Origin of the sequence: Nocardioides aurantiacus (genome assembly GCF_003752505.1) — a bacterium.
Taxonomy (GTDB): Bacteria; Actinomycetota; Actinomycetes; order Propionibacteriales; family Nocardioidaceae; genus Marmoricola; species Marmoricola aurantiacus.
Window position 1 is genome coordinate 2044832 of sequence record NZ_RKHO01000001.1, and the last position, 57280, is coordinate 2102111.

57 protein-coding genes, 1 tRNA gene and 1 pseudogene (2 of these 59 cut by a window edge) are annotated in these 57280 nt (G+C 69.3%); 15 read left to right on the forward strand and 44 right to left on the reverse strand.

Annotation, left to right across the window (positions count from 1 at the left end; all coding sequences use genetic code 11):
• The 4 genes from EDD33_RS09830 to EDD33_RS09845 form a co-directional block, all read right to left on the reverse strand.
• Window positions 1-781, reverse strand: partial view of a hypothetical protein gene (locus EDD33_RS09830; protein ID WP_123390504.1) — the 5' portion only. Its footprint begins 770 nt before the window's first position; the window shows 781 of its 1551 coding nt (coding positions 1-781); it begins with the start codon at window positions 779-781; the stop codon falls past the left edge of the window.
• The gene (locus EDD33_RS09835) at window positions 778-1506 is read right to left on the reverse strand and encodes a hypothetical protein (RefSeq protein WP_246003448.1); all 729 of its coding nucleotides are present in this window, start codon (window positions 1504-1506) and stop codon (window positions 778-780) included. Before EDD33_RS09835 ends, EDD33_RS09830 begins: the two co-directional genes overlap by 4 nt.
• An 86-nt stretch (window positions 1507-1592) precedes the next feature.
• Window positions 1593-1880, reverse strand: coding sequence for a hypothetical protein (locus EDD33_RS09840; RefSeq protein WP_246003449.1), 288 nt, complete (start codon window positions 1878-1880; stop codon window positions 1593-1595).
• 973 nt (window positions 1881-2853) lie between these two features.
• Window positions 2854-3678 carry a hypothetical protein gene (locus EDD33_RS09845; RefSeq protein WP_148077038.1) on the reverse strand — a complete coding sequence of 275 codons (825 nt, stop codon included), beginning with the start codon at window positions 3676-3678 and terminating at the stop codon, window positions 2854-2856.
• A gap of 416 nt (window positions 3679-4094) precedes the next feature.
• Between EDD33_RS09845 and EDD33_RS19980 the strand changes: the two genes are divergently transcribed.
• From EDD33_RS19980 to EDD33_RS09855, 3 genes are all read left to right on the forward strand, one after another.
• The gene (locus tag EDD33_RS19980; protein WP_170169773.1) at window positions 4095-4259 is read left to right on the forward strand and encodes a hypothetical protein; all 165 of its coding nucleotides are present in this window, start codon (window positions 4095-4097) and stop codon (window positions 4257-4259) included.
• 74 nt (window positions 4260-4333) lie between these two features.
• On the forward strand, window positions 4334-4816 hold the full coding sequence (locus EDD33_RS09850; protein ID WP_148077039.1) for a hypothetical protein: 483 nt from the start codon (window positions 4334-4336) through the stop codon (window positions 4814-4816).
• A 162-nt stretch (window positions 4817-4978) separates the two neighbouring features.
• Window positions 4979-5788 (forward strand): hypothetical protein, encoded by an 810-nt coding sequence (locus EDD33_RS09855; protein WP_123390511.1) that lies wholly within the window; start codon window positions 4979-4981, stop codon window positions 5786-5788.
• Here EDD33_RS09855 and EDD33_RS09860 read toward each other — a convergent pair.
• The gene (locus EDD33_RS09860) at window positions 5785-6360 is read right to left on the reverse strand and encodes a hypothetical protein (protein ID WP_148077040.1); all 576 of its coding nucleotides are present in this window, start codon (window positions 6358-6360) and stop codon (window positions 5785-5787) included. The genes EDD33_RS09855 and EDD33_RS09860 overlap by 4 nt on opposite strands.
• Before the next feature lie 36 nt (window positions 6361-6396).
• Between EDD33_RS09860 and EDD33_RS09865 the strand changes: the two genes are divergently transcribed.
• The 4 genes and pseudogenes from EDD33_RS09865 to EDD33_RS20530 form a co-directional block, all read left to right on the forward strand.
• Window positions 6397-7083 (forward strand): hypothetical protein, encoded by a 687-nt coding sequence (locus tag EDD33_RS09865; RefSeq protein ID WP_123390514.1) that lies wholly within the window; start codon window positions 6397-6399, stop codon window positions 7081-7083.
• 574 nt (window positions 7084-7657) lie between these two features.
• Window positions 7658-9571, forward strand: coding sequence for a RiPP maturation radical SAM C-methyltransferase (locus EDD33_RS09870; RefSeq protein WP_246003663.1), 1914 nt, complete (start codon window positions 7658-7660; stop codon window positions 9569-9571).
• Complete coding sequence (locus tag EDD33_RS19765) at window positions 9568-10149, forward strand: DUF5825 family protein (RefSeq protein ID WP_148077041.1); 582 nt, start codon at window positions 9568-9570, stop codon at window positions 10147-10149. Before EDD33_RS09870 ends, EDD33_RS19765 begins: the two co-directional genes overlap by 4 nt.
• Before the next feature lie 616 nt (window positions 10150-10765).
• Window positions 10766-11185 (forward strand): annotated as a pseudogene (locus EDD33_RS20530) (cytochrome P450); the annotation flags it as partial.
• 42 nt (window positions 11186-11227) lie between these two features.
• Here EDD33_RS20530 and EDD33_RS09890 read toward each other — a convergent pair.
• The 6 genes from EDD33_RS09890 to EDD33_RS09910 form a co-directional block, all read right to left on the reverse strand.
• Window positions 11228-12541 (reverse strand): MFS transporter, encoded by a 1314-nt coding sequence (locus EDD33_RS09890; RefSeq protein ID WP_123390522.1) that lies wholly within the window; start codon window positions 12539-12541, stop codon window positions 11228-11230.
• An 81-nt stretch (window positions 12542-12622) separates the two neighbouring features.
• Window positions 12623-13555, reverse strand: coding sequence for a HesA/MoeB/ThiF family protein (locus tag EDD33_RS09895; protein WP_123390524.1), 933 nt, complete (start codon window positions 13553-13555; stop codon window positions 12623-12625).
• The gene (locus tag EDD33_RS09900; protein WP_148077043.1) at window positions 13555-14781 is read right to left on the reverse strand and encodes a periplasmic substrate-binding domain-containing protein; all 1227 of its coding nucleotides are present in this window, start codon (window positions 14779-14781) and stop codon (window positions 13555-13557) included. Before EDD33_RS09900 ends, EDD33_RS09895 begins: the two co-directional genes overlap by 1 nt.
• Before the next feature lie 14 nt (window positions 14782-14795).
• Complete coding sequence (locus EDD33_RS09905; protein ID WP_123390528.1) at window positions 14796-16859, reverse strand: B12-binding domain-containing radical SAM protein; 2064 nt, start codon at window positions 16857-16859, stop codon at window positions 14796-14798.
• Window positions 16843-17007: a hypothetical protein gene (locus EDD33_RS19985; RefSeq protein WP_170169774.1), complete on the reverse strand. Its 165-nt coding sequence runs from the start codon at window positions 17005-17007 to the stop codon at window positions 16843-16845. Before EDD33_RS19985 ends, EDD33_RS09905 begins: the two co-directional genes overlap by 17 nt.
• A gap of 129 nt (window positions 17008-17136) precedes the next feature.
• Entirely contained in the window at window positions 17137-18375 is a 1239-nt protein-coding gene (locus EDD33_RS09910) for a cytochrome P450 (protein WP_211332500.1), read from the reverse strand.
• 38 nt (window positions 18376-18413) lie between these two features.
• Here EDD33_RS09910 and EDD33_RS09915 point away from each other — a divergent pair, with 38 nt between their 5' ends.
• From EDD33_RS09915 to EDD33_RS09925, 3 genes are all read left to right on the forward strand, one after another.
• Complete coding sequence (locus tag EDD33_RS09915) at window positions 18414-18866, forward strand: relaxase/mobilization nuclease domain-containing protein (RefSeq protein WP_148077044.1); 453 nt, start codon at window positions 18414-18416, stop codon at window positions 18864-18866.
• Window positions 18867-19567: 701 nt separating this feature from the next.
• Window positions 19568-20035: a hypothetical protein gene (locus EDD33_RS09920; protein ID WP_148077045.1), complete on the forward strand. Its 468-nt coding sequence runs from the start codon at window positions 19568-19570 to the stop codon at window positions 20033-20035.
• Window positions 20036-20707: 672 nt separating this feature from the next.
• On the forward strand, window positions 20708-21154 hold the full coding sequence (locus tag EDD33_RS09925; protein ID WP_123390533.1) for a helix-turn-helix domain-containing protein: 447 nt from the start codon (window positions 20708-20710) through the stop codon (window positions 21152-21154).
• On the opposite strand, the gene EDD33_RS09930 is transcribed toward EDD33_RS09925, so the two are convergent.
• A complete protein-coding gene (locus tag EDD33_RS09930; RefSeq protein WP_123390535.1) occupies window positions 21151-21657 on the reverse strand; it encodes a hypothetical protein in 507 nt (168 codons plus the stop codon). The genes EDD33_RS09925 and EDD33_RS09930 overlap by 4 nt on opposite strands.
• A gap of 445 nt (window positions 21658-22102) precedes the next feature.
• Window positions 22103-22507, reverse strand: coding sequence for a DUF2510 domain-containing protein (locus EDD33_RS20900; RefSeq protein WP_425463864.1), 405 nt, complete (start codon window positions 22505-22507; stop codon window positions 22103-22105).
• Window positions 22508-22727: 220 nt separating this feature from the next.
• Here EDD33_RS20900 and EDD33_RS09940 point away from each other — a divergent pair, with 220 nt between their 5' ends.
• Both EDD33_RS09940 and EDD33_RS09945 read left to right on the forward strand, forming a co-directional pair.
• Window positions 22728-23126: a hypothetical protein gene (locus EDD33_RS09940; protein ID WP_123390537.1), complete on the forward strand. Its 399-nt coding sequence runs from the start codon at window positions 22728-22730 to the stop codon at window positions 23124-23126.
• Window positions 23127-23165: 39 nt separating this feature from the next.
• Window positions 23166-23402 carry a hypothetical protein gene (locus EDD33_RS09945; protein WP_123390539.1) on the forward strand — a complete coding sequence of 79 codons (237 nt, stop codon included), beginning with the start codon at window positions 23166-23168 and terminating at the stop codon, window positions 23400-23402.
• A 389-nt stretch (window positions 23403-23791) separates the two neighbouring features.
• Here the strand turns inward: EDD33_RS09945 and EDD33_RS20690 are convergent, their stop codons facing one another.
• The 13 genes from EDD33_RS20690 to EDD33_RS10005 form a co-directional block, all read right to left on the reverse strand.
• Window positions 23792-23926, reverse strand: coding sequence for a hypothetical protein (locus EDD33_RS20690; RefSeq protein WP_281274147.1), 135 nt, complete (start codon window positions 23924-23926; stop codon window positions 23792-23794).
• A gap of 659 nt (window positions 23927-24585) precedes the next feature.
• Entirely contained in the window at window positions 24586-24996 is a 411-nt protein-coding gene (locus tag EDD33_RS09955) for a hypothetical protein (RefSeq protein ID WP_123390542.1), read from the reverse strand.
• A gap of 1037 nt (window positions 24997-26033) precedes the next feature.
• Complete coding sequence (locus EDD33_RS09960) at window positions 26034-29267, reverse strand: LysM peptidoglycan-binding domain-containing protein (RefSeq protein WP_123390543.1); 3234 nt, start codon at window positions 29265-29267, stop codon at window positions 26034-26036.
• Window positions 29264-29758 (reverse strand): hypothetical protein, encoded by a 495-nt coding sequence (locus EDD33_RS09965; RefSeq protein WP_148077046.1) that lies wholly within the window; start codon window positions 29756-29758, stop codon window positions 29264-29266. The genes EDD33_RS09960 and EDD33_RS09965 overlap by 4 nt, the downstream gene beginning before the upstream one ends.
• Window positions 29755-30243 (reverse strand): TadE/TadG family type IV pilus assembly protein, encoded by a 489-nt coding sequence (locus EDD33_RS09970; RefSeq protein WP_123390547.1) that lies wholly within the window; start codon window positions 30241-30243, stop codon window positions 29755-29757. The genes EDD33_RS09965 and EDD33_RS09970 overlap by 4 nt, the downstream gene beginning before the upstream one ends.
• Window positions 30240-30605: a pilus assembly protein TadE gene (locus EDD33_RS09975; protein ID WP_170169775.1), complete on the reverse strand. Its 366-nt coding sequence runs from the start codon at window positions 30603-30605 to the stop codon at window positions 30240-30242. The genes EDD33_RS09970 and EDD33_RS09975 overlap by 4 nt, the downstream gene beginning before the upstream one ends.
• A gap of 64 nt (window positions 30606-30669) precedes the next feature.
• Window positions 30670-30864 (reverse strand): hypothetical protein, encoded by a 195-nt coding sequence (locus EDD33_RS19990; protein WP_170169776.1) that lies wholly within the window; start codon window positions 30862-30864, stop codon window positions 30670-30672.
• 30 nt (window positions 30865-30894) lie between these two features.
• Entirely contained in the window at window positions 30895-31797 is a 903-nt protein-coding gene (locus EDD33_RS09980; RefSeq protein ID WP_123390551.1) for a hypothetical protein, read from the reverse strand.
• On the reverse strand, window positions 31798-32727 hold the full coding sequence (locus tag EDD33_RS09985) for a type II secretion system F family protein (RefSeq protein ID WP_123390553.1): 930 nt from the start codon (window positions 32725-32727) through the stop codon (window positions 31798-31800).
• Window positions 32718-34094 carry a TadA family conjugal transfer-associated ATPase gene (locus EDD33_RS09990; protein WP_123390555.1) on the reverse strand — a complete coding sequence of 459 codons (1377 nt, stop codon included), beginning with the start codon at window positions 34092-34094 and terminating at the stop codon, window positions 32718-32720. Before EDD33_RS09990 ends, EDD33_RS09985 begins: the two co-directional genes overlap by 10 nt.
• On the reverse strand, window positions 34091-34864 hold the full coding sequence (locus EDD33_RS09995; protein ID WP_148077047.1) for a hypothetical protein: 774 nt from the start codon (window positions 34862-34864) through the stop codon (window positions 34091-34093). The genes EDD33_RS09990 and EDD33_RS09995 overlap by 4 nt, the downstream gene beginning before the upstream one ends.
• A gap of 92 nt (window positions 34865-34956) precedes the next feature.
• A complete protein-coding gene (locus tag EDD33_RS10000) occupies window positions 34957-35679 on the reverse strand; it encodes an SAF domain-containing protein (protein ID WP_148077048.1) in 723 nt (240 codons plus the stop codon).
• Window positions 35676-36203, reverse strand: a complete 528-nt coding sequence (locus EDD33_RS10005; protein WP_123390560.1) for a hypothetical protein — start codon at window positions 36201-36203, stop codon at window positions 35676-35678. The genes EDD33_RS10000 and EDD33_RS10005 overlap by 4 nt, the downstream gene beginning before the upstream one ends.
• Before the next feature lie 1430 nt (window positions 36204-37633).
• Here EDD33_RS10005 and EDD33_RS10010 point away from each other — a divergent pair.
• Window positions 37634-37942 carry a helix-turn-helix transcriptional regulator gene (locus EDD33_RS10010; RefSeq protein ID WP_211332501.1) on the forward strand — a complete coding sequence of 103 codons (309 nt, stop codon included), beginning with the start codon at window positions 37634-37636 and terminating at the stop codon, window positions 37940-37942.
• Between the two features lie 141 nt (window positions 37943-38083).
• Window positions 38084-39142, forward strand: a complete 1059-nt coding sequence (locus EDD33_RS10015; protein WP_170169777.1) for a tyrosine-type recombinase/integrase — start codon at window positions 38084-38086, stop codon at window positions 39140-39142.
• 150 nt (window positions 39143-39292) lie between these two features.
• On the opposite strand, the gene EDD33_RS10020 is transcribed toward EDD33_RS10015, so the two are convergent.
• Window positions 39293-39366, reverse strand: a tRNA-Pro gene (locus EDD33_RS10020).
• Between the two features lie 197 nt (window positions 39367-39563).
• Between EDD33_RS10020 and EDD33_RS10025 the strand changes: the two genes are divergently transcribed.
• Window positions 39564-40826 carry a S1C family serine protease gene (locus EDD33_RS10025; RefSeq protein ID WP_170169778.1) on the forward strand — a complete coding sequence of 421 codons (1263 nt, stop codon included), beginning with the start codon at window positions 39564-39566 and terminating at the stop codon, window positions 40824-40826.
• 113 nt (window positions 40827-40939) lie between these two features.
• Here EDD33_RS10025 and der read toward each other — a convergent pair whose 3' ends face one another.
• The 17 genes from der to EDD33_RS10110 form a co-directional block, all read right to left on the reverse strand.
• On the reverse strand, window positions 40940-42301 hold the full coding sequence (der, locus tag EDD33_RS10030) for a ribosome biogenesis GTPase Der (protein WP_123390566.1): 1362 nt from the start codon (window positions 42299-42301) through the stop codon (window positions 40940-40942).
• 10 nt (window positions 42302-42311) lie between these two features.
• A complete protein-coding gene (locus EDD33_RS10035) occupies window positions 42312-43043 on the reverse strand; it encodes a lysophospholipid acyltransferase family protein (protein ID WP_123390568.1) in 732 nt (243 codons plus the stop codon).
• Window positions 43040-43753 (reverse strand): (d)CMP kinase, encoded by a 714-nt coding sequence (cmk, locus tag EDD33_RS10040; RefSeq protein WP_246003450.1) that lies wholly within the window; start codon window positions 43751-43753, stop codon window positions 43040-43042. Before cmk ends, EDD33_RS10035 begins: the two co-directional genes overlap by 4 nt.
• Window positions 43754-43836: 83 nt before the next feature.
• Window positions 43837-44946, reverse strand: a complete 1110-nt coding sequence (locus EDD33_RS10045) for a prephenate dehydrogenase (RefSeq protein WP_123390569.1) — start codon at window positions 44944-44946, stop codon at window positions 43837-43839.
• Entirely contained in the window at window positions 44939-45322 is a 384-nt protein-coding gene (gene aroH, locus EDD33_RS10050) for a chorismate mutase (protein ID WP_056539336.1), read from the reverse strand. Before aroH ends, EDD33_RS10045 begins: the two co-directional genes overlap by 8 nt.
• Before the next feature lie 73 nt (window positions 45323-45395).
• Window positions 45396-46145, reverse strand: a complete 750-nt coding sequence (locus EDD33_RS10055) for a pseudouridine synthase (RefSeq protein WP_123390571.1) — start codon at window positions 46143-46145, stop codon at window positions 45396-45398.
• Window positions 46142-46837 carry an SMC-Scp complex subunit ScpB gene (gene scpB, locus EDD33_RS10060; protein WP_123390573.1) on the reverse strand — a complete coding sequence of 232 codons (696 nt, stop codon included), beginning with the start codon at window positions 46835-46837 and terminating at the stop codon, window positions 46142-46144. Before scpB ends, EDD33_RS10055 begins: the two co-directional genes overlap by 4 nt.
• Window positions 46821-47753 carry a segregation and condensation protein A gene (locus tag EDD33_RS10065; RefSeq protein ID WP_123390574.1) on the reverse strand — a complete coding sequence of 311 codons (933 nt, stop codon included), beginning with the start codon at window positions 47751-47753 and terminating at the stop codon, window positions 46821-46823. The genes scpB and EDD33_RS10065 overlap by 17 nt, the downstream gene beginning before the upstream one ends.
• Window positions 47750-48139: a hypothetical protein gene (locus EDD33_RS20315; protein ID WP_211332502.1), complete on the reverse strand. Its 390-nt coding sequence runs from the start codon at window positions 48137-48139 to the stop codon at window positions 47750-47752. Before EDD33_RS20315 ends, EDD33_RS10065 begins: the two co-directional genes overlap by 4 nt.
• Window positions 48124-49161, reverse strand: coding sequence for a ParA family protein (locus EDD33_RS10075; RefSeq protein WP_342773609.1), 1038 nt, complete (start codon window positions 49159-49161; stop codon window positions 48124-48126). The genes EDD33_RS20315 and EDD33_RS10075 overlap by 16 nt, the downstream gene beginning before the upstream one ends.
• A 188-nt stretch (window positions 49162-49349) precedes the next feature.
• Window positions 49350-50318 carry a site-specific tyrosine recombinase XerD gene (locus EDD33_RS10080; RefSeq protein ID WP_123390577.1) on the reverse strand — a complete coding sequence of 323 codons (969 nt, stop codon included), beginning with the start codon at window positions 50316-50318 and terminating at the stop codon, window positions 49350-49352.
• The gene (ald, locus tag EDD33_RS10085; protein ID WP_123390579.1) at window positions 50315-51439 is read right to left on the reverse strand and encodes an alanine dehydrogenase; all 1125 of its coding nucleotides are present in this window, start codon (window positions 51437-51439) and stop codon (window positions 50315-50317) included. The genes EDD33_RS10080 and ald overlap by 4 nt, the downstream gene beginning before the upstream one ends.
• A gap of 61 nt (window positions 51440-51500) precedes the next feature.
• Window positions 51501-52691, reverse strand: coding sequence for a dipeptidase (locus tag EDD33_RS10090; RefSeq protein ID WP_246003451.1), 1191 nt, complete (start codon window positions 52689-52691; stop codon window positions 51501-51503).
• On the reverse strand, window positions 52688-53299 hold the full coding sequence (locus EDD33_RS10095; protein ID WP_246003452.1) for an NUDIX domain-containing protein: 612 nt from the start codon (window positions 53297-53299) through the stop codon (window positions 52688-52690). Before EDD33_RS10095 ends, EDD33_RS10090 begins: the two co-directional genes overlap by 4 nt.
• Window position 53300: 1 nt before the next feature.
• Window positions 53301-55076: a CTP synthase gene (locus EDD33_RS10100; RefSeq protein WP_425463849.1), complete on the reverse strand. Its 1776-nt coding sequence runs from the start codon at window positions 55074-55076 to the stop codon at window positions 53301-53303.
• Between the two features lie 78 nt (window positions 55077-55154).
• The gene (gene recN / locus EDD33_RS10105; protein WP_211332503.1) at window positions 55155-56897 is read right to left on the reverse strand and encodes a DNA repair protein RecN; all 1743 of its coding nucleotides are present in this window, start codon (window positions 56895-56897) and stop codon (window positions 55155-55157) included.
• Window positions 56894-57280, reverse strand: partial view of an NAD kinase gene (locus EDD33_RS10110; protein ID WP_211332504.1) — the end only. The gene runs 600 nt beyond the window's last position; 387 of the gene's 987 nt are visible here — the last part of the coding sequence; the start codon falls outside the window, past its right edge; the stop codon is at window positions 56894-56896. Before EDD33_RS10110 ends, recN begins: the two co-directional genes overlap by 4 nt.

The window sequence follows — 57280 nt, forward strand, 5'->3', positions numbered from 1 at the left end:
CCCGCTGCGTCTGGGCAGCGTCCGGGAAGGCGGCTCGGGAGATCTGGACACCCAACCCGACGACGAGGGCGAGCAACGGCGCGGTCAGGCAGGCAGCGGCAAACCAGCGAATCGACTTCCACAGCCAGGCACGGGTGCCCTCGCCCAGCGCACCTGCGGCAGCGAGGGGCATGGTGGCGGTCAGGATCAGCAGCGCTGCCTCGCGCACCAGGGTGATCAGCAGGTAGCCGAACGCGGCCGGCACCAGCAGCAGCATGGAGCACAGACCGAGGACCGCCGACTGGACAGTGCCGGTCACCCGGTCAGGGAGTCCCGCTGACACGGCGTACCCGGCGAAGCCGTCGACGCCCAACAGCTGGTGCAGCAGCCCCGTGGTGAGCCCGGCGCAGCCCAGCACAAGCACGGCGCAGACACTGACCCACATCGTCACGACCGCGCCGTACTGCACCACCCCCACGACCAGCGCACCGAGCGTGCGACCGTCCCGGCGTACCGCCGCGAGCCCGACCTGCGCGAGGCCGACCACGAGTGCCACGACGAACGACAGCCACAGCGTGGTCCCGTACAGCCGCCCCAGGCCAGGGTCGGCGACATCGGGAGTGACGAACCGGTCGATGACACCGAAGACCATCTCGATCAGCCACAGCCCGGCCGACCACAGCGCCATCATCATTGCGGTGAAGGTGTCAGCCACACCCTGCTGGACCGCGTCGCCCGCCCAGTCGAACGGGTCCAGGTCGACCAGCGGCAGGCCCGGCCCGCCCACGACGGCGGTCTTCATCCGTCACCCTCGAGCCACCGGTAGCCGGCGGCATACGACGCCGCGGTACCTGGCCAGATCGACGGGGCCGGAGCCGGCTCGGCACCGGCCCCGATGACCCACCGCTCCCCCACCCAGCGCATCCGTTGGCAGTCGGCCACCGCGACCCGCTGCGGCGCCTCTCCCGTAACGCTGACGGTGAGGACGAAGTCCACGCACGGGATCACGTAGCCGTCTCCAACGCGACCCTTGATGCGCCCCATCGCCGGCCGCAGCTCGACGACGAGGTCATCGGCCCCGTCTGCGGGTAGGCCGGCAGACGACAGCAACTGCGCCACCGCCCCCACCCCGGACCACGTCCGCGCGGTCGGTCCCCCTGGCTCTGCCCAGGCCGTGACCACCTTCTGCGCCGTGACGACAGACACGGACTCGATGGCGCGGCGGTCGACCTCGACCAGCTGCGCCAGTGCGCCTTCCGGTGTCTTAGGGAAACCGGTCGGAACCCCCACCTCACCCGCCCTCGTCGCTGCAGGCAGCGCGATGGACGCATGCGAGGCGGCCTCGAGCGGACCCGCGAGCGCCTGCTGCAGATCGGCCGGCTGCATCGGCGAGTCCGCGACCGCGTCCTCCTCCGACAGCTCGCGCTCTACGTGCCCCGATCCAGGCCTTGCACCGGCACTCGGAGGCCCTTGGGTCCCGGTGACAACGGACCAGACACCGAACCCGGCGACGACGAGGCCGGCCATGACCGACACCGCGAGCAGGAGCTGGACGCGACGGCGACCCCACGGCTCCGGAGCTGGGTGCGTGGGTCGGCGGTAACGCCGGAACATCAGCAGCCCTTGCCGACGATGGCCCACAAGATGCCGTAGATCGTCACGTAGCCGATTGCGGCCAGGACGACGTACACCAGCCCCGAGGCGCCCATCTGGCTCGCACGCGACATCGCGCCCAGGCGTCCCACCACGATGGCACCCACCGAGATGAAGCCGGCCGCGATGATGACCGCTGCGACGCCGTACTTCACCCACCCCATCAGCAGGTCGGTGTACGGCTCGATCCCCGCCGGCGCCTGGGCGCAGACGTTCTTGATGTCCAGCACGATCAGCTTCCCGATCATCGAAGCACCCTTCGTTGTAGCCGTTCACTCAGTCGTGAGCCAGAGATGGCGGCAGGGACCCGCGCAAGGCGCGCCACCGCGGCAACCACCGCCCGCGGCATCGGTCTCTCATCGATGCCCTCGACCGCCAGCTGACGGTCGGACGGCACGAGCGCCGTACGCCCGTCCTCAATCGCACGCGTCACGTAGGGACCGAAGGATGAGGCGACGACACGCGGCCACCTCGACGCACCCACTGCCACGAGTCGAGCGCCCTCAGGAAGCCCCGCCAACGCCCGCTCAGCGGACCGCACCCCAGGAACCGACGCCCGGCAGACGAGCACCACCTGAGACCGATCCGTCAGTAGGTTCTGCGTCTCGATCAAACCGACGCACCAGGGCCACGGACGGCCGACGTCCACCACCGCCCACCCGATCTCAGGCCAGCCGTCAGTAGGAACCCCTTCCATTCGGGACGCGCACTCAGCCGGTCGGAGCACGGTCACCTGCCCACGTCGACCGGCACGCCACCCGTCCGCCGGACTCGCCACCTCGACACCAGCCGTAGCGTCGAGACCGGAGGCCTCGGGATCGGCCAGGTCCACCAGGACCACGCGGCCATCACCCCCGCAGGCCGCGTCCGCAACTTCACTAATCGCCACCGCGACCGTGGAGGCCCCGGCACCAGGGTGCGCACCCACCACGACCCACTGCGTTCCGACCCCAGCTGTGTGGCGTCCCCCATCCGTCGGAAGGTCCGTGGGGCGCCGTACCGGATGAGGGATTCCTTGCTGTTCGCGCAGCGCTAGGACAAGGTCGGACACCGTGACCGCGCACGTCGCAGTCACTGCCACCGCTCCAAACGATTGTTTGTTGCCGGCGCGTCGGGCCATGCAACGCCGGCAGCCACGTCCGCTGCGGCCACCTGAGCCGGCCGAATCCGCTCAGCTCTCATGCGCATGACAGGTCCTGCCCGCATCGGGTCGCAGACACCTCAGGCCACCTCACTGAGGTAACGCGGCGCGGCAGCCCTCAACGCGTCCAGGACGCGATTGCGGTGGCGCACCACGGTCTTCGTGCAGACGCCACGACGCTCGGCCACCAGTCGCAACGCCGCATCAGACGAGACGCCCCGGGTGCACCGATCTGAGCTGTCGACCTGGTGACCGGCCTCCAGAAGGTCCACCAGCAGGTCGACGTCATCGCCAGAGATGGCACGACAGGAACGCGCCCACCGCACCAACTGCACGAACTCGCGGTCCGTCGCCTCAGAGCCTGATGCGGAATGGGCCTCGGCGGGCTGAGCGCCGATCAGAAGGTCCAGCTTGGTCGAGTCCCCCTCGACAAGCACCACTCGCTGCTGGCCATCCCGATCACGATCAGGATGGAGCTCCCTAAGCACAGCCGCGCGCGTGTCCAGCAACAGGTTCGCTGCGTACGCCCTCGTCCGCCGCTGCCACGGGAAGGTCCGGATCTGCCGCCACAACTCCCCCACCACCACCGCCTCGATGTCATCTGAGAGATCCCGCAGACGCCAGCACAGCCGGCGCAGACCACCCTCGAGCTGGTGCACCACCGCGATCGCAGCCAGCTCCGCGCCCCGACCGTCACCAGCAGCTATCCGAACGAGCGCACCTAGCCCTGGATCACACGCTGCACCACGCATGTTCTCGAGGCGCTGCAACGAGCCCACACCGGCGAGCGCGGGCTCCGCAGCAGCCCATCGCGCCCATACGGGCCCCGCCACCGCTCTCTCCAGCTGGCAGGCGGTCATTCCCACGCTGAGTAGTGACGTCGTTGCTCGGTCGCGCTGGCTCATGCCAAGCAGGCTCAAGTCCGCGGTTCACCACACGGCTCACCACATGACTCACCACCCGGGGGGAGGTAGGTGCTCGCCGATCTTCAACCGCAGCTTTGGCACAACCAGCTGACTTGCCGTGCCCATCACGACGCAGGCGCACATCGGGCGACGTCGCTCAGTTGGGTGCGTTACTGGTTCAAACCCAGTATCGCCCACCAGCATTCGTGCAGGTCAGAGGCTCCTACGGGGGCCCTTTTTCGTATCCGTGCAGGGTAGGTGCAGAACGCGAGTCGGCTAGGGCCTGAGGCAGACAGCCTCAAAAGGAGCCCCGGATGACCGTCGTCGCCGTAAGCGAAGCCCCAGCCATCATCTGCCCCTCGTAGTGCCAGATCCCCGAGGCCGAACACGTCGCGGACCTTCCCGGCAACGAGGGCGTGGCCATCCACTGGTCCGCCTCCGTGCTCGTCGACCACGCAGAGGGCGCGGGGCAGGCCGAGGTCCGCGTCACCCGGCTCACCTACGTGGACGGTGTCCGCAACAGCGCCGACGGGCCGGCCGATCTGATCTACCTAGACGACACCGCCCTGACCGCGGACTAGGCGCTCCAGCTCGCCCAGAAGCTCGTCAACGCGGTTGCGACGGCACGCGCATGACCACGCCGACGCACGCGGCCATGACCTCACCCACCGAGCTCGAGGAGCCCCACGAGGCCGCACTCCGCATCGCGCTGGGCCTACGGCCGACGGCCTACGAGTGGGGTGACCCCGTCATCGACCCCCGACCGTGCCCGTCCTGGTACCTCTACGGAGAGATGGGCGAGAAGCACGACATCGAACCCAGGCGGCCGTTCGACGTGCTGCACGTACTCGGCGCTGGCCCGGATGTCGCGCTGTCTCGGTACCCGACAGTGCGCCTGGCGGGAACGGATGGAGACACGAACTGGTACTCCTGTGCGAGCCTCGAGTTGAGCGCGTCGCAAAGCGGGTCCGAGGACCCCATCGTGCGTGTCAGCCTCCCCATGACCGTGCTGGAGCGAGCTGGCGAGAACGGCATCCTGGAGCTGGCCCTGCCGGACGCCCACGAGCTCCGGACCGCCCTGACCTACATACTCGACGTCCTCGAGGGACGACGCGAGCCCGTCAAGGACGCCTCGTGAACCACAACTATCCGCCTGGCCGGTCCCCACCATCCCGCCCGCCCATGACGGCGGGCAGGTGCGCGAGGGCGTGCGGCCGGCTCACGGCTGCCGCACCTTCGCACTGGTTCTCGATCGCCACCCACTAGTTCAGTCAACTGAACTCGAACACCAAGAACCCTGATGCCTGACCAACCCGTCGTCGAGATCGTCAATGTCACGCCCGAGATGGCCGAGCAGTGGTTGTCACGCAACAGCAACAACCGCAACCTGCGCGGCCAGGTGATCGCCTCCTACGCCCGCAATATGACAAACGGCTCGTGGGTTCTCAACGGGGAAACCGTCAAGATCTCCTCGGCCGGACAGCTGCTCGACGGTCAGCACCGCCTCAATGCGGTCGTGGGTGCCGGCGTGACGGTCCCCATGATCGTGGTCCGTGACATTGCCCCCGAGGTCATGCCCACCGTCGACGCAGGAGCCCGCAGGACGTACGCAGACGCGCTCAGGATGGCCGGCGAGGGGAACACCTCAGTCCTGGCCGCAGTGGCTCGCAGGGCACTCCTCTGGGAGCGCGGCTATCCAACGAAGACCGGCAGCCTCTCCCCCACCGCCACCGAGCTCACCGCGTTCCTCGAGCAGCACACACGGCTACGCGGCTCCGCCGAGGTCGCCAGCAAGATCGCCTCCAAGACGCTGCTGCCGGCCAGCATCATCTGCCTGTGTCACTGGTTGTTCGCCGATCTAGATCCCGACGAGGCCGGCGAGTTCCTGTCGCGACTAGCGGACGGTGACGGGCTTGCGGCCGACGACCCGATCGCGGCGCTCCGGAATCGCGTAGTGAAGATGCGCGTCGGGGGCGGGCGCGTCAACGAGACCGAGGCGCTGGCACTGGTTGTGATGGCGTGGAACGCGCGGCGGTCTGGCGAGACGCGAAGCAAGTTGCAGCTGCCCCGAGGTGGGCTGACCGCTGAGAACTTCCCGGAGCCCCGTTAAGCAACCCTTCGCTCAAGCCACCGAGCCGCGGCATCTGCATCGTTCAGCTCGTCGGCCCACTGCGCCGCGATGCCGGCCAGGTGGGCCTTTGCGTCGACCCGCCGCACCAAGAACACATGATCGGCACCCTCGGTCGACCACATGGTTGACAGCGTCCCGGGCCCGGCCGGCAGTTCATTCCAGGCACTCTCAGCCAGAGCCAGCGCGGCCCTACGGCCCGAGATCAACGCCTCGCAGACCACCAGATTCGCTACGTGGATATCACTGCGACGCTCCCCCGCCCCAGAAGCTTGCCGCAGGAGATCTCGCGCTTCACGAGGGTCGGTCGGGATGAGGCAGAAGCCGAGGTTATTCATCGCGACGGCGTCTCGCGGGTTCTCACTCAGGGCATACCGGAAGAGTGCCGCAGCTTCCTCATAGCGCAGGTCGTTGAGCAATCGGATTGCCTCAGCCTGCATCCGTGAGGCAAGACTTGCCTTAACCTCGTGGAGGTCCTGGTCGTCCTGCGGGAAGACAACGCGCCGGGCGATCTCGCTATCGATCTCCTGACGGTCAAGCGTGCGCTCGTCCATCAGTGAGATGTCGCAGGGGGGCGCCTGCTGTCCCTGGTGCGCGCCGAGCGGGAACGCGCGCGGCTGCAGAGCACGCAGCGTGGAGCGCAGCTCGAGCACCGCTACGCCGCCGAGCGGGAGCTCGCGCGGGCCGCCCTGGTCGGCGCCGACGACGGGTGGGTGCGCAGCGCCGACCTCGACGAGGTCGTGCGGCTGACAGCCGTCACGGCGGCTTGGGTCGAGCTCGAGCCGGCCGAGTTCGGCCCATGCATGGAGCAGCTGCGCGAGCAGGTTGAACGCACCCGCGACGACGCCGACCTGGTCCTCGGCGCAGCGGCTGGCCCCGCTGGTGTGGTGGACGCCGACGCGTCGCGACGCCGGCGTGAGGCCGAGACCGCTGACCAGCGCGGTGCCGCCGTGGTGAGCGCCGGCATTGGAGCGGACGCGGCCGCCGATGTAGCCGCGGCCGCGGAGGTCGAGTCGGCCGCGGTCGGCGGGGACACGAGCCGGCCGGCGTACGACACCCCGGCCCGGCGCGCCGAGCTGTACCAACGCGCGGTCGCTGCGGGGGCTGATGAGGAGGTCGCAGCAGGTCGGGTGCTGTCAGCCACGGCGCAGACCGCACCGGTGGGCGAGGCGATCGGCAAGGCGTCGAGTTCGGCGGCTCCAGGCGGGGCGGCGGGTGCGAGCGCGGAGCATGCGAGGGCCACGGAGCAACGTCGCGGACACGGGGTCCAGCGATGAGCCCCGGCTCTCCCGGCTGGCCCGCGTCGCCCTGCGCATCACTCTGGCCTCGGTCCTCGGCAGCGTCTGACCCGCCGAGCGATCAGCTGGGCTGGCCCGGGTACCCGCGTCGAGTAGCCAAGACGGATCACCCACTTTCGTGTGACGATCCAGCGCATGAGGCTGCTTGGAGTTGTCACGGCGCTGCTGCTGTTCAGCGCGTGCGGTGGTGATGCCGAGCCGGAAGTAAGTCCGTCGAAGTCGGCCGGTCCCACACCGAGGCCCGCCGAGCCGGCCTAGTGTTGAGAGGCGATAGTTCAGGCAGTGTTGAGGCCTTCCGGTTGGGTCGCTTGGTCGCACCGAACTCTGGAAGGTCTCGACTCGAATTCGGGTCACGCGCTCAGGTCGTGTTGCTCACTGCCCCACCGCAGATAACATGAGCCGTCAACGGCAACGGGTTGTCCCTGATTTGCTCTGCTTCAGACCGTTGGCATCAGGAACGGCTCCAGTTAGTTTGAAGGCGTAAACACTGCGCGAAATCAGGTCGAATATAGCTGGGACCGAACCGGTCTTCGATGGAGCAATCGTGGAACTGATGCAGATCGGACGCTCAGCGACGCTCGACACCGAGCGAACGCAGGCGCGTCATCTCGACTCGCTGTCCGTCGGACTGGTGTGCATGCCGTGGGCGGTGGTGGACATGCCGTCGCTGGCGCTCAGCACCGTCGGGCCGGTGTTCGCCGACTGCCCCGAGGTTGCCGAGCTCGACGTCGTCTACGCCAACATCGCCTGGCTCGACCACCTGCGCCGCGAGGCGGACCTGGACCCGGCATACTACGAGCTCATCGTCGACGCTGAGATTTTCGGCATCGGTGAGTGGGTCTTCTCCAGCTACTTTCGGCCAGAGGTGCGTGCGGACGAGACGCGGTTCCACGATCTGATCACCTCCAGCAAACACGTAGCAGCGTACGAGGCGATGTTCGCTGCAGCGCCCGACTTTATCGACCAGATGGCCCGGCAGATCATCGCCTCGGCTCCCGATGTTGTCGGTCTGACCTCAACCTTCGACCAGAACATCGCCTCGTTCGCGTTGGCTCACCGGATCAAGGCGTTGGCGCCGCACATCGTCACCGTCCTGGGCGGCGCCAACTGTGACGGAGTCCAGGGAACAGCGGTCCATCAGGCCCGCCGCGAGCTGGACTACGTGATCCGCGGCGAAGCCGAACGTGCCATCGGGCCGTTGGTCCAGCACATCGCGGCGTCCCTCGCCGACGATCAGGAGGGACCAAGCGCCCGCGTCAACACCATTGCAGGACTGTGCTGGCGTTCATCCGATGGTGAGTCGGTCAGCAATCCGCCCGGACCGATGCCGGTTTCGATGAACCTGGTCCCCGAGCCCGACTACCGGCACTACTTCCGCGACCTGGGCCGCTCGTCGATCGACGGCACCATCGACGTCAAGCTTCCGCTCGAAGCCAGTCGCGGCTGCTGGTGGGGCGCCAAGCACCACTGCACGTTTTGCGGGCTCAACGGGTCGGCGATGACCCACCGTGCGAAACCGGCCGAACGGGTTCAGGCCGAAGCGTCGAGGGCCGTCCTCGAACACAACGTGCTGGACCTAGTCTTCAGCGACAACATCTTGGCACCCGACCACGTGACCCGACTCGTCACCGACCTGTCCCTGCCCGAGGAGTGGGACGTTCGACTGTTCGCCGAGGTCAAGTCGAATCTAAGCTTCAGCCAACTCGAGGCGCTGGCCCAGGGTGGTTTCACGCAGCTACAGCCAGGTATCGAGAGTCTCAGTTCCTCTGTCCTGAAGATCATGCGCAAGGGCGTCACCGGGTGGCAGAACGTGCGGTTCCTTCGGGACTGCGCCACGAGCCGGATCTATCCGTCCTGGAACATCCTGACCGGATTTCCCGCCGAGTCCGACGCCGACTACGTCTCGGTGATCGAATCGCTGCCCTCGCTGCACCATTTGACCGCGCCGGCGGGGGTGTTCCCGATCAAGTTGGAGAGGTTCAGTCCCTATTTCGACGACCCAGACCTTGGTCTGACGATGATCGGCCCGGCCGACCATCTGGTGCGGGCCTACGAGGGCGTACAGGAGGGATTAGACGACTTCATCTACGTGTTCGACTCCGAGCCCGCCGGCATCGGTCCCGCCAGGTTCGATCAGCTCCGCGACGCCGTTGCGCAGTGGCGCTCCTACGCTCCAACCTCTCGCCTGGTTGCGCTCGAGGGCGCCGGGCAGACCCTGACGGTTATCGACGACCGGCCCGCGTGGCCGTCGGGTGAATTCGTGTTGGAGTCGGACTTCGAGGCGCGCGCCTACCGCCTGCTAGCCAAGGGTCGCACCGTGACGGGCCTGACCAAGCGTCTGTCCGAGCAGGGCATCGAGGTATCGGAGGCCACGGCGGTCGACTTGCTGACCGAATGGACCCGCGCGGGCATCGTCTTCTGCGAGGACGACGCGTACGTAGCCCTGGCGACAGGGTTGCGGTGGTGACCGGTCAGGTCGGCGATCGGGTCGATGCGCGACGTCGACTCTTTGCCGATGTCGACCTTGCGCAGGTCGATGGCCGCTGCCACCTGGTGGATCTTGCGCAAGCCGGATACGCCGGACTGCGTCTGCATGGATGGATCGATCCGGCGGTGCTCAGCGATCTCGATCGCGTCCGACTGGTCGGTCTGCTGCGCGATGCGCGCGGAGTAGGACTCAGAGTCTCGTGGAAGGGAACCACCAACGAGCTCGATCCGGTGATGCTCTGTCACCTCGATCCGCCACGCCGTCAGGACGGATCGTTCGGTTGGGAGCCTCCGACGACACGATCGTTGTCGGTGCGCCGCGGTCCGGCCATGCTGTCGATCGACGACACTCGCGGTCCCGATCACCGCCGATTCGAGGTGGAGCGCCGCAGCGCACTGGGTGCGGTTCTGGACGGTCTGTCGTGGTCTCGCCGACTAGGCGACATCGGTGCTGATCCTCACGACCACGACCACGACCACGACGCAGACCGCCTGCTGTTCCGCTCCGGCGACTTCGTGGTGGGCGTCGCGGTTCGGCAAGGAGTTTGGTGTGCCTGAGCGCAACCTGCAGTTTCGTCCCACCCTGGCCGCGCCGCAGACCGCTACCGAACCCGAGCCACGGCGAACGATCACTCGGGTTCGGATGGGCGCCGCGGGCGTGGGCCTCCTGGTCGATGACTACCACGAAGCCAGCCGAATCCTGTCCGACGTCGACGTCTACGGCAGCGCCGGGGAGCTGACGGACAGCGTCTTTGATGACGAACCCTCGAACTCGTGCGTCGGTGGCGAGGACGCCGTCTACTCGGTCAATCAGACCGACGGCGAGCACCATCGCCGCGTCAGGCAGGCCTTGCGTCGCGTCATCGACAAGCGGGTCCGCGCGATCGCGCGCGACTTGATCGACGACGTCGACACCACGGTCGATCGGGCCCTGGGACTTGGCACCTTCGATGCAGTCGATGAGATCGGTACCCCCATCGCCAACGCGGTCATGTCACGCCTGCTCGGCCTCGACGACCGTCTGGTCGAGTCGCTGAGGGCGGCCGTCTACGGCGGCCACCCGGTCTCCCAACTCGATGGGACGTTGGTCGACTGGGTCGCCCAGCGGCGAGCCCAACCGACCGACGACCTGGTGTCGGACCTGATGGCCGAGTTGCCTTCGCTGGACGACCGCATGGTGGCCGCCAACACGCGACTCCTGGCGTTGTCCGGCGTTGAGGTCCTGGGAGCCCTCGTCACCAATGCCATCGTGTGTCTGGCGCAAGACCCGGCGACGCAGGACGCCGTTCGCCGCGATGAGGCGTTGCTGCCCGACCTGATTCGCGAGGTGCAGCGATTCGCCAGCCCGATCGCGCGCGGTGTCTACCGGATGACCAAGCAGACGTCGACGATCGGGCCCTACACCGTGCCTGCCGGGACTCTTTTGGCCATTGGCGTCGACCGCTGCAACCGCGACGCCGCCGCCCTGGCCGCAGGACACGAGTTCGATGTCGAGGCCCATCGTGGGTTCGAACAACTAACGTTCGGTCGTGGCCGCCACTCTTGTCTGGGCATACCGGTGACCCGGCTGGTCGTCACGCAGGCGATCAGGACCTTCGTGCAGCGCACCGCTGGGGTGTCTCTCACGATCGACCCGTCAGAGCTTCGTTTCCACGACACTATCGTGATGAATGGTCTCGTCGGACTCCCCATCCGTGTCGAGCTTTCGCACCATCGCGGGCTTGACCAGCCAGGCCACCACCACGATGAGCAGAGCAAGGAACGGCAGAGCGGCGAAGGCGCCCGCTGATCCGGTCGAGCCGAGCGCGACGGCCACGGCTCCGAAGCCCAGGTAGGCCGCGCCGATGACCGTGGACTCCAGGAGCGTGACCACGCCGGTCAGCGTGCCCCGGTTGTCGGCGGGCATCTCGTCCTGAATGGAGAAGTCCAGAGCGATGGCAGTGACCTCGGGCACCGATGCTGCGATCAGCACCACCGCGATCGTGATCGGCCCGACTCCGAGGCTGGCCAGGATCAGCCCTGCGGTTAGGAGGGTGAGGGTCGATCCGGCCAAGAACATCGTCGGGAATCTGCGCATGGCGCGCGGAGCGAGCAGAGGTGCGATCACCCCTAGCGTGTAGACCCCGGCCATGGTGACGGCGATCGCCGGGGTCGAGACGCTCTGGTCCTTCAGGATGGTCTGGCTGAAGATCAGGAACGGCGTGAGTGTGCCGTGCATCAACGAAGACACGACGAGCAGCAGGGCCCAGCCGCCGCCCATGGACTCCAGGACCTGCCAGCGCGAGACCGCCACCTCATCATCGGTGTCGCCCTTGCCAGCGGCCTTCTCAGCGGCCGCGGACGGGGCCGGCAGCAGCACCGTCGCCAGCACGCCGGCCAACGCCGCAGCAGTGCCCGAGATGACGTAGACCAGGGTCCAACTGAACGGCTGGATGAATCCGCCGATGATGATCGCGATCGACACCGTGGCCGCCCGGATCGCCGTGCAGCGTGACCGGAGCACGGGAAACGCGGTCTCGGCGCCCTGGCCCGATCGCTCGGCAGTCTCGTAAAGGATGACCAGTTCGGAGTTGTCGCGGAACGTCAATCCGACACCGTGGGCGAAGAACAGGATCAGAAAGAACCAGAACGACGACGGTCCGAACACCTGCGAGAACAAGATGGTCGCGATGATGACCTGGCCCAGAGCCGCTGCCGCGCGCGCTCCGATGCGGTCGACCAGCAGACCGACCGGCACGCTGGCCACCGACACCGACACGAACAGCAACGCCTGCAGCACGCTGACTTCGAACGCCGAGAATCCGAGATCGATCAGGTACAGGATGAAGATGCCCTGATGCAGCAGGGTGTTCGACAGGGCGACGTAGAGGTACAGCTTGGCGTTGACCGGCGTGGGTCGCAGTCGCGAGGAAATCACAGGCTTACCGTCCAGCGCCTCGTGGATGTTCAAGAGTTGGGTGTCTGGTGGCGATAGTGCCCCCGGGTGGCGGTGGGCTGGGCGCGAAGGCCACGCTGCCCATTGCGCGGCCCATCACACCAGGTCGATTCGTCGTTCGTCGACACCGGCCTCAACGCCCGCGATCGATAACACCAGGTCGCGCCCCATGGTCGCGCCGACGATCGTGTTGGCCGGCCCGAATGACGCGGTCATGGGTGCGGCGGCGGTCATGGCGATGGACTGAGCCGCCTGTCTTGAGGCTACGAAGCTGTCCAGGTGCGGCGGAGTGACCACTGGTCCGCTCGCCCCCACCTTCAGGCCACAGCCACCGAGGATCATGGTGGCCGAAACATCGCGGCAAACCTGGGCGCAAATCTGTGGGAGGTCGCCGGGGGTGTCTGCGGCCACCACCAGGTAACCCTCCGGGTGGACCCACGGTCGAAGATCGATCGGCGAGGTGATCGACGCGATGGCGGTCCTGACGTCGGCCTCGGGAATCCGGTCCAGGACCCAGTCGCGGGCGACGTCGACCTTGGGGCGGCCGATGTCGCAGCGACGGTAGAGGTACTGGCGATTCAGATTGCGAAGCGCGACCTCGTCCTGATCAACCAGGGTCAGCGAACTCACCCCGGCGCCGACGAGTTCGCTCAGCACGGCTGCGCCGATACCGCCCACGCCGAGGACGGTCACGGGCATGCTCTGGAGACGCCGCTGCGCCGATCCGGCGTCGAGCCCCAGTGCCGCGAAGTATTCGACCTGATTGACCCACGCCGAGTCCTGCCAGGAACGGTCAAAAGCCTCGACCGCGAACCCGAGCCGGATCAAGTGACCGACGATGTCGACGCTGTCGGAGTCGGTGGGAGCGGGCAGTCCGTTGGCATTGCTGCTGATCGCCTCGACCCAGGCCTTGACCGAGTCGGGGCAATTGCGTACCAGTAACATCGAATCCGTGTGTAGGCGCAGATCCCGGCCCTGGAAGGACCAGCGGGCGGCGGGCGACAGGACGTAGCGTTGTGACGACTGCATCAGTTCGATCCTCCTTGCGACCAGACGAGACGGCCGAAGTCGATGGCGTGCATAGGCGGCCACGGATTACCGGTAAGGCCCGGTCGCTGCAACCAGTGTCCCTGCAGATCGAGCAGGGGGATCACAGGGCACCGTTGGCGTCGTGCGGTCTCAAGCGCTCGCTTCGCGTCGAGATCGTCGGGGTCTTCGGACAATCGCTCGATTAGCGGACCGAGTTGCGGGTCTGCTCTGGTCGGATCGAGCAGATCGATCGATGCGAGGGGCGCGTCGAAATGCGGGCCTCGCAACGCGAGGAGCAGGTCACAGGTTTCAGCCGATCCCGATACGAAGTCGAGCCGCCGCACGATGACGTCATAGCCAAGGTTTCGGTGGAGTTGATCGGCGATCTCGTCGGCTACCTGACGATTGGGGTAGTAGTGCCAGTAGCCGAGCCGCACGCTGATCCTGCGACCGATGGTGGCTGGCCGCAGTTCGCGGTGGAACGGCGGCGCGGCCGACGTGACACCGTGACCGCAGGCCGCCACCACATCGGGGTAGCGCAGCGCTCCGAGCACGCGGCGGCGTGCCTCGGGATCGGCGGCGAAGCTCGACCCCGGCACGAACTCGAGGCAGAACTGAATGGCCACATCGTTCGTGCGAAAGTCGGCACGTTCGGCGTAGTCGGGGATTCGATACAGCGGGAAGGCCGTCGCGCAGGTGACGTCGACGTCGCCGCGGTCGTACCGTTCGGGGGCCTCGTGCGGATCGCGCCGCACCACGACCCGCACCGGCGGAGCGGACGCGTGTGCCGGCGAGAGCATGTACTCGTCGTCGGCCACCAGCTCGGCCGGCAGGTAGGGACCCGTTGACAGTTCACCGCACGCCGAGATCGGTGCCAGATCGACGCTACGCAGTAACGCCGGCAGGTGCGGCGCGGGTCGGCGAAGGTCGATCGTCAGGTGGTCGGCATCGGCGTGGACGCCGCGCGCGTCGAGCAAGAATCGTTGCAGGGCCGGCACCGCCAGTGCCCGACGGATCGCCCGCGCGTGGTCACGCGCCCGGACCGGACTGCCGTCGCTGAAGGACGAGCCACGCGCGACGCGATACTGCTGCTGGCAACCGTCGGCAGACACTTCGATCAGGTCGACGAGACTGCGTTGGCTAGCCGAAGCCATCCAACGACTCAGGTAGTCACCGCTGGTCGGACCGGCCCACACCAGCGGGTGATCGTCGATCTCGACGACCACCTCACGCGCCGATGTCATCGGGTCGAACTGCTCCCGCCGACGACGGCGATCGGCCGGGCGTCCGGAGAGTCGTCGATCTGCGCACAGATCGACGCCACCGCCCGCGCTGCGTTCTGAACTCCTCCGGCCGGCTGATGCTCGACGAGACGGTCACGATCTTCGGGGCTCAGCGGCTGCAGAGCGTCGAACATGGTCGCCTGCACCGCGGTGAGTCGAACTGTTGCGACTTCGGCTTCGGTCGGCCGGAACGCCACGCAGAACACTGGCCGTAGATAGTCGGCTCGCCAGACCAGTTCGACCGGATCGGAGATCAGCGAGAGGACGTCCACGTGGAGTCGTTCCTTGAGGAACGGCGGCTTGGCGGTGTCGACAATCGGTTGTCGATAGACGTTGACCAGCTCTTCTTCGACCTCGTCGCCACGGAACTCCACCAGCATGGCCTCGTAGGTCAGCAACTCCGATGCCGCCAGAGCCGCGTCGCCGTCGAGGTCGGACACGATGTCGGCCAGCACGTCGCGGATCGGCCGATCACTCTGCTTCAGCAGCTGGTCGAAAACCTGCACGTACGTCATTCCCGCGACCTGTTTGAGGAACCGCAGAAGGTGATAATAGCGGCGGGTAAAATAGCGGGCCAGCCGCAGTACATCGACGTAGAAGTCGTATGACCGGTTGCCGTCTTGGATGAAACTGAATCCCGTGAAGACATCCCGCTCCGCCTCGACCAGGTCTCGAACGTCACTGGGCAGGAAGGTGCCCATGCCGTCCTGGCCGATGTCGAGGGGCTCGAGCCGGTCGCGATACTCGCTAGTAACGACGGCGCCCGGCAGTGGCTGCAGCACACTCAGATCGCTGCTGCTGGCACCGTAGGAGATCGCGTCGAACACGACCTCCAGGGCGCTCTCCAGGTCGTCGTCGGCCTCGTCCGGGTAGCCGATGATCGTGTTGGTCTCGAACTGCAGTCCTTCTTCCTGAGCCGACGAGAAGAATTGGTAGGTCCGCTTGGTCGACGGCATCTTGAGCATTGCCTTGAGGATTTTCTCCGAGCCGGCGTCGGTGCCGCAGAAGATGTTGAAGCAGCCAGCCTCTCGCATGCGGCGCAACAACTCGGGGTTGACGTTGTCCGGTCGGATGGCGCAACCCCATTCGAAGGAATCGTTGTGTTCGGCGAAGTAGGTGAGGAACTCGTCGAGATAGCGTCGGTTGTTGCCGAAGTTGTCGTGCAGGAAGTTGAACTGGGTGACGCCGTAGGTGCGCTTTAGGAACCGCAACTCCTCGAGGATGACTGCAGGATCCTTGATTCGGAAGTCACGATCCCAGAACGTCGACGTCATGCAGAACTTGCACGAGTAGGTGCAGCCCGAGCCGATGTGCACGTCGAAGATGTGCGGCGTCGACTGCACGATGTAGTCGTGCATGGGCACCAGGCCGTAGGCAGGCATCGGGATCAGGTTGAGGTTCGTGGTGGGCTGTGGTCCGGGAGATACGAGCGCGCCGTCGCGCCACGACCAGAAGCCCGGCACCGCGTGCGGGTCGAGTCCGTCGGCGATCGCGTCGACCAGAGCGGCCAGCGCCAACTCGCCCTCGCTACGGCACACGAAGTCGACGCAGTCGGCAAAGCGATTCAGCGCGCCCGGGAAGATCCCGAACGTGCCGGGGCCGCCGAAGACCACCGTAACGTCAGGACGCAGCGCTTTGAGGTGCCGCCCGATCAACAGACAGCTTGGCAGCGTGTCAGCCAAGCAGGTCAGCCCGACAAGGTGCGGCTCGGATTCGAGCAGTCGCGCACAGGTGGCCTGAAGCCAGTCATCGTCGCCAGGATTAAATTGACCGATCCGGTGCTCGTATTCGAGGTCGACGATCAGCGTGTCGTGACCGCGCTCCACCAGCGGCGAAGCGATGCACAGCAACCCGAGCGGGACGAAGAACGGAGAGTTGATGTCAGCATTGATGAGCGGGCGACCCAGTGTCAGCCGAAGAGATGCCGAGGACTTTTGGAAAGGCAACTGGCCCTGTCCGGAGACGGAGAGGGCCAGTTGCTTTCGGCCGGCTGCGCGAAGCGAATCAGCAGCGCCGGGCAACGATTGCCCCGAGCGAAGCCGAGGTAAGCTTCAGGAGCTCGACATCGTCGGCAACGTCGACCCCGTCCTCGTCCGTGAACATGATCAGCGAGGGCTCGTCCGCGGTCGTGCCCTCGTCGGTCGCTTCAAGAAGATCGTTCTGCAGCATGTCCCCGCCTCCATATTCGTCTGCTTGACCTGGCTTCAATGACGCTATGTCGGCCCCGGGTCGAAGTCAATGGATGTGTACCTGTATAGCCGGTTTCATTCTTGAAATGTGGGCGGACCTACTCCCCTGTCACCAGGTGACGGGGAGGGCATTGACGCCATGCCCGATGCCGTCATTCATGAACGGAACCTGCTCCAGATCGACAGCCAGTCGCAGGGTCGGGATCCGCCGGAACAGGTTGCCGAACACCACTTGCAGCTCCATTCGCGCGAGCGTCTGACCCACGCACTGGTGGCCACCGAATCCGAAGGCGAGTTGCTTATGCGAGTCCTGCGTCAGGTCGAGGGTGTGGGCGTTGTCGAACACTCGATCGTCGCGGTTGCCGATCTCCTCGGGAAGCACGATGCCCTCGCCGGCCTTGATGATCTGTCCGCCGATCTCGATATCGTCGATCGCGACTCGTCGTCGACCGGGCTGCACAGTGGTCAGGTAGCGGAGCAACTCGTCGACTGCGCCGGCGACGCCGTCCGCGTCGAGGCCCTTCAAGACGTCGATCTGATCCGGATGCGTGAGCAGGGCCAGCGTGCCGAGGGCGATCATGCTGGCTGTGGTCTCGTGGCCCGAGACCAGCAGGAACAGCACCAGCATCACCAGGTCGTGTCGGTCCAGATGCCCGGGAACGAGCTGTTCGGTTACGAGCTCGGACAGGAGGTCGTCGCGCGGGTCGGCGAGCTTTCGCTCGATCAGGCCGACGAGGTAGTGGTACAGCTGGGCTTCCAGGTCACTCGCGACCTCTGGAGCGGTGGTGCGATCGGTGATCGTGGTCACGGCGTGCCGGAAGAAACTGTGATCCTCGTAGGGAATGCCGAGTTTCTCGCAGATGACCATCAATGGCACGGGGAGCGCCAGCGAGGTGACGAGATCACATGGCTGGGGGCCATCGAGAATTGTGTCGATCAATCCATCGACGATGCGCTGAACCTTGGGACGCGATGCCTCGATGGTTCGGTAACGCATCGACGAGGCCACCATCCGTCGGACCCGCAGGTGCTCGGGATCGTCCATAACCGTCAGGAAGCGGGCCTCCTGATGGTGGTCGCGCGAGAAACGGTCGAAGAACGGATAGCCGTCGCGCGCCCAGTCGGCGCTCACCCGACGGTCGTTGAGCAACGCACAATGTTCGGCGTGGCGGGTCACCAGCCAGGGCGTGCTGCCGTCCCAGAGTCGAACCCGCACCAGGGGCGCCTGGGTCTGCAGCTCGGCGAGTTGGGGTGCTGGATCCAGCGGGCATCGCGCGTCGCGTGGCATCGGCCAGAACGGCACGTCTTCATGGCTCGTTGAGGTGCTCGGCCCAGTAGTGGTGGCCATGATGCCCTCCGATTGCCATGTCGCAGCTGACGAGTGACATGGTCCACGCTAGTCGGAGCCCGGCGAATCTCGAAGCGTCGGCGGCGGGTGGTCAGTCGGCGGCCCGGCTCGCGGAGCGCACCGGGGAGGGGCAGGGGCGTCAGGTCCTCGACGACCGGACGTGGGAGCAGATCGCGACGGAGTTCGTCGACGAGATGGGGTTCAGTGAGCAGACCGGGAAGAGCCCGTGCCGATGGGCCGCGGTGCACCACGGCTTCACGGCCCAGGGCGGGGACCACATCCACATCGCGGTGGTGCTGGTCCGTGAGGACGGCACCCGAGCCTCGACGCACAACGACTACCGCACCGCCTCGGCGGCGGCTGCTCGCCTGGAGCGCAAGTACGGCCTGGAGGTGGTCGCGAGCCGTGAGGTGGGTCGCTCGGCCCGTGGGCTTCGAGCCACCGGATCTCTCGGTGCAGCGAAGCGGTGGCCCACTCTTGGACGCGAGTGATCGAGAACCGTTCGACTGCCCAGCGGTAGTCGTCCATCAGTGACTTGTCGAACGCCGTTGTCTCGTAGCCCGCAAGCTGCTCCGCGCTCGGCGCTTGGAGGCACATCACATCGTCTAGCGGCCCACACAAGACCCAAGGAGTTGCGATCTCCAACACCACACGAGTGAGCACCTTGAGTGCTGCGGGCTCGAGGCCCTCGACTTGAGCGTGCGAGATACCCCTGGCCTCGATTGCCGGTCCGATGAGCCGCATCCAGCCGCCGGCATCGCGAGATGGGGCCGGAGGCGGCGACGGCTCAAGTGGGACCGGCGCGAGATCGATGTAGACGCGAGCCTTGCCGTCCAGGAGCGCGTTCATGACTACGGCCATCACGCCGACACAGGTCTCGGGGAGCAGACCGTAACGAACCAGGCACTCCGCATCCATGCCGCGTTCGGTCAGGGACTTGCGCACTCCTTTACCAGTTCGTCGTGTTCTGGGCATGGATGCAGGACGCTCGACGGTCCGCAGGCGGCGTAGTCCCGAAGCGCAGTCACTAGCGAGGTCGTCCTCCAGTGTGGCGCTTCGCGGCTGCGGTCCTGCAGGAGTTCGAGGCGCGCGTCGAACGGTTGATCGAACACTGGTCACCACCTCGGCTAGGTGGGATAGCATGCATGATCCTGTGTTGCTTTGCAACATGATCCCGTGTACAAATATGGATATGACCACCGAGACCATCTTCCAGCTCACCGACTTGGCACAACGGCGCACCGAGTTCGTGGAAGCCGCCCGGCGCGGTGGGGCCCGACTTCGGGACAAGGATGGAACAAGCCTCGTGATGCTCCCCGAGAGTCGCGTTCTGGTGCTTGAGGGACTATCTCTTTGGAACAGCGCGTATCTGCGCCTTGAACAACTCATCCGGCGGGGCGAGACCCCAACGGTCTCCGACTTTGGCGAGCTGGCCTGGCTTCGCGCTTTCGACAGTGACGACCTAAACGAGTTCGTGTCCGACCTTCACGACGCCTTGGTGGCCGCCCGTGCTGACGACAATCTCGAGGTAATCGAAGCTCTAGTCCACGAGTGGCGCGTCACCGCCGCACAGTTGAGCGACCCGCTGCGCCGATCAATCCTCACTGGCACGATGGACCCAGATCGGGACCTCGCGACTGCGCATCGCCCGAATGGCTGACAGCGCCTATAAGCCCAATCAGCCGGCACCGCGGCCGGGCGGCAAGCCCTTCGAGAAGCCCCAATACCGGGTGCTCGTGCACAGGAAGTTCGGACGGCACTGGAGCGAGGTAGCTGAACGGGTTGGGTTGCAGCAGGCGCAGGAGTTTTGGGACCACCTGGCGACGGCCCCTGGAAGCACACCCCCGACGGCATCTACGACTGTCCTGAAGGGAAAGGCGGGCAAGCCACTCGGCCCGGGGTGGTCTCGAACCATTCACTACGAGTTGTCTTCGAAGGCACGAGCGAACTTCCAGTTCCACAACGCCTTTCGCACCCATTCGGGTGGTGACGAACACCCGGTAGTGGCAATCTTGACTCTTGACTACTCCAGCCACTGACTGGACCCAGATTGGAGAAACGCCCATGCAAAACGACGTGTACGCCGAGTTGTTCGAGCGACTGGCGTCTGGGGAGATAGACATAGACGAGTTCCTGGCCGCGGTGGAGAGCATCACCCTTGACGCTGTACCAGCGGTCGCAGACCGGGGGCTAGTGGGGCTGGCGCCACTTCTACCGCGACCCTGATTCTGCGGATCGCGGATCCAGTGGCACAGCATGGAAGTCTGAACCGCGTCGCCTGCGTCCGACTGGTTGACGCGAACCCGCCGTTTGGACTCTTTAGGTCCACGCGATGACTGTGGAGGAACGGATCACTCATCGCCAGGCAGCCGCGCTACTCGGCTGCCACCCCAGCAACATCGCCAAGCTCGTGGAGAAGGGCCAGCTCACCTCAACCGGCATGCGCGGGCCCGGCGTTGGCACTCTCGACCTGGTCGAGGTCGTGCAGCTTCGCGAGGAACGCATCAAGGCCGAGCAGCAACGCCGGTGGCGCTACGACCGCATCGACCCGCGACCTCAGGGTCCGCCGGCCGAGCTGGGGGACTTCGAGTGGCTAACACCCGACCAGGTCGGGCAGCGACTCGGAATCACGGGCACATCGGTCCGGTTCCGTGCAGCCCGCGGGACCATTCCCCACACCCGCGTCGGCAAGCGGATTTGGATCCGTGCCGACCACCTAGAGGTGTGGATCAACGCTCGGAAGGACATCGCGGTCAGCCGCGGCCTCAACTCAAGCTAAGCGCCGTCCAGGTCCAGACCCAGGCTGTGCAGATGTGAGCGAATCCCCTTCGCCACGTCGTCGTTCGGGTCGCCCAGCGGCACCGTGACAATCCCGTGGTCTCGGTAGGTCAGAGCAACCCGGGCGCCCCTCGGCCAGTGATCCTCATAGTCGCGCGTCCACTCGTAGTCCGAGTTCTCATACTTGTCTTCGTTGGCAGTCATGGCCATCTGCATGAGGAAACGCCGGGGCCAAACCTGAACCACCACCGTGAAGCCGGGGTCATCGCGAAAAACGTCTCGGTTCGACGTCTCGCTCAGAGTGGCGAGCAGCACACGCCCCTGGGTGAAGACGACGACCTGACCGTTGAGTGCGTGCCAGCCAGTCCGCTGGACGGAGGCATCCGCGAAGACCGGTTGCTCCTCGTTGCCAAGGAAGGCGTGTAGGCGTCGGGACACGTGGACAGGAAAGTCGTAGCCATCCTGCAGCTTGCGCATGTACTGATGAAACTCAGCAATCTTCACGATCGGCCTCCTGGATTGACCACTTGCCTTAAGTCAAACCGTCACCACCGACAACCAAGGCGGCGCAGCGCGAAGGCGAACGAGGTGGGCCGTCGGCCCTGACCTGTCACGCCCCCGGTGTGCCCCGCCCGACGACTCGACCGGTCCCAAGAGTGTTGAGCTAGGTCCCGTCCGCCGGCCGCACCAGCGCCGTCGGAACCCACGACTGCGACACAAGAACCTCGGAGCCCGTCCCTGTTGAGTACAACTCGACGCGGACGACCCACGCCTCTCAGCCGCGGCGATCAGTACGACGCCACGCCAGCAGCACTCCAGGCGCCGGGAGGGACCATTTCCCCGTCATGTCCACCCAGACGTGGAAGGGGGGCTGGCGCGGCATGGGTAGCAGGTTAGAACACGTGTTCGATGGCCGCTCTGCTGTGCTGCACCGTTTAGTCGCCTGTGGCTAAAAGCGCGGCCCCGCCACCACTTTGCTGCACTTCATGCACCGCGACTGCGTCAGGGTGCCTCCTCGCGCCACGCCCACCCACTTCTGCCTGTGGTGCGCGCCGACCCACTCCTGATCCTTGTGGCAGTAGAACAACTGGCCACTGCACGCGGGGCATCTGGATGCGGAAAGCGGCATCTGAGTTGCGCAATAAGGGCAGGGGCGGCGTGGACCCTGCTGGCGACCCGCCCCCGGTGTCTCGACGCGATGATCCGTCCAAGCCTCGCCGTCCCAGTATCGGCGCGTGTCGACCAACTCAGGATCGTTGTACCAACCGGCAGGAGGCAAACTCATGCCGCGACGGTAAGCGCGAATGCTTGCTACGTCAGCAACAAGCCTGAAGAGTCGCCCCGCCGACCACATCGCGAACAGAACCACGCAAGGTGAGGTGCACCTACTAATGCCCGCCTACGGTCCGTCCATGAGACCACTACGAGTGACGACCACCTTTGTCGCGGCCGGGGTCCTGACGACGGCGCTCTCGGGCTGCGGTGGGTCCACTGAATCTGCGGGCTCGGCGCCATTGGCGACTGTGACAGTCACGGCATCCCCGAAGGCTAAGCCTCAGCCGAAGCAATCGGGTGTGCTGAAGCTCGGACAGACAGCGGACGTGGGGTTTGCGCAGATCACTGCGCTCGAGGTTCGACCCGATGTTCCCGTCGACTACGACCAGCAGAAGCGATGGTCATCAGTCCTCGTCCGAACCTGTGCCACCGCCGACAAGGTCGAAGGAGAACCCTTGGTCCTCACATGGTTCCCGTGGACCGTCAACGACCGACAGGACGGCGTGTACCAGATCACCGGCGTAACCGGCGGGGTCAGCTATCCGGTTCCCACTTACCCAACCGATCCGGGCCAGCGAGTCGTCAAGGGGCAGTGCGTAAAGGGATGGATCACCTTTAACGTCGCGCCTGGGGCGAAGTTGAAGTCAGTCACCTACACGAGCGACTCGGCCCCGCGGCCGGTGACTTGGCAGTTCTGAAACACCTGTACGTCAACCAGACCGCACTAGGTTGCTTCCATGGTGCGCAAGATCCATGAGCTCCGGGCCACGCCTGACGATGTACTGATCGCCGAACGTGACCAGGTCGCAGTTAACACCACTGTCGGCACCAGCTACTACATGGAGGAACTTCAGCGGCGCCAGGTAGAACGGTCGATACAGGCCAGCCATCGGCTCGCAGTGGCTGGCTTGGTGCTGGCTGTGATCAACGCGATCGTTGCCGTGGTCGCAGTTGTTATCGCGCTTGCCGCCTAGGGCTGGAACGCGCTTTGTTCTGGCGAGACGCACAGGGCGCGAGACGGTCCCCCACGTTTGGCACAGGAAGCGGATCTGGGTCCGCGCCGATTACCTCGAGGTGTGGAGTAGCGCCCGCGCCGTTCGGCACGCGGGCGACGTGTCTGGCGACCCAAGGGCTTAGTAGACGGAGAGCGGCGGCCAGGGTTGCAGTGATTCCTGGAGGGGCAACCCCGGCCGCCTCGGAGTCCGTAAGGGGGGGTGAAATCTCCGATGTTGACGGTACGGGCGAGGTGCTCGTGGAACGAGGAGCGTCCCAACCGCGGCGTCGTGATGGTTCACACATGCCCAGGGGCGCAGCGACCTTCCCAACTGATTGCTGCGCCCCCAGGTCGATCAAGCGGCCTACCTCAGAGGATGGCCCTCAGGATGGCGCGGTTCCCCGACTTGCCCCCCGCGTCGGCGGCGCCACCAGCGGCCGGGACCGCGGCCACCGAGGCGACCACGACGACGGCGAGCAAACCTGCACGGATTCGACGGCTCATTTGTTGACTCCTCCACTCTCTGTCGGACCCCTGCGGTCCGACCTGGCTGAAGTTAGGGATGGTCCGACTGGCGGTGCCATGACCCGGTATCGCCATGTACTTGCCGACGAGTATGTGGTTTATGCGGTTTGCCTCACTTCGGTCACGCCGAGCACTTCGACAACTCTCGTCACAGCCTGACCGCGTTCAACACACCGGACAATTGCCCTGGTCACGCGCGTATGGGGCGACACCCCCGAGAAGACGAGAGGCGAGAAATAGTTGCCGTCTCACATAGTGTCGCCGGCCGCGGTGCGCAATTCAGAATGAGCTCGACGGCACGCACGGCCCGCCCCACGGTGCGGCAACGCGCCACTACGACCCGTCGGCCGGCCGCACCAACGCCGTCGGAACCCACGATTGCGACACGAGCACCTCGGAGCCCGTCCCCGTGGAGTACGACTCGACTCGGACGACCCACGCCTCCCAGCCACGGCGGTCGGTGCGCCTCCAGGCCAGCAGCACGCCCGGCACAGGGAGGGCCCACTTCCCAGTCAATTCCACCCAGACGTGGAACGGGCTAGCGCGACATAGTCGCCACGTTAGAACGTACGTTCGAGTTTTGCCCTGGGTCTCAACTTCGACTAGTGCGATTTGCACTCCCACGGGCGATGACGTACCTAGGGGATGACGACCTCGCCTGACTCGTCGATCGTGGCCTTGCCGCCAACTATCTTCACTACGGCCTTGAGTTGCCTCTCGGTGTCGACATTGACCGTCCACGGTTCCCCGACGACGAACAGCTGTCCTCGGCTGACACCCAGATCGACGTGCTTGTCCCGGGATTCGGCGTCCTCGAAATAGTCGACGGTCACGTACCCGATGTCGCCACGAGCGTTACATCGCACAGTCTGTGCCGCGAACTTCGATGGGGCCACGTTCGGTGCGACTTCCATGTCGGAGCCGGTGCAGCCCAGCGACTCCGCTATCTGGGGCGCCTCCTCGAACTTATTGCCCGTTCCCTCAGGATCAGAAGCGCATCCAGTGAGCGCCAGCAGGGCTGTGGTCAGAACACACGACCAATAGCGCATGGCAGGATCGTAGAGCCGCCCGACTAGACGAGCCGCTTCTCGACAACCCTGTTGGTCTCTCCGCTGAAGCCCACGTACAGCCGCACGTCAGTCCCCCCGTTCCAATTACACGGCCGGTATCGGCGGGTGTAGCCCCCTGCGTGGCCGTCAGAGAACGTGCCGCGCGTGTCAAAGATCGCGTGCACCGTCTTCTTCTTCATCCCCCGCTTGACGTGGCTCCACCCATGCTGGGTGACGCAGCTTCGAGAGTCCGGGTCGTGGGCCGACGCGGGCGCTGCGGGAAGCACCGCCGCGCCGACAAGACCGGCTACGCCTGCGACGACTAGAGCGCGAAACGACATCTGGACTCCCGAGGTTAGTGAGACCTCATCGATGGCGTGAGGTGCAGCAAGAGTGCAGTCCGGGCGACCTTGGCGTCACGACTGTCCGCGATGCGGCGGCACTGGTCTACCCCGCTGCCTTGTCGTGCCCGCTGCGGCTACACGGCCGGCATGACTGAACTGACAACCCTTGTCGCCGTTCGAGACACACCCACCTCTGCCCTTACGCCGGCCACACCCGCGATATCTACACCTTCCAGCTACGTCGCTATCTCGGCTGGTGCGAGGACCAGGGACTCGACCTAGGTGGGGCGCGGCGAGTGAACGTCGAGCGATTCGTACAGCAGCTCCTGGTCGATTGCGGACAGGCCATCCCAAGCGTCTATACGGCGATGACCCCCGTGCGTGGCTTCTACCGGTCCGCCTGCCACGAGGGTTGGGTGGTGCGATGGCCCGCCGTCCCCGCCTAATCAACGCTCCCCGCGACACCTTCGGGCTGGACAGGAACCAGTTGCAGGCGTTCTAGCGGCAGGAAGAGCACAAGGGCCGTCGCTACTACGCGATTGCGTACCTGACGGGCTGCATGGCGCTGCGAGCCAGTGAGGCTTGTGAACCGACACCTCTCTCTCGTCGCCGCCTGTCGGACGCATGACACCGATGAATCTTTCCCGGCGCCGAGGCCGCAGCCCCGATTCCGAACGGGCCAGCTCAGAAGTCCTATTCCGCACGGCGCTGGTCGGCGAACTGCCTGCCGATCAACGTCTTTGTTCGCCTCCCAATTGCGGGAGGCGGACTGTCGTCGTCGGTTCGGTTGATGATCGCGTCGACCGTGCGTGCATGCTCCTCACTCTCGTGTGGACTCTCCCTGAGCGCCCGGGCAAGGTCCAGTCGTGGTTTGTCGTCAGACGGGACCGCGGAGGTTCCTACCCCCGCGGCCCAAGCTGCGCGCTCGGGTTGCCCAGCGGCCAAGGCGTGAGTCGCGACGAGGTGGGCTACGTCGACGATGGCTGCGTTGAGGTAGTGGTCGTGGGGCGTCTCGGCGAGCCAGCCGTAGCCTCCGGCTCGCTGCTGGTCGAAGGGCGGCCCGTCGACTAGCTCCAGTGCAAGGCCGAGATCCTCGATTCCGCGTTCACCTCGTGAGTGTCCACGGGTGCGAAGTCTCCTGAAGAGGTCTGCGTCGCAGACCACGTCGGTCAGTTGGTAGACGGGGACGCCTCGTGCCCGGGCGGCAGGCGACAGCGTCGATTCTGGGAGGAACCAGTCGCCTGTGGTCCCGTGGGTGCCGAGCCATTTCCGGAGCATGTTGATGCGGCTGTGCAGGGTGTTGGTCTGGATGTCGAATGCTTCGGCCATCTGCGCTGGCGTCGAGCCATGAGGCCGCATCACTAAGTACGTGGCGAGCTCGGTGTAGTAGGCGAGTCTGCGTTGTACGTCGTGTGGCCGCTCGCCGTTGACGCGCAGCTCGATAGGGCCCAGGAGGCGGAGACGCGGACGGGCCGCACGGGTGCTGTGCCATTCCTCGAGATCGGCGTCTAGTGCGGGGTCGAGGGCGAGGATCTCGTGGGCGATTTCGGGTGGCACGGTGGGCGCGAGGGCGTCGAGGTCCTCCGGGGTGGTGGCGGCTTGGTCGGTGTAGAAGTGGTCCGCCATGGGGAGCAGCGAGCTGGCCGTAGTCGTCTCACCACCCCGCGGTCCGGTCAGGTCGTGTCGTACGGCGCCTGCCGCGTCGCTTAGTTCCGCTGCGGGCGTGGTCCCGGTGGCTGCGTCTGGCATGGGTTCGTCGGTGTCGTCTCCGTCGTCGGCGGAAGCGAAGAGTTGGCCGAGGGATGCCCCTTCGGTCGCGCTGAGGGCATTGGGCCTCAGCGGGGGCGACCATGGGGTGTTGAGGTGTCCGACTGCGTCGATGGTGAGGACAACGGCCGCGGGTAGTGGTCGAGCGGTGCTACTGACGAACGCCACGGTGTTGCGCCGGCTGTCTCGACTGAGTTCGTCGCGAAGCTCGTCGACACTTTTGAGGTTGTTTTTGGCCGCGACCTCGTCGCCGTTCTGCCCATCGGTGAGCAGCACGGTGGGTAGCCAGGTGTCTCCCCCGCGGCCGTCGGCGCGTCCCGTTAGGACGTTAAGGCCGGTGGCTTCTGCGGCTTCGTTTACTCGGCGGGCTGTCTTGGCCAATCGGCGGAGGTCGATCTGGGGTGTGTGTTCGAGGCGGTTGGGGTTGATGGGCACGAGGTCGCGACCTACTGCGTCGACCAGTACGTCGACGCTGTCGGACCACGCGTTGGTCGCGAGCTCGGCCGCCATGAATCGCAACATCCCGCGGCTGCTGGCTTCGTCGCCGACCAGCTGGACGATGCCGGCTGCCTCTAGGTCGACGAGCCACGTCCCGCCTGCGTCGTCTAGGCCGACGGCGACCAGGGTCGGATAGGGCGCCATGGCGTCGGTCGGTTCCAGATCGGTGTTCCTGTCGAGGCGCCACCGATTGGCCCGCTCCCCTGGTTGCCAAGGTGAGGGCGGCTCGGTGTCGTCGGTGGCAACCAGCTCCAGGGAGGAGTCGGACAGCCTCGCTGCTGCTACCTCGGGCAGCTGGCACTCGCCTCGTCGGGCGCGTGCGGCGAGGTCGCGTAAGGCTTGATCGAGGAAGTCTGCCGCTTCTCCGCCTGAGGAACCGCGGGCTCGGACGGCGTGCTCGGTGGGCCTCAGGTGGGGTGGGGTCGGTGTGATGGTGCGTCCGGACCTGCGATTGCGGAACTGGCGACGCCGGCGGGCGAGAAGTGCTGTGAAGAGTCCGCTGGCGAGCAGGAGCGCCCCTCCGCCTAGGGCGCGCATCATGGTGGCCTTATCGGGGGCGTCGTCCTCTGACGATATCGTGCGATCAGCGCTGGCACGTGTGTCTGGCTGCGACCTGGCGCCGGCCTCGGGGGCGCTGCCAGGGAGTGCCGTGGGCGCGCCGGAGCGTTTGTCTGAGTCGCTTGGGACAGGCCTAGGTGGGTCGGATCGCTCGGGCGACGATTCGTGCCGGGACGACGTCGGTGGCTTCTCCTCTACATGCGGGACGTCGAGCTCTTGGCCGGGGTAGATGAGGTCGGGGTCGTCGATGTGGTCGCGGTTGGCGCGGTAGATCTGGTCCCATCGGTCGCCGTCGCCGTAGGCGTTCTCGGAGAGGGACCAGAGGGTGTCGCCGGGTTCGACGACGACCTCGTCTGCAATCTGCGAACCAGCAGACGCTTCATGTCCGGCGGGCAGCAGCAGGCTCCAGCCGGGTTGCAGCGCGGCGCTGTCGCGGAACGACTGACCGTCGGTCATGGTGCGTCCGCGGTTGAGCTCGGCGATGTTGCGCCAGTCCTGCCCCGAGCCCAGGTGACGCTCGGCCAGCGTCCATAGCGAGTCACCCTTGACGACGGTCACGTGGCGCGTGCGCCCCTGGGGTGACGACGAAGCCCTGTCACGGAGCGCCTCCGAGTCCGCCGGAACGGTGGTAGCGCCCTGGCTGGGTGTCGCGGCGAAGTGCTCGTCGGTCTGCGCCGTGACGTGCGTGTCTACGCGCGCGGCGTGTGGGATGACGACCGTGGAGATCGCTGCTGATCCGAGGCCTACGACGACGACGGCTCGGACCAGGGTGCGGGCCAGGGCTTGTTGGCTAGAGAAGGTGCCCGGCAGGCGGCTGAGCCAGTCAGCGGAGCGACCGGTTGCGAGCCTGATCTCAGCGCCGATCTCGACCACCAGGCAGAGGACGAACTGGGCCCAGAAGATCCAGGCGAGGATGGCGACCAGACCGAGCAGGGCTTGGTTCGTGACCGGTGTTCCCCAGATCCACGTGCCCGGGAACGGGCTGCCGACCGTGCCGAGCAGCAGGATCGGTACCCCGGCAGTCAGCGCGAGCGTTAGCAGCAGCGCGAGCGCGGCGCGAATGACTGGTACCGGGCCTGGTCGACGAGAGTCTCGGGTGTTCATGGAGCCCCCTGCTCGGTGATGGCGCGCGCGGTGCTCGTCTCGCGGACGGGGAAGGAGCCGATGCCGATGACGCCGAGGATCTGGGTGGGTGAGCGGCCGACGACGGTGACGGTCACGGTCTGTCCCTGGACGCTGGTGCGTCCCTGCAGGCCGGCCGCGGCGAGGTAGGAGTTGGCCTGCGCGGAGGCTCGTGCGGCATCGACCTGGTCGCGGCCGCTGCGCAGATCTGGTTGTGAGAGGGCATCGGCGCCGAAGCGGGCTGCTTGGGCAGCGGCCCGGGACGACTCGAGGCGGGCGTCGATGACGTTGCCGCCATCGACGACCAAACCAAGCAACAGGGTGAACGCGGTGGCGGTCACCAGCAGTGCCCAGATCGATGCGCTGCCCTGCTCCCCCATCACACCCTGTCGCCGGCACAAAGCCGGACGTTCAGGAGCCGCCGGCCGCATGGCAGGGAACCGAGGCGTTTGGTCCGGATCGGCGGTGTTCACGAGAACTCCCGGTAGCGCTCGAGGGGCACCGTGGCCGAGGCCGTGAATGCGCGGTGCCCGGGCAGTCCGAGACCTGTCAGGTCGGCGAGGTCGGCGGTGCAGGTGACGGTGGCGCGGATCTGGCCACCCGGCCGGAACGCACCCGCCTGAACGGTCACCGAGAGGTTCGTGCACGAGCGGCCGCCGTCGGCTAACGACCGGTAGGCGGCCGTCCGCGCCGCCGCTGACGCAACGTCCTGGCTGGTCGTGAGGGATCCGGCTCGTGCTGCCGCGTAGGCCGCGTCGGTGGCTTCGCCGCGTGCCGCGACGTAGCGGGTTCCGGCGGCTATGAGCAGGATGCACGCGACCAGCGCTGGGGTGAGCAGGACCAGCTCGACCGACATCGACCCGCGCTCGTCCTTCGTGCGGCCCCGATACTTGCGACGTTCGTGTGCCGACGGGCGCCGTTGGCGGACGCGCTTCGCGTACCAGAGGCAGCTGGTCATGGTGCCTGCTCGCTGGTACCGGGGACAAAGCGTTCGACCGGTCCCTCGACATGTACGTGGACGGTGGGCTCGAGGAACGGCACGAGCTGGTCGACCTGGCCGGTGATGGTCACCTGCGCTGTCGTCGGGGTGCGGCTTGCGACGACGTGCGCCGAGCTCAGGCCTGGGCCGATGGCCGCTAGTGCCTGTTGGGCGGTGCGCTGCCCGGCGGTGCCGGTGCCGCCGTAGCTGGAGGCGGCGGCGAGGCCCTCGTGGGCGGCAGCGGTGGCGATACGTTCCGCGTGTGCCTTCACGGCGTACTGGAGCATCAGCAGGAACACCACGACGAGCATGCTGATGACGAGCAGGAACTCGATGGCCATGGTTCCCTGCTCGTCGCGCGGTCGGTGCCGCCGCAGTGTCATCGCTGTGTCATCCCGGGCCGCGTTAGGGGGACCCGAGCTTGTTGGTCTGGCCTGTGACGTAGGCCTTGACCGCGGCGACGGCGATGCCGGCGATGGCGATGACGCCCAGGGCGACCACGAGCCATTCGAGGGCGGTGAAGCCGGCTTCATCGCGGTTGTCGCGGGCGGTGGCCCAGCGTGCCTGCAGCCAGAGCAGGGCGAGGTTGAGGTGGTCCACGGGGTCCTCCTGTGGGTTGGTGTCGGGGGATCACCCGGCCATGAGGCGGGCGACGGAGGGGTAGAGCTCGTAGCTCAGGAAGGCGAAGACCATGACGATGAGGGCGAACTTCATGGACTCGGTGGCTTGCGCGGAGGCGGCCTCGGCGTCGGCGATGCGCTGCTCACGAAGGGTCTCCGCGCGTGCGACGAGGGTGGCGCGGACCTTGGCGCCGTCGTCGTTGGCCAGCTGGAGGGCTCCGTCGAGGTCGGTCAGCTCGCGCATCCCGACGCGTTGCCCCAGGGCGCCCAGTGCGGCCCACGCCGTGAGGCCGGAGAACCGGGCGCCTTCGATGGCGTCTTGAAGCTCAGTGAAGGGCCAGCCGGCGCCGATGGCTGCGGCGGCAGGTAGCGCCTCGCCGTGACCGCGCCCGGCCTGCATCGACATCGCGACCAGGTCCAGGTAGATCGACAGGCCACGCCGGAAATCAGCCCGCCGCTGCTTGGCGCCCTCGCGCAGCTCCCGGGTCGTCAGCAGACCCATCGCGGCAGCCAGCGCCACGCCCAGGGCCGGGCCGAACTGAAGTGGTACGGCGAGGTCGGCTGCGTTCAAGACGGCCACGATCGCCGTGGGTCCCAACAGCCCGGCGACCGCCAGGGTGAGGGTCTTGGTCAGGTGGGCCTCGAGGGTGGTGCCGGTGATGACGAGGTCCTGCTGCAGTGCGGTCAGGTCCCGCGTACGTCGCCGGAGCTGATCGGCGAGCCAGGTCCCGGCCCGACCGCCCAGGCTGGGGTCGCTGGGGGTGCCGATGCGCTGCACCTGGGTGGCGCGCGCGCGGGCGTGGTCCCACCGCCCGACCGCCGTGGCCAGGTCGGTGCGTGCCGGCACTGCGAGGCGGTAGACGTGCAGCAGCGCAGCGGCGAGGAACCCGGCGGCGATCATGAACGCGACCATCTACCTCACCACCGTGGGCCCGGTCGACCAGCCGGGTCGGTAGGACGCGATCTCGGTCAGGGTCTCCGGCGAGGTCAGGAACCGAGGCCCGGGTTCGCTGGCAGCCAGCGACCGCATCCGGACGAACGCGCCCAGGAATACCGCGGTCAACAGCCCAAGCACCAGCTGACCGAGCAGGGTCGAGTACGGCGTCAACCAGTCTCGGGCGAACACGGCCTGGAGGGCGGCGAAACCGGCCACGGCGCCGGCGATGCGTTGGGCCTGGCGGCGCAGTGCGCGTCGCTCGAGCTCCACCTTGCGGCGCATCTCCAGCTCCGCCCGGGACGAGGCTGCCAGCGAGGTCAGGATGCGGTCCAAGCCGCCAGCGCGCTGGCGGGCGTTCAGGGTCAGTGCCGCCACCACGAGGTCTGCTGCCGGGTCGTCGACGTCGGCGGCGAACCGCGCCAGGGCCTCGGGCAAGGGCACCCGGCCGTCCAACCGGGCGGCCAGGTCACGCAGCGGGGTGCGTAGCAGCGGGTGGGCTGCCGACACCGTCGCGGGTAGCGCCTGCTCGAGACCAGCAGCTGCGCCCGCCGTGTCGCGCAGCGATTCGGTCCACGACGCGATTGCCTCGATCGTCTCGAGCTGACGCCGGCCCGCCGCGGACCCGCCCGCCACGCGCGGCCACAGCAGCACCACCACCACGGTCGCCACCGCCGCCAGCGGCCACCGCGTCAACGCAGCCACCGCCAGACCAGCAACCAAAGCCGCGAGCAGCGTCAGCCGCTGCTGTCGGCTCCACCGGGTCGCCCCGCTCCGTACCTTCGATGAGCGGTGCGGCAGCACCGGCTGGCCCTGCGCGAGCCGCAGCATCACCGCTACACCAAGAGCGGCAGCGGCGGTCGCCAGCATGAACCCGACCAGCATCACGGTAGGCGTCATCACGACCATGCCCCGCCGGTGATGCCACGCCTGTCCGACCCGCCCGACCCGGCCGAGCTATGGGGGCCTTCGAAGCTGTCAGCCGGGTTCCAGCCGGCGGCGAGGAGGTCGTCCTGGCTGCGGGCCTGGACACCGTGACGGCGACGCACCTGGCCCACCTCATCGAGCCCCCACAGCTCGTTGGTGGCTAGCTGGCCGTCCTCGGTCACGCCGGCAACCTCGCGGACCGACTCCACGACCCGCTGTTGGGAGTCGCCGTGACGGCGGCGGCGAACGAAGACGATGAAGTCGAGACCCGAGGCGACGAGTCGGACGGTGGCCTCCCACGGGAGCCGCTCCGGGGCCTGGATGGCGTAGGTGGCGACCTTGTTGACCACGTCGGCCGAGGAGTTGGCGTGAATGGTGGACAGGGATCCGTCGTTGCCCTGCGTCATCGCGTTCAGCATGGTGACCACCTCGTCGCCCAGGACCTCACCGACGATCACCCGCGAGGGGTTCATCCGCAGCGTGTCCCGTACCAGTTCGGCCATCGTGACGGCACCGGCCGACTCGGCGTTGGCCAGGCGTTCCTCGAACGCGATCGCGTTCGGGTGTGCGTCGGTGTCCTCGTCCAGGCCGAGCTCGAGGGAGCGCTCCACGGTGAGGATGCGTTCCTCGGGCGCGATCTCGGCTGCCAGGGCACGCAGGAGCGTCGTCTTTCCAGCGCTGGTGCCACCCGCGACCATGATGTTCTTCCGCGCGGTGACCGCAGCGGACAGGAACTCAGCCAGCTCGTCGGCCAGGGTGTCGAGCGCGATCAGATCCCTCAGGGTAATTCGGGCGTAGCGGTGCTTGCGGATCGAGACCACCGGCTGCCGCGAGACCGACTGGACCGCGTACAGCCGGGACCCGTCGGGGAGCCGCAGGTTGACCCGGACGTTGGCGACGTCGAACGCACGAGCGGATAGACCTTCGTGGGCCGCGAGCGTCTGGACGGTCTCGATCAGCTCCTCGTTGGAGGCCGCGACCGGTCGCACCCTGGCGGTGGTGCCGTCGGCGTACTCCACGAAGACGTTGCTGTAGCCGTTGATGTCAATGTTTTCGACCCGGTCGTCGTCCAGCAACAGCTGCAGGCTGCCGGCTCCGAACAGCCGCGCCTCCAGAGCATCGACCAGGTCCTGCCTGGTCTTCCACGCCAGCCCGCCCTGACCCAGCTCAGCGACCTGCGACTCGTAGTCCCCCACGACGCGCTGCACCAGCGACCGACCATGCTGATGCGCGTCCTCCCCCACCAGCGCCGGCACGTTCGCCGCACGCCGACGCAGCAGATCGGCCTGACGGAGCCGACCGAGCTCGGCCTGCAACCGCTTCACCAACTGGTAGTCCAAGCCGCTCACGTCAGACTCCTGACGGACCGCTGCTTGCTGCTTCGCCGGTCATCGGCACTTGGCACCTCGGCTGCGCGGAGACTCGCTTCGGTCGCATGCTTGACCAGGCCACCGATCTCCTTCCACACCACATCGGCGGAGCACATCAGCTCGGTCCGAGACAGCCGGCCCCGCGGATCTTCGCCGGCCTCGAGGCGCGCCACGGCCTTCGGGTCCCACGCCACGAAACCTGCCCCTGCGAGGAACGGGTGCGCTGGGGAGTCGTCGAGCACGCGGCACACGTCAGCCACATCGGCGCGGCCGTGGCGCGCGGACGAAACCAGCAGCGGATAGACCCGCACTCGCCGACCGGCCGGGGCGGCGCGATGTGAAGCCACCGCCGGAATGAGGCGGTTGAGCCGTTCACGCAGACGGACGACCGACCCCGGGGACGCGCGACCCACCACCACGACCAGATCGGCCAGCGCCGCCACACCCACCAGCGGTGATGCCGCCTGCACCCGGCCCAGGTCCACGAACACCGGGACCGACGACGCAGCTAGAGCCACGCCCAACGCCTGCCAATCGACCCCGCCAGCGGCTTGCTCCGCACACAGGTGACCCGGAACCACCGCCAGATCGCGGGTGAACTGATGCGCATGCCGCGACGCCAAGTCCGATGCGCTGCTGGTGCGCGACGCCGCCGCAACGGTCAGGACCGTCGGCGCCTCGGGCAGAGCCCCCTCACGCCGTCGCCGCAGCCTCACCCCGAGATCACCACCGAACAGGTCGGACTCCACCAACAGAGTCGACCCCGACCAAGCCGACGCCAGCGCGAGGGCCGACGTCGTCGTACCAGGTGACCCCTTGTCCGAAGACAGCGCAACCAACATCAGTCATCACCACCCAGCGGCGCCTGGACCAGCGCGACCCGGCCAGCTGCACCGAACGACGCGACCGTGTCCGCCACCTCATCCGGTACCACCAGCGCGATCCGGCTGCCCGCCCCCTCTACGACGTCGACGGACCGCACGACCGCCGATGCCGCCAGCGTCGTGGGGTCGTCCAGCTCGCTTGGCGAGCTCGCATCGCCCGTCGGAGGCACCGCCACCACACTGACCCGGTCACCTGCCGCAAGCCCACCGGGCGCACGGGTGCCATCGACCTGCACCCCCACCACCCGCTCCCCAGCCGCTGGCACCGGATCGGACGTCAGCACCGCGGCGTCCAGCAGTTGCCCGGGCACCAGGCCCACCACCGTCGTACGGCCCAACACCTCGCCAACCCGGGCCGACGGAACAGCACCACCGACACCAGCCACCTCAACGACCGCCAAATCACCGCTCCCGATCACCGAACCAGCCGGCACCTGCCTGGACACCGCCAGCACCTCGACCCGGTCGCTCTTCTGCTGCCACAACCAGCCCGCTAGCAGCACCGAGACCAGCACGAGCAGCACCGCGCCAGCCCACTGGCCGTACCGACGCGGCACCCGTGGCACCCCGCGGCCGGGCACATGGCGCGAGTCGGGGTCGCTGGTGACGACGCTTCCCGGACGCGACCCGTTGCGTCCGGGCCGGTCCGGCGAAGTCTTCTGCGGCGCATCGGTGGTCATCCGACGACCACCGTCTGCCGCTGCAGCACCTGCAGCTCACCCGTGCCCACGGGTGCATCGACCAGGCCCAGGCTCCCCGAGCCGCTGGTGCATGCCCCGCTACAGACCCACGTGACCTCGTAGCCGATCGAGGCCGACAACACGTAGACCCCACCGGATTCATGTCCTGACGTCGCGTCATAGGTGTACGAGCACGTGGTGCGTGCGGCGTCGGTCATTCCGGTGCGCCACTCGTCGCCCGGACCGAAACACGTCTTGACGGCCGGACCTGTGTCCCACATGACCCGACTCGGCGCGGCTCTCACCGTGACCTGGGTACCCCCCGCAGTGACGGTCTTAGTCAGACTGCCCCACTGCGAGCGGGGCACCCACAACCAGTTCTCGACGCCCACGTAGCTGTGAGCGGGCGCCTGCGGCGCCGTGCGGACATCGGCCGTCCGCAGCTGCAGCAGCCCGAGCGCCTCCGCAGCGAGCTCGCCCGGATCCGGCGGCACGACAACCTGTCCCGGCGCGGACCACAGCACACGGGCGTCACACGTGTTGGCTCGACCCGACATCGTGCAGGCACTGCACAGCGACAGGCTCCCCGTCGAGTGCCCCTGCCAAGCGGCCGAACCCGCCGGAGCGTCGTACGGCGCGGCGTAGCACTGGTTGCTCCCCGACCACACCCCCAGGTGCGACGAGCACGGCACTTGCGCTCCGCCGGTCTTGACGCAGCCAGCCGCTTGACTGCGCGATGGGGTAGATGTGCTGCGGCCACCGTTTGCTGACGACCCCGGATCGCGCACGACGATGCATACGCTGCCCCCATTGGTGCCAACGGCAGATGTATCTCCAGAGCAGCGGCCGCCCGCGAGCGCTGGTGCGGCAACAGCACCTAGCCCGATGAAGAGCAACGAAAGAGTCAGGATTGACGCCGTCGCCCCACGCGCGCTCAGCACGTTCGCCCCTGGCTTGCCGTCCCTGAGCGCCAGTGGTCATCGGCGGCCCTACGGACAACTCGTACGGAGTAAACGTGCGGCCTACGAAGCTGAGGCTGCGCCACCACCTTGCCGGCTTGGCGCACAACCAAGCTGGACTCGTCGAGACAGCGGCGAATCCGAACGGAGGCCGCCCCGCTTTCTTCGACGGAGATGTCGGCAGGGCGCACCCACAACTCCCGCGGCTTGCCGGCGATGGTCACGTCGTTGTTTGCCAGCTGGGCCAGGTTGGCCCAAGCGTCGACCCACTTGATCGAGTAGCGGCGATAGAACTTGCTGGCGGGTTCGGTTGTCCGCCCCTGCGCTAAAAACTGGTTGTTCCGAGCTGTGAACTTCGCGTACGCCGTCCGTGCGCCCTCGTACGCCTTCCGCTCGGCAGCTGAGTAGGGCGCTAACTCGTCCGGCAGCGCAGGAGTGCTCTGCTGGGGTGTCGACGACTCCGCCCGACTTGGAGCCGAAGCAGTGGGCTGTTCGGAGGTTCCATCGCAACCCGCGCAGGCCAACAGAACGATGGCTAGTGCTGGAATCCAGAGTCGCGGCATCCCGAGAACCTCCGAGTGGGCCCGTGCTGCCCTTGGCACGTTACGCCTGATCAGCGGGGTGGCAAGAGGCAAAGCGGACGACGTCAGCGACGCTCGCATGGCCATACAAGGCGCTCCTCTCGCTCTTCGGAGACAGGCACACGTGGGGTTGTCTTCCGGACATCAGGCTGCGCCCGACCGTGATCGGTCTCCCGGCATCTAGCCGATCCTGTGGATTCGGCGCGTGCTTCTGCCCGCTGTGCAGCACGAGGGGACGGCACGAGACACCGTCACCTGACGGCAATGACGCACAACGGCGCAGAGAGGACCCCCTGTCCACAGCTGACGGCGCCGTCTGAGCTGGCCGGGTGCCGGACTGGCACTCTCGGTCCCCGTGAGACCAGCCCGCTCACCTGCAGATCACGAAGCAGCATCGGCCGACAAGGAGAAGCCATGACCATGCCATCACCCGAGCGAGTGCCCACCGACCCAGGCGACGACCCCCTCCTGGCGATCGAGGACGCAGCCGGCTACCTGTCCATCACGAAGGCCACGCTCTACACCTGGCGCAGCCGTCGTCCGGGCTTCGGTCCCTGCGCGGTCAAGGTCGGCGGGTGTCTTCGCTACCGCCGGTCAGAGCTCGACCGGTGGATTGTCGCTCACACCGAGGCGCCGATCGCCGGAGCCGACCTCGAGTCCTCCCGGGGCCGCACACCGCACCTGGCCGGCGGCGTCGCGCTGACGCCAGGTGGACGACGTTAGGGGGTCCTGATGGGCCGGGGCAGACCCCCGACGCCACTGCAGACCTGGGGCAGTCTTCACACGTCGCAGGTGCGGCCGGGAGCGTTCAGAGCGCGCACCCGTGTCCGAGACGACGACGGGATGACCCGACAGGTAACCGCCATGGGGACCACCAAGGCCGCCGCTGAGCGAGCGCTCCGCGAGAAGCTCGTCCGACGATCTCCGCCCACCACCGCGAGCATGTCGCACCAGCTCCCCCTACGAGACCTTGCCGCACTCTGGCTCGCGTTCCTCCGGTCGGAAGGACGACTGGAAGCCACGACCATCAACGAGTACGAGCGCCTGCTACACCGAGCGGTGCTGCCCCAGCTTGGTGACCTGCGGCTCCGCGAGCTGTCGACCAGCCGGGTGGAGGCCTTCATCGTCGACCTGGCCGCCACGAGCGCGAGCCGTCAGCGCAAGGCCAAGGTCGTGCTTGGCGCCATGCTGGACATGGCCGTCCGACACGACGCCCTGGTGGTCAACCCCGTCCGCCAGACATCCCGACTACGCCGGCCCAAGACCGAGACCCGCGCGTTGACACTCGGCGAGGTCCGCCGTCTCAGGGCGGCGCTGCGTGATTCCATGACGAGCGACAGGTCCGGCCCCCGAGAGTCCCCCGACCTGACCGACGTGTTCGAACTGATGCTCGCCACCGGTGCGCGCATCGGGGAGGTCCTGGCACTCCGGTGGTCCGACATTGACCTCGACTCGGCACCCCCCACCCTGACGATCACCGGCACCATCAAGTCCGAACCGGGTCGAGCGACCTACCGCAAGGACTCCCCCAAGACCGACTCCGGCGTCCGGACCCTGGCGCTGCCGCGCTTCGCGGTCGCCATGCTCCGTGGGCGACAGCGCGAACAGGATCCAAACGACCTCGACGCCGTATTCGTCACGCGCAACGGCACCTGGCACCAGGTCGTCAACATGGAACGGCGTTGGCGGCGGGTCCGCGAGTCGGCTGGCCTGGAGTGGGTGACGCCGCACATCCTGCGCAAGACCGTAGCGACGCTGATCTCCGAACGCGTGGACGCCGAAGCGGCATCCAAACAGCTCGGGCACTCATCGTCTGCCATCACGCGCGAGTTCTACATCGCCAAGCCCGCCCTCGCTGCGGACGTCTCCGACCTGCTCCAAGAGCTCGCCGACAGCGCCCACGACGAGGGATCGCCGCGCTGAGTCACGACCCCACATGACGGCGTTTGTGCCATGCGGCCCAGGCCGGGACGCAGCGAATAAATGGTGAATAAGTGCGTCATCTGGGGGGTGGGGGTCAAATTGCAGAACGCCCCTGACCTGCATCTCTGCAGGTCAGGGGCGGTGCATCGGTCGGGCTGACAGGATTTGAACCTGCGACCCCTTGACCCCCAGTCAAGTGCGCTACCAAGCTGCGCCACAGCCCGATGCCCCCGGCATGACCCGGCCTGACGACCGGCCCGGAAGCGAGGACGACCTTACCGCAGGGGTCGGCCGCGGGGGCAACTCGGGGTGGCACCGGCCGGGCCGTCGTACGTCACAGCCAGCGCCCGGGCCGGTCACAGGTTCCTCTCCGGCTCGCGCGGTCTGCTGTCCTCACCGCCACCCCAGCTCGGAGGACACCATGGACGACCGCACCCCTTCCCCGTCGTACGACGCCCCGCCGGCGTACCCGCTCGACCCCGCTGCCGTGACCACGGAGCCCCGGCCCTCGGGCCGGGAGCGTCGCCGCCGGGTGCTGCGACGGGCGGGGGTGCCCGCGATGGCGCTGACGCTGCTGGTCGGCGCCGGGGGCGTCGGCTACGCGCTGGGCCGGCCCGGCACGCCCCCGGGCGTGGGTGGCACCAGCACCGCCCCGTCGCTCACCCGCGGGCCGCAGGACGGGTCGGGGGCGACGCAGGGGACGCAGCCGCCCGGCTGGTCGCTGCCGTCGGCCCCCTCGCCCCAGACCGGCGACGGGGCCGGGGTCGACACGAGCGGCGACACCAGCGGCACGGCGTCCGGCGACCAGCTGACCGGCCTGGTCCGCATCGCCACCACCCAGTCGTACGCCGGCGCGGAGGCCGCCGGCACCGGCATGGTGCTGACGGCCGACGGGGAGGTCGTCACGAACCACCACGTCGTCGAGGGTGCGACCGACATCGAGGTGACGGTGATGGCGACCGGGACGACGTACGCCGCGGACGTGGTCGGCTCCGACGCCGCGGCCGACGTCGCCCTGCTGCGGCTCGACGACGCCTCGGGCCTGGCCACCGTCACCACCGACTCCGACGGGGTGGCCGTCGGCGACGCCGTCACGGCGGTCGGTGACGGCGAGGGCGCCGAGGACCACCTCTCGGCGGCGACCGGCTCGGTGCTCGCCACCGACCAGCAGATCACCACGCGGTCGGGCGCCGGCGCGTCGGTCGAGCGCCTGAGCGACCTCGTCCAGATCAGCTCCGACGTCGTCTCGGGCTACAGCGGCGGGGCGACGTACGACGAGGACGGCGAGGTCGTCGGCATGACCACGGCCGCCTCCAGCGGCACCACCGACGTCGTCGGGTACGCCGTCCCGGTCGCCACCGTGCTCCGGATCGCCGGCGACCTCGAGCAGGGCGTGCAGGACGCGGCGTACGCCTACGGCCGGCCGGCGTTCCTCGGCGTCGCGCTCGACGGCACCGGCACGACGCTGGCCGGGGTGTACGACGCCACGCCGGCCGCCGACGCGGGGCTGGCCGAGGGCGACACGATCACCGCCGTCGACGGCGAGGCCGTGGGCACCGCCGAGCGGCTGCGCGCGGCCGTATCGGCCCACGAGCCCGGCGACAGCGTCGAGATCAGCTGGACCGACGCCTCGGGGACGACCCGCAGCGCCACCGTCGAGCTGACCGAGGGCCCGGTCGCCTGACGCGGCGCGTTGCGGCGTCGTACGACATGTCAGCCGTTCTGGGCACTTGTCCGCCGTCACGACGGCAGACGAGTCCCCAGTTCCCCGGACGTCCGGGGAACTGGGGACGCCCGTCAGCGCTTGCGCTTCTCCCGGGGCCGCACCTCGAGGCTGATCGGGGTGCCGACGAACCCGAACTCCTCGCGCAGCCGGCGCTCGATGAATCGCTCGTAGCCGGCGTCGAGCTTGCCGCTGGTGAACAGCACGAAGGTCGGGGGTGCGGTGGCGGCCTGGGTGCCGAAGAGCACCTTGGGCTGCTTGCCGCTGCGCACGGGGTGCGGGTGCTCGGCGACGAGCCGGCCGAGGAAGCTGTTGAGCTGGCCGGTGCCGATGCGGGTCTCCCACCCCTCCAGCGCCCGCTCGAGTGCCGGGACCAGCCGGTCGATGTGCCAGCCGGTGCGGGCGGTGACGTTGATCCGCGGCGCCCACTGCACCTGCACGAGGTCGCGCTCGATCTCGCGGTCGAGGTAGTAGCGGCGCTCGTCGTCGACGAGGTCCCACTTGTTGAAGGCGATGACCAGGGCGCGGCCCGACTCGCGGATGGTCTGGATGATCCGCATGTCCTGCTCGGAGACCGACTGCGAGCCGTCGATGACCAGGACGGCGACCTCGGCCCGCTCGATGGCGGTCTCGGTGCGCAGCGAGGCGTAGTACTCGTGGCCCGACGCGGTCTTGACTCGCTTGCGGATGCCGGCGGTGTCGATGAAACGCCACTCGCGGCCGCCGAGCTGGATCAGCTCGTCGACGGGGTCGACGGTGGTGCCGGAGGCGTCGTCGACGACGACGCGGTCCTCCTGGGCCAGCTGGTTGAGCAGCGAGGACTTGCCGACGTTGGGCCGACCCACGATGGCGATCCGGCGGGGGCCGCCGAGCTCGGTGAAGGACTCCGGCGGCGTCTCGGGGAGCGCCGCCAGGCAGGCGTCGAGCAGGTCGCCCGAGCCGCGCCCGTGCAGCGCGGAGACCGGGATGGGCTCGCCGAGCCCGAGGTGCCACAGCCCGTAGGCCTCGGCCTCGGTGCGCTGGTCGTCGACCTTGTTGGCGGCCAGCACGACGGGCTTGCCCGACTTGCGGAGGATCCGGACGACCGCCTCGTCGGAGTCGGTGATGCCGACCCCGGCGTCGACGACGAACAGGACCGCGTCGGCCACCTGCACGGCGATCTCGGCCTGGGCCGCGATCGACTTGGCGAGGCCGCGGGCGTCGGGGTCCCACCCGCCGGTGTCGACGACGGTGAACGCCCGGCCGTTCCAGACCGCGTCGTAGGACACCCGGTCGCGGGTCACGCCGGGCTTGTCCTCCACGACTGCCTCGCGGCGGCCGATGATGCGGTTGACCAGGGTGGACTTGCCCACGTTGGGCCGGCCGACCACTGCCAGCACGGGGGCGTTGGGCTCCGCCTCCGAGGCGGGGGTGCGGGGGGTCTCAGGGGTGCTCATCGCGTCTCAGCTACTTCGTGTCGTCGGTTCGTGGGGTCGGGCCGAGCGGGCCGGGCAGGCGCAGCCCGGTGGTCCTCTCGGCCTGCCGCGTCGTCTCCACGATCGCGGCGGTGACCCGGGCTGCTGCCCCGGCCACTTCGGCCTGCGTGCGCGGCCACTCGCGTCGACCGAGCCGGAGCGGGGCTCCGAGGGTCATCACGAGGCGGCTGCCGCGCGGCGGCAGGGAGTCGGCGTGCCCACCCGGTGTGCGCGTGCCGAGGAACGACACGGGCACGACCGGCGCGCCGGTCACCAGCGCGAGGTACGCCGCACCCGGTCGCGAGGTCGCCATGTCCCCGCTGCCGCGCACGCCCTCGGGGAACACCCCGACCACCTGGTCTTGTTCCAGGGCCCGCCGCGCGACGTGGAGCGCGTGCCGGTCGACGGCGTACCGGTCGATCGGCACCTGCCCGGCCGCGGTCAGCAGGGTGCCGATCGGGCCGACGAACATCTCCTGCTTGGTCAGCGCGTGCACCGGCCGCGGGGCGCAGATCGCCAGCAGCGGCCCGTCGAGCCAGCCGACGTGGTTGGCCGCGACGACGACCCCTCCGCTCGCGGGCATCTGCTCGGCGCCGTGCAGCTCGAAGTCCCACCAGGTGCGCACCGCCCGCTGCGCCGCGGGACGCCCCCGGGCCAGCAGGGCGGTCCGGGGCACCTCGAGGAGGTCGCCCCCGGGGTCGCTCAGGTCGGGCGACGCCGTCACGGGGCGCTCCCGGCTCCCGTCGCCCGACCCGCCGCCTGGTCCGTGTGCTGGTCCGTCTGCTGGCGCACCAGGGCGATGACCTGCTCGACCACCTCGTCGAGGGTGTACGGCGTGGTGTCGAGGTGGACCGCCCCGTCCGGGGCCACGGCGGGCGCGGTGGCGCGGCCGGAGTCGATCGAGTCGCGGCGCAGCAGGTCGGCGCGGGTGGCGTCGACGTCGGCGGCGCCGTTCTCGGCCGTACGCCGCTGCGCGCGGGCCGCGGGGTCGGCCGTGAGGTAGAGCTTGACCTCGGCGTCGGGCGCCACCACCGAGCCGATGTCGCGCCCCTCGACGACGATGCCGCCGTCGCCGATGATGGCGCGCTGCAGGTCGAGCAGCCGCTGGCGCACCTGCGGGACCGACGCGACCGCGCTGACGTGGTCGGTGACCTCCTGGGTGCGGATCCGCGCCGCCACGTCGACGCCGTCGACGGTGATGGTCGGGTGCTGCGGGTCGGTGCCGGACTCGACCCGGGTGGTGGCCGCGGCGGCCGCGATCGCGTCGGGGTCCTCGAGGTCCGCCCCGGCGTCGAGGACGGCGGCCGTCAGCGCCCGGAACTGGGCTCCGGTGTCGAGGTAGCGCAGCCCGAGCCGGTGCGCCACCGCACGCGAGGTGCTCGACTTGCCCGAACCCGAGGGTCCGTCCATCGCGACCACGACCGTGCTGCCCACCCGGCGGCTCCTCTCGTCCCCGACGTCACCGCCGGACGCAGCGGCCGGCGACGGGGCGTCGCGGCTCGCGGCAAGCGCCGATCCTACCGGTGGGTGACCCAGCTCCTGCCGCCCAGCGCCTCGCGCAGGCCGGACGCGGCGTCCTCGGCCACCAGCAGCTCCACGAGACCGACGGGACGGCCCGGGTCGTGGTCGATGCGGAGGTCCTCGATGTTGACCCCGATCTCCCCCACGTCGGCGAACAGCCGGGCCAGCTCGCCCGGGTGGTCGGGCACCGCGACGTAGACCGCCTCCGTCGGCAGTGCCGGCCCGCCGTGCTTGCCGGGGATCACCCGGGTGCCGGCGACGCCGCGGCCCAGGATCTCGCCCAGCGCGGTGTCGTCGCCGCTCTCGATGACGCCGACCAGGCGGTGCAGCGAGGCCTCCACCTCGCGCAGCACCTCGCTGACGGCCGGCTGGTTGGCGCGCAGGATCTGGCGCCACAGCGCCGGGTCGCCGGCGGCGATGCGGGTCACGTCGCGGACGCCCTGGCCCGAGAGCGACAGGTGCTCGGGCGCGGCGTCGGCGAGCTGGCCCGCGGTCAGCGCGGCCAGCAGGTGGGGCAGGTGGGAGGTGCGGGCGACCGCCCGGTCGTGCTCCAGCGGGGTGAGCCGCACCGTCTCGGCGCCGCACAGCCGCGCCAGGGCCTCGACCGCGGCCACCGCCCCCGGCTCCGAGGCGGCGTGGGGCGTCACCGCCCAGGGGCGGCCGTCGAAGAGCGCCGCCGTCGCGGCGAGCGGGCCGGAGCGCTCGCTGCCGGCCATGGGGTGGCTGCCGACGTAGCGCGCCACCTCCCCCGGCGCCCGTCGCTCCAGGTCGGCCAGGGGGCGGCTCTTCACGCTGGCCACGTCGGTGACCACCCCGCCGCGCTCCAGCGCGGCGCGGACCACCTCGGCGACGTGGTCGGGCGGGACGGCCACGACGGTGAGCGCGGCGGCGCCCTCGTCGGGGACCGGCACCCCGGCCCCCAGGCCCGTGGCGGTCCGGACGTGCTCGGGGCTGGTGTCGCTCAGCCACACCTCGAGGCCGGCGCGCCGCGCCGCGAGGCCGACCGAGGTGCCCAGCAGGCCGGCGCCGACCACGTGCACGGGGCCGCCGACCGCGGCCACGAGCGACCGGCGGGTCGCGTCGTCCAGCTCGGGCGCCTCACTCATCCGGGACCGCGCGCACCCGGGCCAGGTCGCGTCGGAGCGCCGCGGCGCCGTGGAGGTAGACGTGGGTCACCTCGTCGCGCTGCAGCTGGGTCTCGACGTGCGCCATCAGCCGGACCACGCGGGGCATCGAGCCCTCGATCTCGAGCTCGCGGGCGCAGATCAGCGGCACGTCGTCGAAGCCGAGCTGGCGGGCGGCGTACGCCGGGAACTCGCTGTTCAGGTCGGAGGTCGCGGTGAAGATGATGCTGATGTAGTCGTGGACCTCGAGGCCGTTGACCTCGGTCACGGTGCGCACCAGCTCGGCGACCCGGTCGAGCATGTGCTCGCGGGTGTCGGTGTCCAGCTGGGTGGCTCCCCGCACGGCACGGACGTGCACGGCTCCTCCTGAGGGTCCTGGTCGCGTTCTGGGTGGGCGTCGCTGCGCGCGGCGAGCCTACCGCCGTCCCGCCTCAGAGCTGCCCGGCCTCCAGCAGCGCCCCGAGCTCGTCCTCGGTCAGCTCGCGCAGCTGGCCCTGCCGCAGCCCGCGCAGCACGACCGGTCCGATCGCGGTGCGGGTCAACCTCCGCACCGGGTGGCCGACGTGGTCGAGCAGCCGTCGCACGATCCGGTTGCGGCCCTCGTGGATGACGAGCTCGACGATCGATCGCTCGGCGGTCATCGAGACCACCTTGGCGCGCGAGACCGTCACCGGCCCGTCGTCGAGCTCGACCCCGGCGAGCAGCTGGCGCACGACGGCCTTCTCGACGCGCCCGTCGACCTCGGCGACGTAGGTCTTGTCCATCTCGTACGACGGGTGGGCGAGCCGCTGGGCGAAGTCACCGTCGTTGGTCAGCAGGATCAGCCCGTCGGTGTCGGTGTCGAGGCGGCCGACGTGGAAGAGCCGCTCCGGCCGGTCCGCCACCACCTCGCCGAGCGAGCGTCGCCCCTCGGGGTCCGACATCGTCGAGACCACGCCCCGCGGCTTGTTGAGCACGAGGTAGACGTGGTCGCTGACCGGCGGCAGCCGCCTGCCGTCGACCAGGATCCGCGCCGTCCGCGGGTCGACCTTGGTGCCGAGCCGGGTGACGACCTCGCCGTCGACCTCGACCAGCCCCGCGAGCATCAGCTCCTCGCACTTGCGCCGACTGGCGACCCCCGACTGCGCCAGCAGCTTCTGCAGTCGCACCAGCCCCTCGTCGTCGGTCTCGACCTGCCTCATCGGGACACCTCGCCCTCGTCGTCGGTCGGGACCCCGTCGTCGGTCGAGCCCGTCCCGTCGTGCGATCCCGTCATGACCCCGTCCCCGGCCACCGCGGCGACCTCCTGCTCGTCCTCGAGGTCCTCCATGCCCGGCAGCAGGGGCGCCAGCTCGGGCAGCTCGGCCAGCGACTCGATCCCGATCCGCTCCAGGAAGTAGCGCGTGGTGGCGTAGAGGTGGGCCCCGGTCTCGGCGTCGTGGCCGGCCTCGGCGACCAGGCCGCGGGCCAGCAGGGTGCGCATCACGCCGTCGACGTTGACGCCGCGGATGGCCGAGACGCGGCTGCGGCTCACCGGCTGCTGGTAGGCCACCACCGCCAGGGTCTCCAGCGCGGCCTGCGTCAGCCGCGCCTGCTGGCCGTCGAGGACGAAGCGCTCGACGACCCTCGCGAAGTCCTCGCGGGTGTAGTAGCGCCAGCCGCCGGCGACCTGGCGCAGCTCGAACCCGCGACCGTCGGCGTCGTACTCCCGGGCCAGGGCGGTGAGCGCCGCGCTCACCTCGGCCACGGGGTGGCCCACCGCGCTGGCCAGCGTGGTCTCGTCCAGCGGCTGGTCGGCGACCATCAGCACCGCCTCCAGGGCGGGTCGCACCGGCGCCAGGGGGACGTCGAGCGTGTCGTCCCCCTCCGGACTTTGGTCAGTCTGCTGGGTCATGCGGCTCCTCGGGAGCGTCGGGGACGGGGGGCCCGTCGAACTCGTCGTCGATCTCGACCTCGGCGTCGTCGGCGCCGGTCCAGCGGATGCTGAGCTCCCCCAGGGGCGTGACCTGGTCGAAGGCCACGACCCCCTCGCGGAACAGCTCGAGCAGCGCCAGGAAGCGTGCCACGCGCGTCATGGTGTCGGGTGCGTCGGCGGCCAGGGCCCGGAAGGTCGTCTGCCCGCTCGCCCGGAGCCGGTCGACGACGACCACGGCCTGCTCCCGGACGCTGACGGCCGGGGCGTGGATGTGGCCGAGCCCGACCTGCTCGGGTGCGGGGGCCGGCGCCATGGCGCGGGCGGCCAGTCCGGCGAACTCCTCCAGGCCGAGCCCGATCAGCACCTCGGGCAGCAGCCGGGCGAAGCGCTCGTCGAGACCCACGGCCCGGGGGTGACGCCGCTCCTCCACCGACATCCGCTGCTCCAGCAGCGAGGCCACCTGCTTGAAGGCGCGGTACTGCAGCAGCCGTGCGAAGAGCAGGTCGCGCGCCTCCAGCAGCGCGAGGTCCTCCTCGTCCTCCACCTCGGCCTGCGGCAGCAGCCGGGCGGCCTTGAGGTCGAGCAGCGTCGAGGCGACGAGCAGGAACGACGTCGTCTGCTCCAGGTCCCAGCCCTCGCCCTCGGGGCCGGCGGCCTGGTGGGCCTTGATGTGCGCGATGAACTCGTCGGTGACCCGGGAGAGCGCCACCTCGGTGACGTCGAGCTTGTGCCGGCTGATCAGGCTGAGCAGCAGGTCGAACGGACCCTCGAAGTTGGCCAGCCGGACCGCGAACGGCCCCTGGCCAGGCTCGGACGCCGGTTCGGACGCCGGTTCGGACGCCGGTCCTGACGGGCCGCCCTCCGGCGGGTCCACGACGCCCGCGGCCTCGCTCATCGTCCCCGCAGGCGCTGCACCAGGTCGCTGTCCTCGCCACGCTCCTCGAGGTCGGCCAGCACCAGGGCGATCGCCTCGCGGACCAGGCGGCCCCGGTCGACGGCCAGGCCCTGGTGACGGCGCAACGAGAGCCGGGCGTGCTCGAGGTCGAGCAGCTCGTCGGAGGTGACGTAGACGGTCATCTTCTCGTCGTGGCGCACCCGTCCGCTCGGCTTCTTGACCGCGGCGGCCGGCTCCTCGACCGCCACCGGGGCGACCTCGACCCCCGGCTCCGGGTCGGGCACCGACGCGACGGCGCGAGCGGCCTTCTGGGCCTGCGGCCCCGTGCCCCCGGGACCCGGGCGGAACAGGTCGTCGGCCGCCGGCAGGCTCACGCGTCGGGGCACCGGACCAGCACCTCCTTGGCGAGCTGGCGGTACGCCGCGGCGCCCGGGCTGCTGGAGGCGTACGCCGTGATCGGCTCGCCCGCCACGGTGGAGTCGGAGAACTTCACGGTGCGCCGGATGACGGTGTGGAAGACGGTGTCGCCCCAGGCCTCGACCAGGCGCTCCATCACCTCGCGGCCGTGCAGGGTGCGGCCGTCGTACATCGTGCCGAGGACGCCGTCGACCTCCAGGCGCGGGTTGAGCCGCTCGCGCACCTTGTCGATGGTGGTCTTGAGCAGGGCGACGCCGCGCAGCGCGAAGTACTCGCACTCCAGCGGCACGATCACCCCGTCGGACGCGGTCAGCGCGTTGACGGTCAGCAGGCCGAGCGAGGGCTGGCAGTCGATGAGGATCACGTCGTACTGCTCGAGGGCCGGGGCCAGGACGCGGCTCAGGGTCTGCTCGCGGGCCACCTCGTGGACCAGCTGCACCTCGGCGGCCGAGAGGTCGATGTTGGAGGGCAGCAGGTCCATGCCGGGCACGCCGCTGGGCACCACGACCTCGTCGAGGACGACGTCGCGCTGCATCAGCAGGTTGTAGATCGTCAGGTCCATCTGGTGGGGGTTGAGCCCCAGGCCGACCGACAGCGAGCCCTGCGGGTCGAAGTCGACGAGCAGGACCTTGCGGCCCAGCTCGGCGAGCGACGCGCCGAGGTTGATCGTGGTGGTCGTCTTGCCGACGCCACCCTTCTGGTTGCACATCGAGATCACGCGGGCGTGACCGTGGGTGGTCCGGGGGCCGGGCTCGGGGAGCTCGGGCATCGGGCGACCGGTCGGGCCGAGGACCACCTCGGGCTCCTCGACCGGGGCCGCCACGGGGGCCGGCTGCACGGCCGGTTGGGCCTCGCGGGCGCGGAACGGCAGCGTCTCGGCGAGCTGCTCGCCCTCCGGTCGGCCCGGCTGCTGCGGCTGGGGCTGACGCACCAGCGGGGGCATCGACGACGCCGAGCTCCCGGTCGATCCGAATCCGTCGTGTCCGCTCATGCGTGCTCCCCTGCTCCTGCGGACGGACGGATCCGTCCACGCGTCGTGGCTCGGCTTCCCCACCGAGCGTCGGGCGGCTGGAGCACCGAGCCGGTCCCCCGGCCACCGCGACCTTGTCCCCACCATTGTCGACAAAGCGTCCCGGGATCCGGCCACGCCTCGCCGTGTCGCGACGGGTTTTCCGGCGATCAGCCCAGGGCGCGCGGGTGCGCCGCGGCGTACACCTCGCGGAGGCTGTCGACGGTCACCAGCGTGTAGACCTGCGTGGTGGTCACCGAGGCGTGCCCCAGCAGCTCCTGCACCACCCGGACGTCGGCACCGCCCTCCAGCAGGTGGGTCGCGAAGGAGTGGCGCAGGGTGTGCGGCGAGACCTCGACCGAGAGCCCGGCGCGGTCGGCGGCCCGGACGATCACCGACCAGGCGCTCTGCCGCGACAGCCGGCCCCCGCGGGCGTTGAGGAACATCGCACCCGCCCGCTCGGTGGCCGCGCCCCCGGTGCGCGCGGCGTCGGCAAGCAGCGCCGGACGGCCGCGGGTGAGGTAGGCCCGGACCGCCTCGCGGGCATAGCTCCCGACCGGCACCACCCGCTCCTTGGAGCCCTTGCCGCGCAGCAGCACGGTGTGCGAGGCCGGGTCGTCGGAATCGAGCTCGAGGTCGTCGACGTCGAGGCCCACCGCCTCGGAGATCCGGGCGCCGGTGCCGTAGAGCACCTCCAGCAACGCCCGGTCGCGCAGCGCCAGCGGTGTGCCCGGCGCCCCGGCCGCGTCCAGCAGCCGCTCGACGTCGCCGAGCGAGACCGCCTTGGGCAGCCGCTTCGCCGGCGGCGGAGGGCGTACGCCGGCCGACGGGTCGGCGAGCGCCAGCCCGTCGGCGAGCGCGAACCTGTGGAAGCCCCGCACCGCCACCACGGTCCGACCGGCGGAGGCCGCGCTCAGCGGCTGGTGGTCGGGGTCGCCCTCGCGCAGCGCCATCAGGAAGCCGCTGATCGTCTGCTCGGTGACCTCGTCCAAGGTGGTCACACCGAGCCGGTCGAGGTGGTCGAGGTAGCGCCGCAGGTCACGGCGGTAGGACGACACCGAGTTCGGCGCCAGGCCGCGCTCGACCACCAGGTGGTCCAGGTAGGTCCGGACCGCGGTGACCAGCGGGCCCGCGCTCACGCGTCCGCGGCCAGCGCCTCGTCGAGGGCGAGCGACTCCATCCCGTGCGCCTCGGCGACCGGGGCGTTGGTGACGTGCCCGGCCCAAGTGTTGAGCCCCAGCGCGAGCGAGCCGTCGCGACGCAGCGCCTCGCGCCAGCCGCGGTCGGCCAGCGCGACGGTGTAGGGCAGCGTGGCGTTGGTCAGCGCGTAGGTCGAGGTGTTCGGCACCGCGCCCGGCATGTTGGCCACGCAGTAGAAGACCGAGTCGTGCACGGCGTACGTCGGGTCGGCGTGGGTCGTGGGCCGGGTGTCCTCGAAGCAGCCGCCCTGGTCCACGGCGATGTCGACCAGCACCGAGCCGGGCTTCATCCGCGAGACCAGCTCGTTGCTGACCAGCTTCGGCGCCTTGGCTCCCGGGATCAGCACCGCGCCGATGACCAGGTCGGCCTCGGTCACCTGCTGCTCGATGGCGAGCTTGGAGGAGGCCAGGCCCCGGACCCGGTTGTCGTAGCGCCAGAAGGACATCCGCAGCTTGTCCAGGTCGGTGTCCAGCAGGGTGACATCGGCGCCCATGCCGAGCGCGATGTTGGCGGCGTTCTGGCCCGAGACGCCCGCGCCGATCACGACGACCTTGGCGTTGGCCACGCCCCCGACACCGCCCAGCAGCACTCCCCGACCGCCCTGGGCCTTGAGCAGCGCGTGCGCGCCGACCTGGGGCGCCAGGCAGCCGGCGACCTCCGACATCGGGTAGAGCAGCGGCAGCGAGCCCGAGCGGAGCTGGACGGTCTCGTAGGCGATGCCGGTGACCTTGCGGTCCACCAGCTCCTGGGTCAGCGGCTGGTCGGCGGCGAGGTGGAGGTAGGTGAACAGCGTCAGGTCCTCGCGCAGCCGGTGGTACTCCTCGGCCACCGGCTCCTTGACCTTGAGCACCATCTCGGCCTCGCCCCACACGTCGTCGGCGGCCTCGACGATCCGGGCGCCGGCGGCCTCGTAGTCGGAGTCGGGGATCGCCGACCCGGTGCCCGCGTCCTTCTCGACCGCGACCTCGTGGCCGTGGGCGACCAGCTCGTGCACGCCGACCGGGGTGATGGCCACCCGGTACTCGTGGTTCTTGACTTCCTTCGGTACGCCGATCCGCACGTCGTGACCTCCCCTGTCCCGTGCTGGGCCCTCCTGGAGGCCTGAGTCTAGGCAGCCGCGCTCAGAGTGGTACGGCGCCGGCCCGCCGCTCCCCCGCGTCGGTCAACCCGGCGTCGTGCATCACGCGCAGCACGTTGCCCGAGGTGAGCGCCGCGAGGTCGGCGTCGGACCAGCCCCGATCGGCCAGCGCGGCCAGCAGGCGGGGGTAGCCGGTGACGTCCTCGAGCCCGGCCGGCAGCGCGCCGACCCCGTCGTAGTCGCCACCGAGCCCGACGTGCTCGAGACCCGCGACCTCGCGGACGTGCTCGACGTGGGCGACCACGTCCTCCAGCGTGGCGACGGGCGCGGGGTGACGCTCGGCGTGCCGGGCGACCAGCTCGCTCTCCGCGGCCGTGAACGGCTCCACGCCCGCCTCGGCGACCAGGGCGTCGACCTCGGCGAACCAGTCGCGGCTGGCCTCGTCGACGAACTTCGGCACGAAGGTCACCATGCACAGGCCACCGTTGCCGGCGAGCCGACCCAGCACGTCGTCGGGCACGTTGCGGGGGTGGTCGCACAGCGCGCGGGCCGAGGAGTGGCTGAACACCACCGGGCGGGTGGTGGTGTCCAGGGCGTCGCGCATGGTGTCGGCGCTGACGTGGCTGAGGTCGACGAGCATCCCGATGCGGTTCATCTCGGCCACGACCTCGCGTCCGAAGTCGGACAGGCCGCCGAGCACGCGCTCGTCGGTGGCCGAGTCGGCCCACGCGACGTTGTCGTTGTGGGTCAGCGTCAGGTAGCGCACGCCCAGCCGGTGCAGCGCACGCGTGCCGAGCGAGCCCCCGATCTGGTGGCCGCCCTCGGCACCCATCAGGCTGGCCACCCGGCCCTGGTCCCAGGCCCGGTGGACGTCCTCGACGGTCGTGGCGAGCGCCAGCCGGTCGGCGTACCGCTCGATCATGGCGTGGCCGGCGTCGACCTGCTCGAGGGTGGCGGTGAGCGTGTCGGCGGGGCTCAGGGTCGAGGGCACGAACACCGACCAGAACTGCGCGCCGACGCCGCCCTGCGCCAGGCGCGGGAGGTCGGTGTGGGTGCCGAAGCGGCGGCAGGTGTCGCTGTCGCGCAGGTCCAGGCGGTCGAAGTCGTAGGCCACGGCCTCGCGCGCGGCCCACAGCAGGTCGTTGTGGCCGTCCAGGACCGGGTGCTCGGCCAGCAGCCGCGCCACCCGCTCCGTGACGCCGCGCGCGCCCTGCACGTCGGGGGCCGCGGTCACGCCCGGTCCCGGCGACGCAGGGCGTCGTAGGCGAGCACCGCGGTCACCAGGGCGCTCGTGGTGAGCCGACCGTCCAGGACCGCCTCGACCATGTCCTCGACCGGGGCCCAGAAGACCTCCATGTCGGCCTCCTCGGCGTGGAGCTCGAAGTCACCGCGGTCGGCGTGCGAGAGCCCACGGGCCAGGAAGACGTGCTGGGTCTCCGCACTGATGCCGACGCTGGGTCGCAGCGTGGCCAGCGGACGCCAGTCGGTCGCGGCCAGCTCGACCTCCTCGCGCAGCTCGCGCTGCGCGGTCTCCAGCGGCGGCTCGTCGCTGTCGAGCACCCCGGCCGGGAGCTCGACGAACCAGCCGGGCCCGGCGTGGCGGTACTGCCGCAGGCACGCCACCCGCTCCCGGTCGTCGACGGCCAGCACGACCACCGCGCCGGGGTGCTCGAGGACCACCCGGGTGTGCGCGTCGTCGACGTGGTCGGGGCGGTGGACCCGGTCCTCGCGCAGCGCGACGATCCAGTCGCTCTGCCACGCCTGCTCGCTGCCCACCACCGGCCAGCTGCCGGAACGGTCCGCCAGCGCGTCGGCGGCGACCTCCGGGGCGTCGGGCTGCACCTCAGGCCTCGGCCGACGCCGGGGCCACGGCGTCGGCCTCGGTCGTGCCGTGGGTCTCGGGGGCCGTCGCCGCGGCTCCGACCTCGTCGGTCGGGTCCGCGACCCACCGGCGGCGCAGCGCGCTCTCGTCGATCGGGATGAGCAGCTCGCGCTGACGCTGGATCGCGGCACCGACCAGCCCGGCGAAGAGGGGGTGCGGCCGGGTCGGGCGCGACTTCAGTTCCGGGTGGGCCTGGGTGGAGACGTAGAACGGGTGCGTCTCGGCGGGCAGCTCGACGAACTCGACCAGGGTGCGGTCGGGCGAGGTGCCCGAGAACACCAGGCCGGCGGTCTCCAGCTGCTCGCGGTAGGCGTTGTTGACCTCGTAGCGGTGGCGGTGGCGCTCGTGCACCTGGGCCTCGCCGTACGTCGCCCGCACGACGCTGCCCTCGGCCAGGTCTGCCGGGTAGCGGCCCAGGCGCATCGTGCCGCCGAGGTCGCCGGCACCGTCGACGAAGGCGTGCTGCTCGGCCATGGTGGCGATCACCGGCTCGCTCACCCCGGGGTCGAACTCGGTCGAGGCGGCCTGGGTGAGGCCGGCGACCGAGCGGGCGTACTCGATGACCATGCACTGCAGCCCCAGGCACAGGCCGAGGGTCGGGACCTTGTGGGTGCGGGCGTAGGTCAGGGCGCCGAGCTTGCCCTCGATGCCGCGGATGCCGAAGCCGCCGGGCACGCAGATCGCGTCGACCTCGCCGAGCCGGCGGGCCGCGCCCTCGGGGGTGGCGCACTCGTCGGAGGGGACCCACTCGATGGTCACCTTCGCCTCGTGGGCGAAGCCGCCGGCGCGCAGCGCCTCGACCACGGAGAGGTAGGCGTCGGGCAGGTCGACGTACTTGCCGACGAGGGCGACCGTCACCTCCTCGTTGGGGTGGTGCACGCGCCGCAGCAGGTCGTCCCACAGCGTCCAGTCGACGTCACGGAAGGGCAGGTTGAGGCGGCGCACGAGGTAGGCGTCGAGCCCCTCGCGGTGCAGCACCTTGGGGATGTCGTAGATCGACGGGGCGTCCGCCGCGGTGACCACGGCCTCCTGGTCGACGTCGCACATCAGCGAGATCTTGCGCTTCACCGAGGCCGGGATCTCGCGGTCGGCGCGGCACACGATCGCGTCGGGCTGGATGCCGATCGAGCGGAGCGCGGCCACGGAGTGCTGCGTCGGCTTGGTCTTGAGCTCGCCGGACGGGCCGATCCACGGCACCAGCGAGACGTGGAGGAAGAAGACGTTGTCGCGACCGATCTCGTGGCGCACCTGGCGGGCCGCCTCGAGGAACGGGAGCGACTCGATGTCGCCGACGGTGCCGCCGACCTCGGTGATGACGACGTCGATGTCGTCACCGCCCATGGCCAGGACGCGGTCCTTGATCTCGTTGGTGATGTGCGGGATCACCTGGACCGTGTCGCCCAGGTAGTCGCCGCGTCGCTCCTTGGCGATCACCGAGCTGTAGACCTGCCCGGTGGTGACGTTGGCGATCTGGTTGAGCTCGGTGTCCAGGAACCGCTCGTAGTGGCCGATGTCGAGGTCGGTCTCGGCCCCGTCGTCGGTCACGAAGACCTCGCCGTGCTGGAACGGGTTCATCGTCCCGGGGTCGACGTTGAGGTAGGGGTCGAGCTTCTGCATCGTCACGCGCAACCCGCGCGAGCGGAGCAGGCGGCCCAGGCTCGAGGCGGTCAGCCCCTTGCCCAGCGACGAGGCCACGCCGCCGGTCACGAAGACGTGCTTGGTCTGCTGGGAGGTCACCACGTGGGTCCCCCGGGGCTCTGGTGCGTGCGGTCGTCCACGGGGTTCGACCCTAGCAAGGGTCGGGCGCCTCGTGCGTCACCGGCTCGATGTCGGTCCGCCGTCGTGGGCGAACTCCTGGGCCACGTCGAGCAGCTCCTGGGCGTGGGCCAGGGCGGTGTCGGAGGACTCCATGCCGGCGAGCATGCGGGAGAGCTCCTGCACCCGGCCCGCGTCGTCGAGGACCTCGAGCCCGGAGGTGGTGACGCTGCCGTCGCTGCTCTTGCGCACCACGACGTGGCGGTCGGCGAAGGCGGCGACCTGGGGCAGGTGGGTCACCACCAGCACCTGGGAGGTGCGCGCCAGGGCCGCGAGCCGGCGCCCGATCTCGACGGCCGCCTTGCCGCCGACCCCGGCGTCGACCTCGTCGAAGACGAAGGTCGGCACGGGCCGGGTCGCGGCCAGGGTGACCTCGAGCGCCAGCATCACCCGGGACAGCTCGCCGCCCGAGGCACCCTTGCCCAGGGGACGCGGCTCCGAGCCGGTGTTGGCCGCCAGCAGCAGCTCGACGTCGTCCACGCCGTGGGGCCCGAAGCGCCAGGTGCCGCCGTCGAGCTCCAGGCCGCGCTCGTCGGGCGTGCGGTCCAAGGTGACCTGCAGCCGCGCGTGGGGCATCGACAGCGCGCCGAGCTCGGTGGTGACGGTGGCGCCCAGGCGGGCGGCCGCCTCGGTGCGGTGGGCCGACATCGTGGCCGCGTCGGCGGCGAGCCGGCGTCGCAGCTCGAGCCGCTCGGCACGCAGCTCCTCGACGCGGTCGTCGGACCCGTCGAGCAGCAGCAGCCGCTGGGAGGCGTCACGGGCCCACTCCAGGACCTCGGCGATGGTCTCGCCGTACTTGCGGGTGAGGCCGGTCAGCGCGGCCCGCCGCTCGGAGACCACGGACAGGCGCGCCGGGTCGGTCTCCAGCCCCGTGGCGTACGACGCGACGTCGGCCGCCACGTCGGCCAGCAGGTAGCTGACCTCGGCCACCCGGCCGGCCAGGGACGCCGCCTCCGGGTCGTGCTCGCGGACGCCCTCCAGGGCACGCCGTGCCGCGGCGACGGCCCCGAGCGCGTCGGGGGCGTCCTGGTCCGACGACAGCGCCTCGCGTGCCGTCTCCGCGCCCTCGCGCAGCGTGTCGGCGTAGCCCAGGCGTGCCTCCTCGGCCGCCAGGTCGGACTCCTCACCGGCGACGGGGTCGAGGGCCTCGACCTCCTCCAGCCCGAGGCGCAGCACGTCGGCCTCGCGCGCCCGCTCGCGAGCAGAGCCCAGGACCTCCCGCAGCTCCTGCACGACCGACCGCAGCCGGGCGTGGTCGCCCTGGTAGCGCTGCAGCACCTGCGCCAACGGGGCCCCGGTGTAGGCGTCGAGCGCCTCGCGCTGCGCCTCGGGGCGCAGCAGCCGGTGCTGGTCGGACTGGCCGTGCACCGCGACCAGCGCGCTGCCGACGCGTCCCAGCGCGGACGCCGGCACCGACGCGCCGCCGAGGAAGGCGCGCGAGCGGCCCTCCGCGGAGACCTGGCGGGCCAGCAGCACCCGCTCGTCCTCGATCTCGCCGCCGTGCTCCTCGACGGCCGCGGCCACCGCAGGTCCTGCGGTCACCAGGCCTTCGACCCGGGCACCGCGGCGACCCGTGCGCACCGCACCGCTGTCGGCCCGACCGCCCAGCAGCAGGCCCAGGGCGGTCACGAGCATGGTCTTGCCGGCCCCGGTCTCGCCGGTGATGACGCTCAGGCCCTCACCCAGCTCGAGCACGGACTCGTCGATGACGCCCAGCGAGCTGATCCGGATCTCCTCGATCACGGCTGGTCCTGGTGCACGTGGTCGGCCTGGCGGCGACGGCGCTCGGCCGCCCCCCGCCATCCCGCGACCGGGAGGCCGAACTTGGCCACCAGCCGGTCGGTGAAGGGCGCCTCGTGGAGCCGCACCAGCCGCACCGGGGAGGCCCCGCGACGCACCTCGATGCGGGCCCCAGGCGGCAGGTCGACCGTGCGACGACCGTCGCACCACAGCACCCCGGCGCCCTCGGTGCGGGCCAGGACCTCGACGGCGAGGGTCGAGGTCGGGCCGACCACCATGGGTCGGGCGAAGAGCGCGTGGGCGCTGATCGGCACCATCAGCAGCGCCTCGACCTCGGGCCAGACCACGGGTCCCCCCGCGCTGAAGTTGTAGGCCGTGGAGCCGGT

Bases quoted from the DNA above. Each gene is read 5' to 3' on its own strand.
- EDD33_RS09835 (WP_246003448.1), bottom strand. From the start codon at position 1,506: ATGGCCGGCCTCGTCGTCGCCGGGTTCGGTGTCTGGTCCGTTGTCACC.
- EDD33_RS09840 (WP_246003449.1), bottom strand. From the start codon at position 1,880: ATGATCGGGAAGCTGATCGTGCTGGACATCAAGAACGTCTGCGCCCAG.
- EDD33_RS09845 (WP_148077038.1), bottom strand. From the start codon at position 3,678: ATGAGCCAGCGCGACCGAGCAACGACGTCACTACTCAGCGTGGGAATG.
- EDD33_RS09850 (WP_148077039.1), top strand. From the start codon at position 4,334: ATGACCTCACCCACCGAGCTCGAGGAGCCCCACGAGGCCGCACTCCGC.
- EDD33_RS09855 (WP_123390511.1), top strand. From the start codon at position 4,979: ATGCCTGACCAACCCGTCGTCGAGATCGTCAATGTCACGCCCGAGATG.
- EDD33_RS09860 (WP_148077040.1), bottom strand. From the start codon at position 6,360: ATGGACGAGCGCACGCTTGACCGTCAGGAGATCGATAGCGAGATCGCC.
- EDD33_RS09870 (WP_246003663.1), top strand. From the start codon at position 7,658: ATGCAGATCGGACGCTCAGCGACGCTCGACACCGAGCGAACGCAGGCG.
- EDD33_RS09895 (WP_123390524.1), bottom strand. From the start codon at position 13,555: ATGCAGTCGTCACAACGCTACGTCCTGTCGCCCGCCGCCCGCTGGTCC.
- EDD33_RS19985 (WP_170169774.1), bottom strand. From the start codon at position 17,007: ATGCTGCAGAACGATCTTCTTGAAGCGACCGACGAGGGCACGACCGCG.
- EDD33_RS09910 (WP_211332500.1), bottom strand. From the start codon at position 18,375: ATGGCCACCACTACTGGGCCGAGCACCTCAACGAGCCATGAAGACGTG.
- EDD33_RS09915 (WP_148077044.1), top strand. From the start codon at position 18,414: ATGGTCCACGCTAGTCGGAGCCCGGCGAATCTCGAAGCGTCGGCGGCG.
- EDD33_RS09920 (WP_148077045.1), top strand. From the start codon at position 19,568: ATGACCACCGAGACCATCTTCCAGCTCACCGACTTGGCACAACGGCGC.
- EDD33_RS09925 (WP_123390533.1), top strand. From the start codon at position 20,708: ATGACTGTGGAGGAACGGATCACTCATCGCCAGGCAGCCGCGCTACTC.
- EDD33_RS20900 (WP_425463864.1), bottom strand. From the start codon at position 22,507: ATGTGGTCGGCGGGGCGACTCTTCAGGCTTGTTGCTGACGTAGCAAGC.
- EDD33_RS09945 (WP_123390539.1), top strand. From the start codon at position 23,166: ATGGTGCGCAAGATCCATGAGCTCCGGGCCACGCCTGACGATGTACTG.
- EDD33_RS20690 (WP_281274147.1), bottom strand. From the start codon at position 23,926: ATGAGCCGTCGAATCCGTGCAGGTTTGCTCGCCGTCGTCGTGGTCGCC.
- EDD33_RS09955 (WP_123390542.1), bottom strand. From the start codon at position 24,996: ATGCGCTATTGGTCGTGTGTTCTGACCACAGCCCTGCTGGCGCTCACT.
- EDD33_RS09960 (WP_123390543.1), bottom strand. From the start codon at position 29,267: ATGAACACCCGAGACTCTCGTCGACCAGGCCCGGTACCAGTCATTCGC.
- EDD33_RS09970 (WP_123390547.1), bottom strand. From the start codon at position 30,243: ATGACCAGCTGCCTCTGGTACGCGAAGCGCGTCCGCCAACGGCGCCCG.
- EDD33_RS09975 (WP_170169775.1), bottom strand. From the start codon at position 30,605: ATGGCCATCGAGTTCCTGCTCGTCATCAGCATGCTCGTCGTGGTGTTC.
- EDD33_RS09980 (WP_123390551.1), bottom strand. From the start codon at position 31,797: ATGGTCGCGTTCATGATCGCCGCCGGGTTCCTCGCCGCTGCGCTGCTG.
- EDD33_RS09985 (WP_123390553.1), bottom strand. From the start codon at position 32,727: ATGGTCGTGATGACGCCTACCGTGATGCTGGTCGGGTTCATGCTGGCG.
- EDD33_RS10000 (WP_148077048.1), bottom strand. From the start codon at position 35,679: ATGACCACCGATGCGCCGCAGAAGACTTCGCCGGACCGGCCCGGACGC.
- EDD33_RS10010 (WP_211332501.1), top strand. From the start codon at position 37,634: ATGACCATGCCATCACCCGAGCGAGTGCCCACCGACCCAGGCGACGAC.
- EDD33_RS10015 (WP_170169777.1), top strand. From the start codon at position 38,084: ATGGGGACCACCAAGGCCGCCGCTGAGCGAGCGCTCCGCGAGAAGCTC.
- EDD33_RS10025 (WP_170169778.1), top strand. From the start codon at position 39,564: ATGGACGACCGCACCCCTTCCCCGTCGTACGACGCCCCGCCGGCGTAC.
- der (WP_123390566.1), bottom strand. From the start codon at position 42,301: ATGAGCACCCCTGAGACCCCCCGCACCCCCGCCTCGGAGGCGGAGCCC.
- EDD33_RS10045 (WP_123390569.1), bottom strand. From the start codon at position 44,946: ATGAGTGAGGCGCCCGAGCTGGACGACGCGACCCGCCGGTCGCTCGTG.
- EDD33_RS10055 (WP_123390571.1), bottom strand. From the start codon at position 46,145: ATGAGGCAGGTCGAGACCGACGACGAGGGGCTGGTGCGACTGCAGAAG.
- scpB (WP_123390573.1), bottom strand. From the start codon at position 46,837: ATGACCCAGCAGACTGACCAAAGTCCGGAGGGGGACGACACGCTCGAC.
- EDD33_RS10065 (WP_123390574.1), bottom strand. From the start codon at position 47,753: ATGAGCGAGGCCGCGGGCGTCGTGGACCCGCCGGAGGGCGGCCCGTCA.
- EDD33_RS10075 (WP_342773609.1), bottom strand. From the start codon at position 49,161: ATGAGCGGACACGACGGATTCGGATCGACCGGGAGCTCGGCGTCGTCG.